General features: G+C 61.5%; 41 protein-coding genes and 4 tRNA genes (1 of these 45 running past the window's edge). 13 read left to right on the forward strand and 32 right to left on the reverse strand.

Annotated features, from left to right (window positions below; genetic code table 11):
• Window positions 1-363 precede the first annotated feature (363 nt).
• From ACQRCJ_RS02230 to ACQRCJ_RS02245, 4 genes are all read right to left on the reverse strand, one after another.
• Window positions 364-1,218, reverse strand: a complete 855-nt coding sequence (locus tag ACQRCJ_RS02230; RefSeq protein WP_168935948.1) for an EamA family transporter — start codon at window positions 1,216-1,218, stop codon at window positions 364-366.
• A 113-nt stretch (window positions 1,219-1,331) separates the two neighbouring features.
• Window positions 1,332-1,571, reverse strand: a complete 240-nt coding sequence (locus ACQRCJ_RS02235) for a hypothetical protein (protein ID WP_006005256.1) — start codon at window positions 1,569-1,571, stop codon at window positions 1,332-1,334.
• Window positions 1,572-1,653: 82 nt separating this feature from the next.
• Window positions 1,654-1,818: a hypothetical protein gene (locus ACQRCJ_RS02240; RefSeq protein ID WP_006005257.1), complete on the reverse strand. Its 165-nt coding sequence runs from the start codon at window positions 1,816-1,818 to the stop codon at window positions 1,654-1,656.
• A 14-nt stretch (window positions 1,819-1,832) separates the two neighbouring features.
• On the reverse strand, window positions 1,833-3,272 hold the full coding sequence (locus tag ACQRCJ_RS02245; protein WP_168935947.1) for a putative sulfate exporter family transporter: 1,440 nt from the start codon (window positions 3,270-3,272) through the stop codon (window positions 1,833-1,835).
• Between the two features lie 446 nt (window positions 3,273-3,718).
• On the opposite strand from ACQRCJ_RS02245, the gene ACQRCJ_RS02250 reads away from it, so the two are divergent.
• The 3 genes from ACQRCJ_RS02250 (at window position 3,719) to ACQRCJ_RS02260 (ending at window position 5,265) form a co-directional block, all read left to right on the forward strand.
• Window positions 3,719-3,795: transfer RNA gene (locus ACQRCJ_RS02250), tRNA-Pro, on the forward strand.
• A gap of 466 nt (window positions 3,796-4,261) precedes the next feature.
• A tRNA-Pro gene (locus ACQRCJ_RS02255) sits at window positions 4,262-4,338 on the forward strand.
• A gap of 192 nt (window positions 4,339-4,530) precedes the next feature.
• Complete coding sequence (locus ACQRCJ_RS02260; protein ID WP_168935946.1) at window positions 4,531-5,265, forward strand: DUF4851 domain-containing protein; 735 nt, start codon at window positions 4,531-4,533, stop codon at window positions 5,263-5,265.
• Between the two features lie 333 nt (window positions 5,266-5,598).
• On the opposite strand, the gene ACQRCJ_RS02265 is transcribed toward ACQRCJ_RS02260, so the two are convergent.
• From ACQRCJ_RS02265 to ACQRCJ_RS02320, 12 genes are all read right to left on the reverse strand, one after another.
• Window positions 5,599-5,675 (reverse strand) — tRNA-Pro (locus ACQRCJ_RS02265).
• Between the two features lie 229 nt (window positions 5,676-5,904).
• Complete coding sequence (locus tag ACQRCJ_RS02270; RefSeq protein WP_168935945.1) at window positions 5,905-6,807, reverse strand: NAD(P)-dependent oxidoreductase; 903 nt, start codon at window positions 6,805-6,807, stop codon at window positions 5,905-5,907.
• Between the two features lie 65 nt (window positions 6,808-6,872).
• Window positions 6,873-8,543, reverse strand: coding sequence for a formylglycine-generating enzyme family protein (locus ACQRCJ_RS02275; protein WP_427799284.1), 1,671 nt, complete (start codon window positions 8,541-8,543; stop codon window positions 6,873-6,875).
• On the reverse strand, window positions 8,533-9,810 hold the full coding sequence (locus ACQRCJ_RS02280; protein WP_303956159.1) for an ABC transporter permease: 1,278 nt from the start codon (window positions 9,808-9,810) through the stop codon (window positions 8,533-8,535). Before ACQRCJ_RS02280 ends, ACQRCJ_RS02275 begins: the two co-directional genes overlap by 11 nt.
• Window positions 9,811-9,814: 4 nt before the next feature.
• Window positions 9,815-10,552: an ABC transporter ATP-binding protein gene (locus ACQRCJ_RS02285; RefSeq protein WP_168935942.1), complete on the reverse strand. Its 738-nt coding sequence runs from the start codon at window positions 10,550-10,552 to the stop codon at window positions 9,815-9,817.
• A gap of 12 nt (window positions 10,553-10,564) precedes the next feature.
• A complete protein-coding gene (locus ACQRCJ_RS02290; RefSeq protein WP_303956161.1) occupies window positions 10,565-12,496 on the reverse strand; it encodes a vWA domain-containing protein in 1,932 nt (643 codons plus the stop codon).
• Window positions 12,497-12,506: 10 nt separating this feature from the next.
• Complete coding sequence (locus tag ACQRCJ_RS02295; protein ID WP_427799285.1) at window positions 12,507-13,610, reverse strand: sel1 repeat family protein; 1,104 nt, start codon at window positions 13,608-13,610, stop codon at window positions 12,507-12,509.
• A gap of 2 nt (window positions 13,611-13,612) precedes the next feature.
• A complete protein-coding gene (locus tag ACQRCJ_RS02300) occupies window positions 13,613-16,246 on the reverse strand; it encodes a virulence factor SrfC family protein (RefSeq protein ID WP_427799286.1) in 2,634 nt (877 codons plus the stop codon).
• 24 nt (window positions 16,247-16,270) lie between these two features.
• On the reverse strand, window positions 16,271-19,393 hold the full coding sequence (locus tag ACQRCJ_RS02305) for a virulence factor SrfB (protein WP_427799287.1): 3,123 nt from the start codon (window positions 19,391-19,393) through the stop codon (window positions 16,271-16,273).
• 2 nt (window positions 19,394-19,395) lie between these two features.
• Window positions 19,396-20,712, reverse strand: a complete 1,317-nt coding sequence (locus ACQRCJ_RS02310; RefSeq protein WP_427799288.1) for an SrfA family protein — start codon at window positions 20,710-20,712, stop codon at window positions 19,396-19,398.
• Window positions 20,709-21,896: a S1 family peptidase gene (locus tag ACQRCJ_RS02315; RefSeq protein WP_168935936.1), complete on the reverse strand. Its 1,188-nt coding sequence runs from the start codon at window positions 21,894-21,896 to the stop codon at window positions 20,709-20,711. The genes ACQRCJ_RS02310 and ACQRCJ_RS02315 overlap by 4 nt, the downstream gene beginning before the upstream one ends.
• A 57-nt stretch (window positions 21,897-21,953) precedes the next feature.
• Window positions 21,954-22,733, reverse strand: a complete 780-nt coding sequence (locus ACQRCJ_RS02320) for a glycine zipper domain-containing protein (protein ID WP_204674882.1) — start codon at window positions 22,731-22,733, stop codon at window positions 21,954-21,956.
• 180 nt (window positions 22,734-22,913) lie between these two features.
• On the opposite strand from ACQRCJ_RS02320, the gene ACQRCJ_RS02325 reads away from it, so the two are divergent.
• From ACQRCJ_RS02325 to ACQRCJ_RS02350, 6 genes are all read left to right on the forward strand, one after another.
• A complete protein-coding gene (locus ACQRCJ_RS02325) occupies window positions 22,914-23,867 on the forward strand; it encodes a TAXI family TRAP transporter solute-binding subunit (RefSeq protein WP_168935934.1) in 954 nt (317 codons plus the stop codon).
• Window positions 23,868-23,908: 41 nt separating this feature from the next.
• Entirely contained in the window at window positions 23,909-24,421 is a 513-nt protein-coding gene (locus tag ACQRCJ_RS02330; RefSeq protein WP_427799289.1) for a DUF1850 domain-containing protein, read from the forward strand.
• Between the two features lie 88 nt (window positions 24,422-24,509).
• The gene (locus tag ACQRCJ_RS02335; protein WP_427799290.1) at window positions 24,510-26,576 is read left to right on the forward strand and encodes a TRAP transporter permease; all 2,067 of its coding nucleotides are present in this window, start codon (window positions 24,510-24,512) and stop codon (window positions 26,574-26,576) included.
• A 630-nt stretch (window positions 26,577-27,206) separates the two neighbouring features.
• The gene (gene hslU, locus ACQRCJ_RS02340; RefSeq protein ID WP_168935931.1) at window positions 27,207-28,517 is read left to right on the forward strand and encodes an ATP-dependent protease ATPase subunit HslU; all 1,311 of its coding nucleotides are present in this window, start codon (window positions 27,207-27,209) and stop codon (window positions 28,515-28,517) included.
• A 225-nt stretch (window positions 28,518-28,742) separates the two neighbouring features.
• Complete coding sequence (locus tag ACQRCJ_RS02345) at window positions 28,743-29,543, forward strand: endonuclease (RefSeq protein ID WP_427799291.1); 801 nt, start codon at window positions 28,743-28,745, stop codon at window positions 29,541-29,543.
• Window positions 29,544-29,635: 92 nt separating this feature from the next.
• A tRNA-Leu gene (locus ACQRCJ_RS02350) sits at window positions 29,636-29,722 on the forward strand.
• Between the two features lie 215 nt (window positions 29,723-29,937).
• On the opposite strand, the gene ACQRCJ_RS02355 is transcribed toward ACQRCJ_RS02350, so the two are convergent.
• A complete protein-coding gene (locus ACQRCJ_RS02355; protein ID WP_427799292.1) occupies window positions 29,938-41,991 on the reverse strand; it encodes a PLxRFG domain-containing protein in 12,054 nt (4,017 codons plus the stop codon).
• 94 nt (window positions 41,992-42,085) lie between these two features.
• Between ACQRCJ_RS02355 and ACQRCJ_RS02360 the strand changes: the two genes are divergently transcribed.
• From ACQRCJ_RS02360 to ACQRCJ_RS02375, 4 genes are all read left to right on the forward strand, one after another.
• Window positions 42,086-42,340 carry a type II toxin-antitoxin system Phd/YefM family antitoxin gene (locus tag ACQRCJ_RS02360; RefSeq protein ID WP_072333374.1) on the forward strand — a complete coding sequence of 85 codons (255 nt, stop codon included), beginning with the start codon at window positions 42,086-42,088 and terminating at the stop codon, window positions 42,338-42,340.
• Between the two features lie 2 nt (window positions 42,341-42,342).
• Window positions 42,343-42,603, forward strand: a complete 261-nt coding sequence (locus ACQRCJ_RS02365) for a Txe/YoeB family addiction module toxin (protein ID WP_072333371.1) — start codon at window positions 42,343-42,345, stop codon at window positions 42,601-42,603.
• A 150-nt stretch (window positions 42,604-42,753) separates the two neighbouring features.
• Window positions 42,754-43,521 (forward strand): endonuclease, encoded by a 768-nt coding sequence (locus ACQRCJ_RS02370; RefSeq protein ID WP_427799293.1) that lies wholly within the window; start codon window positions 42,754-42,756, stop codon window positions 43,519-43,521.
• A gap of 313 nt (window positions 43,522-43,834) precedes the next feature.
• Complete coding sequence (locus ACQRCJ_RS02375) at window positions 43,835-44,833, forward strand: Rha family transcriptional regulator (RefSeq protein WP_427799294.1); 999 nt, start codon at window positions 43,835-43,837, stop codon at window positions 44,831-44,833.
• An 84-nt stretch (window positions 44,834-44,917) separates the two neighbouring features.
• Here the strand turns inward: ACQRCJ_RS02375 and ACQRCJ_RS02380 are convergent, their stop codons facing one another.
• The 15 genes from ACQRCJ_RS02380 to ACQRCJ_RS02450 all read right to left on the reverse strand — a co-directional run.
• Window positions 44,918-46,477 (reverse strand): hypothetical protein, encoded by a 1,560-nt coding sequence (locus tag ACQRCJ_RS02380; RefSeq protein ID WP_427799295.1) that lies wholly within the window; start codon window positions 46,475-46,477, stop codon window positions 44,918-44,920.
• A gap of 9 nt (window positions 46,478-46,486) precedes the next feature.
• Window positions 46,487-47,314: a hypothetical protein gene (locus ACQRCJ_RS02385; RefSeq protein ID WP_427799296.1), complete on the reverse strand. Its 828-nt coding sequence runs from the start codon at window positions 47,312-47,314 to the stop codon at window positions 46,487-46,489.
• A 12-nt stretch (window positions 47,315-47,326) separates the two neighbouring features.
• Window positions 47,327-47,953 carry a hypothetical protein gene (locus ACQRCJ_RS02390; RefSeq protein ID WP_427799297.1) on the reverse strand — a complete coding sequence of 209 codons (627 nt, stop codon included), beginning with the start codon at window positions 47,951-47,953 and terminating at the stop codon, window positions 47,327-47,329.
• A gap of 35 nt (window positions 47,954-47,988) precedes the next feature.
• Entirely contained in the window at window positions 47,989-48,528 is a 540-nt protein-coding gene (locus ACQRCJ_RS02395; protein WP_427799298.1) for an N-acetyltransferase family protein, read from the reverse strand.
• The gene (locus ACQRCJ_RS02400; RefSeq protein WP_427799299.1) at window positions 48,518-49,264 is read right to left on the reverse strand and encodes a hypothetical protein; all 747 of its coding nucleotides are present in this window, start codon (window positions 49,262-49,264) and stop codon (window positions 48,518-48,520) included. The genes ACQRCJ_RS02395 and ACQRCJ_RS02400 overlap by 11 nt, the downstream gene beginning before the upstream one ends.
• Window positions 49,254-51,104, reverse strand: coding sequence for a hypothetical protein (locus ACQRCJ_RS02405; RefSeq protein ID WP_427799300.1), 1,851 nt, complete (start codon window positions 51,102-51,104; stop codon window positions 49,254-49,256). Before ACQRCJ_RS02405 ends, ACQRCJ_RS02400 begins: the two co-directional genes overlap by 11 nt.
• A 2-nt stretch (window positions 51,105-51,106) precedes the next feature.
• Window positions 51,107-51,517, reverse strand: coding sequence for a hypothetical protein (locus tag ACQRCJ_RS02410; RefSeq protein ID WP_427799301.1), 411 nt, complete (start codon window positions 51,515-51,517; stop codon window positions 51,107-51,109).
• Between the two features lie 11 nt (window positions 51,518-51,528).
• On the reverse strand, window positions 51,529-51,768 hold the full coding sequence (locus ACQRCJ_RS02415) for a pseudouridine synthase (RefSeq protein WP_427799302.1): 240 nt from the start codon (window positions 51,766-51,768) through the stop codon (window positions 51,529-51,531).
• Window positions 51,768-52,208, reverse strand: a complete 441-nt coding sequence (locus ACQRCJ_RS02420; protein WP_427799303.1) for a hypothetical protein — start codon at window positions 52,206-52,208, stop codon at window positions 51,768-51,770. The genes ACQRCJ_RS02415 and ACQRCJ_RS02420 overlap by 1 nt, the downstream gene beginning before the upstream one ends.
• Window positions 52,209-52,449: 241 nt before the next feature.
• On the reverse strand, window positions 52,450-53,577 hold the full coding sequence (locus ACQRCJ_RS02425) for an SBBP repeat-containing protein (protein ID WP_427799304.1): 1,128 nt from the start codon (window positions 53,575-53,577) through the stop codon (window positions 52,450-52,452).
• Window positions 53,578-53,591: 14 nt separating this feature from the next.
• Window positions 53,592-54,575, reverse strand: a complete 984-nt coding sequence (locus ACQRCJ_RS02430; RefSeq protein ID WP_427799305.1) for a hypothetical protein — start codon at window positions 54,573-54,575, stop codon at window positions 53,592-53,594.
• 2 nt (window positions 54,576-54,577) lie between these two features.
• A complete protein-coding gene (locus ACQRCJ_RS02435; RefSeq protein ID WP_427799306.1) occupies window positions 54,578-54,889 on the reverse strand; it encodes a hypothetical protein in 312 nt (103 codons plus the stop codon).
• Window positions 54,890-54,964: 75 nt separating this feature from the next.
• Entirely contained in the window at window positions 54,965-55,609 is a 645-nt protein-coding gene (locus ACQRCJ_RS02440; protein WP_427799307.1) for a hypothetical protein, read from the reverse strand.
• Window positions 55,610-55,659: 50 nt separating this feature from the next.
• The gene (locus ACQRCJ_RS02445; RefSeq protein WP_427799308.1) at window positions 55,660-57,474 is read right to left on the reverse strand and encodes a hypothetical protein; all 1,815 of its coding nucleotides are present in this window, start codon (window positions 57,472-57,474) and stop codon (window positions 55,660-55,662) included.
• 9 nt (window positions 57,475-57,483) lie between these two features.
• Window positions 57,484-57,671, reverse strand: partial view of a hypothetical protein gene (locus tag ACQRCJ_RS02450; RefSeq protein WP_427799309.1) — the 3' end only. The gene runs 340 nt beyond the window's last position; only the last 188 of its 528 coding nucleotides appear in the window; its start codon lies off the right edge, out of view; its stop codon occupies window positions 57,484-57,486.

Genomic DNA, 57,671 nt, shown 5'->3' on the forward strand with positions numbered 1-57,671 from the left:
CCCCTTTAAGGGGTAGCCAAGGCGGCAAGGGCACTGGGCTTGAACAGAGTGAAAGCCAGCGTCTTTAGGCGCAGCCGGTAACAGGCCCTTACAGGGCCAGAGCAAACCACCCGCTTTGCGGGTGGTTCTGATGGGCGTTAGCCTGCTGGTACGCAGATGTTCCCCCCGTTATGCCGGGGCCTGATCGGAGAGTCGGTAGAGGAAGAAGGCAGTGCCCTCTGGCAAAGGACGCCCGTAGAGAGGCACGTCCGGGAAAAGACGAGGCCTTATGAGCCATCAGGTGAGGAAGGGATGCCGGTGGGGGAAGTACGCCGTTCCTGTCGATGGCCGAAAAGGATGCTTCCCCGTATGGGCGGCGTTGCGTTATTGCTTTTTGATGGTCAGTGTGGAGCCGATGGACGCACTGATGATGGCCGAGAGGGCTGCCCACTGGGCAAGGCTCAGCTGTTCGCCCAGAAAGAGGAATCCGGAAAGGGCTGCAAGCGCAGGCTCCAGGCTCATGAGGATGCTGAACGTGCGCGAAGGCAGGTTTTTCAGTGCGATGATCTCGACACCGTAGGGCAGGGCAGAGGAAAAAATACCCAGGATCAGGGCCAGGGGCAGGATCTCGGGCCTGAACAGATCCATGCCGGAGGAGGCCAGGCCTACAGGGAAAATGGCGCAGCTGCCCACGAGCATTGCCAGGGCCACGCAGGACTTGTCCAGACTGCTGCCTGCCTTTTTGCCGAAGATGATGTAGAGCGCCCAGCAGACGCCGGAACAGAGGGCAAGCACCGCACCCAGCGGATCGATGTTGTCCGCGCTCTGGCGCAGGGGCAGCAGGATGGCGAGACCGGCTGCGGCCAGGATGACCCAGATGAAGTCCACCAGGCGGCGGGAAGAGAGCATGGCTACCGTCAGGGGGCCGGTGAATTCCAGACCGACGGCGACCCCCAGCGGGATACGGCTCAGGGCTTCGTAAAAGCAGAGGTTCATGCTTGCCGTGGCCAGTCCGAAAACGGCGATGACCTTCCAGGCACTGCGGGGGATGGCTTTTTTCCAGGGGCGCATCACCACAAGCAGGATGGCGGAGGCCACCAGCAGGCGCAAGGCTGTGGTGCCGGCCGGGCCCACCAGGGGAAAGATGGTTTTGGCAAGCGAGGCGCTGGCCTGGATGGAAGACATGGAGACCAGCAGGAGCAGGACAGAAACGAGAGGTGACGTGGCTGAGATGTTCATGAAAGCTGTCCGGCCGCCCTGTGGCAGGTGAGGGGAAAGGGATGAGGAGCGCATCCCACCGCAAGGGGAGTCTCTGTCAGTCCTCCCCTTGCAGGCGTCAGCTCCGTGCGGTGCTAGCTTTGCTGTCCCTTGTCAGCATCGGGAAGCAGGGCAGCTTCCCACATTTCCTGATAATACATGCAGGTACCGGGATTCCAGGCCGTAGCCGTGGCATGGTCGTAGCTTTCCGTAATGGGCCAGTCGGTATGGGGACGCAGGGCTTCCTCAAAGGAAGAGGCTTCCACGATGCCGTCATACTCCAGGTTCAGGGTATAGTTGGGGCCCTTAAGGTAACGCAGATGATAACGCGGCATGATATTTGTCCTTTGTACGCAAGAGCCGGGAAGGGCGCAGGCCCTTCCCGGCATCCTTATTACGTGTTTAGCAGCCCGAGGTCTAGTGGGTGGTCATCACGAACTTGCTGATGAGGAACAGCACCACCAGCAGACCCACGCCCAGGCCCCAGCTCCAGTGGATGAGCTTCATTTCAGTCTCATCCAGGGGCTCGTATTCCATCTTCTGGACTTCTTCGTGGAATTTGACTTCTTTGTCTTCCATCATTGTTCTCCTTTAAACTAGGCGCCAACCACCGGCGGGGTCATGCCATGGAAGAAGGCGTAGGAAATGAACAGACCGACCCAGATGATGAAGCCGAACAGGCAGACGATGTACACGATGGCCAGGCGGCCGATGCCTTCTTCCATCAGCTTGCGGAAGTTGGAAACCATACCGATGCTGAAGAAGGTCATCAGGAAGAAGATGACGCGGAAGCCGTTCATGGCGCCGGACATGGCCTTGCCGACCTTGTGCAGTTCAGGCGTGCTCAGGCAGACGATGAGCAGGACCAGGAAGGTACCCAGGTAACCCAGCACGAAGCGGGGGAAGCGGTCCATGACGTCGCCCCAGGTCATGGTGCGGTCGCCACGGGTCTTGTCGAACTTGGCCGTCCAGATGTAGGCCAAGACCAGAGCCCAGATACCGATGAACATGTCGATGAAGATCTTGACGGTGGTGGTCACCATCACGATCCAGCCGGGTTCCCATTCAGTGCCCAGACCGGCCATCTTGGCCAGGATCAGGGATTCGGTGATGGCACCGGAAGCGATAGCACCACCGTCGGACTTCACGGCCAGGCCCATCCAGCCGCCGGCCACCATGGGCTCGGTGTACAGGAAGGTCTGAGCGATGAAGGGCAGGATCAGCATTTCAATGCAGGTGAACACAACGACCAGGGAAGAAACCATGATCGGGACCACCGGCCGGGCGCGGATGGCGCCACCAGTGGCGATAGCGGCGGACACACCGCAGATGGAGATACCGGAAGCCAGAGGAGCGGCCCATTCCTTGTTGAACTTGAAGTACTTACGGGCAACGTAGTAAACCACGGCCCAGTACAGCAGGTAAGCTTCAACAATGGCGCACAGGCCTCGGAAGATGATGTGGCCAGCAAAACCGGCGGCATCAGCGGCCTTCACGCCCAGTTCGGCACCCAGAACCACGATGGCGATCTTAACGAACAGCTCGGGGCGGCAGGCATCGCGCAGAGAGTCAGCAACGCTGGGGGCAAAGTTACTGATCAGGATGCCCATGACCAGAGCGGCGATCAGGCCGGCTTCGGTGCTCAGGCCCAGAGCCCACGGAATACCCTGCTTAGCCAGCTGAGTGGGGTTAGCAGCGATGTAGGCGTTGGCGCCGGCGGTGTAGCAGGCGATGGCGATGAAGAAGATCACGGTGAAGGATCCCACGAAGCGGCCCACGTTGCCCTTCATCAGTTTGACGCCGATAGCCAGCAGACCGGTCACAAACACATAGGTAGCCAGCAGGGACTGCCAGCCGGCCATCATGCCCTTGGTAGCGGGCTTCCAGGCATCGACGGGGCTATCGACCCACATGCCGATTTTTACCACCCAGCCAAGGAGATCCAGTCCAGCGAACTTGCCAAGGCCCAAGATGAAGATAATGCAGCCAAGCAGCAGGGCTACTTTGTCTTCATTAAAGGCTGATTTGGTTGTCATATCCAACCTCCTGATTACAGGTTTCTCAACCTGGTGAAAAAATCCCTTCCGTGTGACATACTATGAAATAATATGTGACACAAGTAGGGGGAACCGGAAAATCCAGCCGGCACCCTGACCCCCCAGGCTGCGCGGCCATCTGTCTTCTACACAGGAAATTTTTTTTGTCAATGCAGGTGAATGCTTGGTTTTTATGAAAAATATTCTGGCAAAAGAAGAAAAAAACAAGCTCCGTGGAGTTCCATCAGGCAAAAATACATTTGAAAGTTAATGGAAATCAATAAGTTGGCAATGTGTCCGGATGTTCGTAAGGGCTGAGAAATGCTTCACAATGTAACGAAAACGGCAGAAATTGCCCTAAAATTTCACAAAAGCAAAAAATTTTTTTCTCAAAAGAATTTTATGTTGACAAAGAGGCTGGTCGAGCGTACTTCTTTTTCTCGCGTCGGGATGTAGCGCAGTCTGGGAGCGCACTTGAATGGGGTTCAAGGGGTCGAAGGTTCAAATCCTTTCATCCCGACCAGAAAGCAGAAACCCCAAGGGATCTACGGAAACGTAGGTCCCTTTTCTGTTTTTGGGCGCCTGAGGATTCGGCCCTGTTTTCGCCCTGAGGGCAGGCAGGTGGGAAAAGCCTGTCCTGGAGGATACGGCAGGGCATATGAGCTTCGCCTTGCACTCCGGGCCATCTCTTCCGGAAGTGGCGTGCGGCGGTGCCTTTCTTTATCGCTTGTGCGACATGAGGGATGCGGACAGCAGGCTGCCGCAGGGAGATGCGGCAGGCTGCATGCGGACCTCTATCATATGAAGAGGCGCGATCAGCTCCTGCCGGCATGGTCAGCACGGGGCGTGCCCCTGCAGGGTGGAGGAATGGAGACCTCCGGTCGACAGCCTTGCCATTTTTTGCACAGAAGGGCGGAGATAGCTATTTTGAAAAAATGTGATGTTTTTATTGACAAGCCTGCTGTCTTCGTCTATCTACATCTTCGCGTCGGGATGTAGCGCAGTCTGGGAGCGCACTTGAATGGGGTTCAAGGGGTCGAAGGTTCAAATCCTTTCATCCCGACCAGAAAGCAGAAACCCCAAGGGATCTACGGAAACGTAGATCCCTTTTCTGTTTTTAGGGGGTAAGATTTGCTGTTGCAGGCTCTCTGCCCGGATCCGAACCTCTGCGCGACAGGGCTTTTGCTCCGTCGTGGATGCGGTTAACATGCTTGCGGCGGACGTATGGCTCCGGTCTGCCAAGCGCTCTGGAGGAACCATGAAAATCCTGCTGATAGTTGTTGCCATCATTGCTGTGGCTGTTTTTGTTTTCTTTATGAGGGGACAACCTCCTTTGCGGGGAGCGGGCCAGCTGGCCCCGTCAGACCAGACGGTCATCGTTTCCCGTGCCCGTCCTGCCTTCACCTTTGTTCCGGCTGCGGACATGCGGCTGCAAGGCCTGGGGAACCGGACTCTGCGTCCCAAAACGCGGCATTCGGTGGATGGGGATGCCCGTATCTGGTTCGCTGTCTACGGTAACGGTACCGGCACTCTGGTGACGGCCGTGGCGGACACGGAAGGTACCTGGGAGTGGGAGGCCGCGCATCATCCGGCGTTCCCGGCCATCCGGGCGCAGCAGTATGCCTATAAGGGAGAGACCCTTTACGAAAGCCTTATGCAGCTGGACGGCGACAGCGATCCGTTTTGTACGGATCATGCCGCCTGTCTTGCGTACAGGGCAAAGCTGCTGCTGAACTTCCGCAAGACCCAGGTCATCATGGAATATCATGAACCTGTCCCGGAAGCCCAGGTAAGGGACATCGCCTTTGACGGTGCCGCCCTCAATGCCTTTCAGCAGCGGGCCCGCAAGGCCTGCGAGATCCTGATGACGGACAAGGCCTGGCTGGAGGCCAACATCAAGGGATTCAAAAAGCTGGATGGAGCCGAAGACCGCTATTCCCGCACGCGCCTTTCCCGCTGGGTAGGCGAAGTGGAACGCGAGGGCCGTCCCTAGAAGTTTTTGTTCCTGCAGACAGAGGGACAGCGGAGTTGCCGAAAGCATGGCGGCTGTTTGCCGATCCCGGATGTTTTGCACATACGAAAAACGCCACGGAGGATACCTTCGTGGCGTTTTTGTTTGTGGACAATGGATTTGTCTGCTGTCTGCCAGGTCGGCCAGGGCCGATACCATCCCCATGATTCGGGGAACGGCGGGGAAAGTTTGTCCCGTGTGGTCCGGCTTGGCGAAATGACCGGCAAGCCGGAACACCGGAAAGAGGGAAAGGGCAGATCCCAAAAACAGAAAAGGGATCCACGTTTCCGTAGATCCCTTGGGGTTTCTGCTTTCTGGTCGGGATGAAAGGATTTGAACCTTCGACCCCTTGAACCCCATTCAAGTGCGCTCCCAGACTGCGCTACATCCCGACACAAGAAAAGTCTTCTACGCGCCTTCCCTGATGATGTCAACAAAAAACATCAGCTGCCCCCCAAAAATATGCCGGAGCTCCCGAATCCACTTTGCCAGCAGCAGGGCGATCAGGTCGGGCTCGTTCCTCTTTCCTAAAACTGGGCATGTCCGCTGTTTCAGGGAAGTCATAGGGAAAAGCGGAAACAGGGGAAGGCAGGCCTTCCCCCGCGTATCCTCTGTAACCGTCTAGGCGTGGGGCCGCCACTGTTTGCCGGAGAGCTCGGCAAGCACCTGCAGCAGGACCTGCGTCCCGTCCTTGCCGTGGCCCTTGGCCTGGGCCATGCGGTAGATCTGTTCGGACAGCGCAAGGCCGGGCAGTACCAGGCCCATGCGCTTGCATTCTTCCAGGCAGAGACCCAGGTCCTTGACGAAATGGTCCACGAAGAAACCGGGGGCGTAGTCACATCCCAGCAGGCGGCGGCCCAGGGTCCCCATGGCCACACTGCCCGCACCGCCGGGAACCACCAGCTCCAGCCACTGCTTCACGTCCAGACCAGCTTCCTGCGCAAAGAGCATGGATTCGCAAACACTGAACATGACCCCGGCGATGGCTACCTGATTGGCCAGCTTGGCCTTTTGGCCGCTGCCGGAATCACCGCAGTGCAGGATGGTCTTGCCCATGACTTCGAAGCAGGGACGCACACGCTCGAAGGCTTCCTTGTCGCCGCCCACAAAGATGGACAGGCGTGCTTCACGCGCACCGATGTCACCGCCCGTGACAGGCGCATCCAGACTGATGCAGCCCTTGGCGGCAGCGGCTTCGGCGATGCGCCGGGCCAGTTCGGGGCTGGAGGTGGTCATATCGCAGAGGATGCCGCCCTCGGCCAGGCCGGACAGCGCGCCCTGTTCGCCCAGCATCACTTCTTCCACGTCACGCGGATAGCCCACGATGGAGAAGACGACATCGGAATTCCGGGCCACTTCCTGAGGCGTGTCGGCCCAGCGGGCACCGCAGGCCAGCAGCCCTTCAGCGCGGGCTTTGGTGCGGTTGTAAACAGTCAGCGGATAGCCGGAAGCCAGCAGATGCCCGGCCATGGCGTGACCCATGACACCGGTGCCGATCCAGCCGAGGCGCAATTTGTCGTTCATTGGCTCATCTCCTCTGTTGCTTGCCGCGATGGCGGCGTGAATGTGACCAGGCACAGTGCCTGGGCTTATTTGCCGGTGCGTGCCTGCAGGATCTCCTGCAGCATGGCTTTGTCTGCGGGGAGCCTGCCTGCCCGTGCACTCTGGACATGACGGCGCAGCAGCTCCGCATTGCGGCGCATGTTCTCGTTGAACAGGTCTTCCCCCGCGTAATCCTTGAGCAGGCTGGCAAGCGCCCGCTCGAAATCGTTCTTGTCCAAGCGGGCGGCCTCTTCCACACGGGTCCGGTAGAAGGACAGGGAGCGGTCGATGCCTGTCTGGAACTGCTCCAGCCCCTGTTCGGCCGTTTTCATGATCCGGCGCAGGGCGGCAAGTGTCTCGCCCTTGGCGGTCCGGCTGTCCCGCTTCATGCTGTCGTACTGGCTTTGCAGGGAATTGCGGCGGCTGGCGTAGTTGCGGATGGTCTCCAGCATGTAGACGGCCGTGCGCAGGGTGGACTGCATCTCCAGCTGTTGCTGCTGTTCCTGCAGGATGTTGTTTTCCTTGATGGCCTCGCGCAGGGTCAGCAGGTTTTTGCGGCTGTTGTCGTCAGGTGCGGCGGCAAGGAGCCTGTCCAGTTCTTCCAGGGGATTGCGGCTGGCATCACGGGCCAGGGGATTGCTCTGGCCCGCGGCGTTCCAGGACTGTTGCAGGGCCGAAGGCCGGTCGCCGCCCGGGGTGTTGATGCCGGAAATGACCGGGCGGAAGCCCAGGTCACGGGCGTGTGCGGGGCCATCCGCCAGGAAGAAGGCGCTTTCCTCACGACGGCCGGGCATGATCTCCGCCTCGCCGGAAAGGAAGGAGCCGCCCTTGCGGACAAAACCGCCGGCGGAGCCGTGCAGGCGGCCGCCCACGGAGAAGCGGAACATGTCCAGCGCCATCTCGGCCGCATTGCCCGCCGTATCATACAGGCCCAGCGGGTTGGCTTTGCGCGAGCCGATACGGGCGCAATCTTCGGCGATACGGGCCGCGCCTTCGGGACGGTAGACCGCATAATCGGCCAGAGGAGCGCCCGCAGGCAGGGCAAAGAAATCCTTTTCCATCAGCTGTTCGGGCCCGGCCGTCTGACCGCCGCGGGCCGCGTACTCCCATTCGGTTTCCGTGGGCAGGCGCACAAAGCCCACATTACGGCTGTCCCCGGCGTAATGGGGCAGGGCATCGGCGGCATTCTGCAGCAGCCACTCCGTGTAGCGGCGGGTGAACTCCACGGCCTCATACCAGCTGATGTCTGTCACAGGCCGGGCCGCATCCGCCACAGGCTCTCCCGTACCGTTGCCCATGATGCTCTGCCATTGCAGGCGGCTCACTTCATATTTGGCCATCAGATAGAAAAAGTAGTCGCCTGCCGGGGCCTGGGCACGCCACTGGGCGGGCAGGTCGGCCCGGGAGAAGGGCGCGGAGAGGAAGGCCTGGTAGCGGCGGTCGTAAAAGGCACGGTCGCTGTTGGCGGCATCATCGCGGCCGGGCCGGGCGGACATGTCCCAGAGCAGGCCTTTGCTGGGAACGGCCACCAGGCGGAAGGCCACGCTCAGCCCGCCGGGCATGGGCAGGACGATATCGTCCTTGTCCGGGTGCGGGTTGCAGGCATCGGCCGTGGAGACCTCACCGCCCCGTTTGGCCAGGGCGGCGTCGGCGGGCGCTGCCGGCAGGGCCGCCAGCAGCAGGAGGAAGAGGAGCGAAGAGAACAGCCTAGATCTCACGGATGACCTCCGAAGGTTCGGTACGCGCCCCGCGCAGGGACGGCAGCAGGGCTGCCAGCAGGGAGAGCAGGCAGACCAGTACCAGGGTCACGACGGCATGTTCCGGCAACAGGCGGCAGACATGCTCCATATCGTCGAGACCGGCGGCAAAGATGCGGTTGACCACGCCCTGGGCAGCCGCGTAGAGCCCCAGCGCCAGTCCCGTGCCCAGCACGGCCGTGAGCAGGGCCTGCAACAGGGGGAACAGCAAAAGCTCCAGCGTGGAAAAACCTCCCAGACGGAGCAGGCCGAGGAGCCGCTGCTTGCGCCGGACGGCGGCCAGGGTGCTGCTGGTCGTGGAGGCCGTGAAGCCCGCGGCAGCGGCGCCGCCGATGAGCAGGAAAATGATGTCCAGGGACGTGGAAAGGCGCCTGACCTGATCGATGGCCTCGGCCTCGGTATGGACGGTGATGCCCTGCTGCTGGAAAAAGTCCCGCAGGGGCGCCACGTCATCCAGACTGCGGGCGTACAGGCGGAAGCCCGCATACAGGCGTTCGGCAGGCGGCTGGTCGCCGTCCGCGGCATGTTCCGGGCCAAACAGGGGCACGGCGCGCCCGTCGCGGTAATCTTCCGCCGCTTCCAGGAAGGGCAGGGGAACATAGGCCACATTTTTTTGCTGGGCGGCCAGGGGCAGTACGCCAATGACCTTGAGCGGCAGGCGCACGGCCTGCACCTTGCCGTTGCGGGTGCGTTCGAGCCTGCCCGTCAACTGGTCGCCCGCCCGCAGGCCCAGTCGTTCGGCCACGGGCGCGGAAAGCACGACACCGCTGGCAGCGGCCCGGGTACGCAGGCGGCCCGGGTGGTCGGGATCGTCCTCGCTGTCCAGCAGCAGGGCCGGTACCGGCAGGGTATGGCGGGCCAGCAGGGGATCTTCATGGCCGGTGGGCTCCATGGAGACGTGCAGGGGCGTGCCCCGCTCCGGCAACAGCTCCACCGTGGCGGCCAGGGTGCGGGTTCGGGGCATGACGAAGGCCACCCGGCCATCGTCGCGCCACCGGTCCATATCGGCGGCGGAAAAGTGTCCGCTGCCCACGGGGGAGATCTCCAGCGTGGCGGGGTCGCTGCGCAGGCGTTCGGTCAGGGTCTCCACCACGCCGAATTTGACGCCGAAAAGGATCAGCAGCGGCGCCAGGACGGCCGCCAGCCCCAGGACGGCACAGGCGGAGAGCAGACGCTCGTGCAGGTAATCCCGCAGGGAAAGGTGGCAGATCTGTACAAGGGTATGCATGGCGTTACCGTTGGGGATGGTCGATGACGGAAAGGGGGCCCTCCTCCGTAGTGGAGCAGGCCAGGGGCACCAGCGTGAACCCGGCCTCCCGGGCCATCTGCGGATCGTGGGAGACCATGATCACCGTGGTCCCCTGCTGTCGGGCCAGATCGGCAAAGATGCCCAGGACCTTGCGGGACTGGTCCGGATCCAGCGCGGCCGTAGGTTCGTCCGCCAGCACGATGGCGGGCCCGTGGGCCAGGGCGCGGGCGATGGCAACACGCTGGCGTTCGCCCACGGAAAGGCTGGCGGGCATCTGCAGCAGCAGTCGGTCTATGCCCAGGGCCGTGGCCATGTTCCAGACCGCCTCCAGACGGCATCCCATGCTCCCCAGACAGCGGCAGGGGAGCAGGATGTTGTCGCGGGCCGAAAGGAAGGGCAGCAGGCCGCCTGTCTGGAGCACATAGCCCAGATGTTTGCCGCGCAGACGGGCCAGGGCATCGAGACGGCCCACCCGCCACAGGGCCAGCATGTCCGTCTCGCCATCGGCGGTGCGCAGCAGGAAGCGGGAGCCGTCGCCGCTGTCGGGCCGCAGGATGCCGGCCAGCACGTCCAGGGCCGTACTTTTGCCGCAGCCGCTGGGGCCCGTCAGGGCCAGCAGCTGCCCCTGACGCACGTCCAGGCTGCGGACATGCAGGCGGAACGCGCCCGCGCCCGGGCGGACGACATGCAGATCGCGCAGGGAGAAGACCGTATTTTCCATGCTTCCCCCGGCTTACGGCAACATGGACAGCGGCACGCGGTAGACCCAGTCCCCGGCGTTGCTCTGTCCGAAACTTTCCCAGTTTTCCCTGTCGCGATCGTATTCTTCGTAGCGGGCCAGCCGGGACTTGAGGCGGTTGATGAAGGCCGTCTGCTCGCCGATGCTCATGCGGTACCAGTCTTCCTCACGCAGCAGCATGATGTCGCTCTTGTAGGGCAGGCCGTCCAGGAATTCGGCCAGCACGCCCAGCTCGGCAAGGCTCTTGCCCTGAGTGGGCATGTTGGGATCGCGGGCCATGCGGGCCGAGGCGGACAGGATGCCCTGGAAGAAGTCGCGCGAATCGGTCTTCTTGGTCCGTTCGGCGTTGTCGATGATGTTCTTCAGCTGGGTGCTGAGGTCGCTGAGCTGGTTCTTGGTCAGCAGCACGGCCACTTCCACGCTGGGTACCTGACGGCCCTGGGCCAGACGCTTGAGGTCCATGTCCGCGATCCAGGAATCCACTACGGACGGGGCACGGTTCTCGTTCTTGCGGCCCAGATAGTCCAGCTGCATGGCGTAGCCCAGCCGTTCCGCCAGCTGGCGGGCTTGGGCTTCCTCGGTGGCGGGCACGGCCTCGTCCTTGGGGCGGGTCATGATCTTGCCGCTGGCCGTGTTCTTGACCATGTCCACCATGGAGGTGGTCAGGATCTTCGTCACGATGCCGAACTGGCGGGCGGCCTCCTTGTGGCTGGAGGCGTTGACGGCCTGATAGTTGGCCTGATCGCCGGAAAGGCGGCTCAGGGCCCGGTAGGCCTGCTCGGCATAGGTGTGGTTCTTGCTGCCGCCGGGCGTCTTGACGTGCATGGTGGTGATCCAGATGCCTTTCTGACGGGCAAGGTCGTTCATCTCCGCAGCGCCGAGACGCTGCGAGGCGTACGGGTCATCGCCGCGCAGGGGTCCGGCATCCGTGACCAGCAGGATCAGGCGGGTGGAATAGGGGCCCCAGTTGAGGGAGTCGATGGCCGTATAGATCCCGGCCAGCGAGTCCTCGTTGAAGTCATGGCTGGAGACGGTCGCCTGTTCCACTTTGGCCAGGCGGCTTTCCAGAGCCTTGCGGTCCTTGGCCGTGGCAAAATCGCTGATGACCTGCGAGGTGTAGCCCAGCTTGGGGGTCTTTTCCGTACTGCTGCGGAAGGCCACCACGGCAAAGCCCACATTGTCGGTCATCTTGTCCTTTTCCAGGCGGTCATAGAGCTGGCGGATGATGTCGCGGCTCTGGTCGATATAGGGCTTCATGGAGATGGACGTGTCCATGACCAGGGCGATGCCGGTCTTGGGCGGCCCGGCCACTGCGCCGGACTGGCTGCTGCCGGGATCGATGGAGGCCACCTGCAGCAGGTTCACGCCTTCAAAGGCCCGGTTCATACCAAGAATGGGCATGAGGTAGAAGCGCTTCTGGGCCACGGCCCCTTTCTGCTCCGCCGGTTCCGAAGCCAGGATGGGCAGGCCGGCCGTATCCTTGCCGCCGGCTGCGGCCGCCACAAGGCTGTCCAGCTGCTTTTCCATGTCGGCAGCTTCGCACAGGCCTTTCAGATCTTTTTCCGTCTTGAAGAAGAGTACGGGATCACGGCCGGTACGCGGGGTGAACAGCAGGGTCAGGGACTGGTTCCAGTCCGTGGCCTGATCCTTTTTCAGCCAGCCCAGCGGCGCGCGGGTATCAAGGCCCACCTGCAGCCAGTCGCCCTGACGGGCGTAGACATAGAGCACGGTAAAGGGCACCAGGGCCTCACGCGCGGCCGGAGCGCCGTCGCGGGCTTCTTTCAGGGGCATGGCGCCGGGGTGGGAGACCACGCGCTGGTACAGGGTCTTCTTGCCTTCCTGCAACAAGGGGGCCGCCTGCAGGGCAGGCACGGCCACCAGCAGGAGCAGCAGAATCGCAAAAAAGCGGATGCAGGTTCTGGGCATGGTCTTCTCCTTATTTCCACTCGCGCAGCAGGAGCGAGGCCTCAGCGTTGCCCTTGGCGGCCTCGCCTTCCACATGACGGCGCAGGGCCGCCAGCGCCTTGTCCGCTTCCGCATAGCCCTTGCTCCTGGCATTGTCATACCAGTGTTTCGCCTGGCTCATGTCCGCGGGGATGCTGCCGCGCGGCAGCTTCGACTGCGGATCATAGAACTGGCCCACCAAAAACATGGCTTCGGCATTGCCTTTCTGGGCAGCGTCTTCCAGCAGCAGGAAGGCCGCGTCGCTCTCATCGTTGCCGGCCTGGGGCATACGCAGGGGGCGGGCCAGCTCCAGGCTGGTGGCGGGATCAGCCGTGCCGCGCAGATGCTCGCGGGCCTGTTGCAACGGCGCCACCGCGGCAGGAGCCGCCGGAGCTTTCTCCGTCCCGGCCGGTGCCGTCTGCTGGGGCGCTGCCGCCTCCTGCCGGGTCGCCGGAGTTTGTGGCGCCATGGGCGGAGGCGGCGGGGGCGTGGCCCGCAGGAAGAACCACCAGACCGCGGCAGCGGCCAGGGCCAGCAGGACGAGACTCAGGATGATCCAGAGCAGGCTGCCGGAGGATTTTTTTTCTTTCGCCGTCTCCGCGGCGGGCTGATCCATCTCCAGCGGCGCTCCGGCCAGCAGCGGCGAAGGCTCCGCTTCCGGTTCGGGATCGGGGGCCGGTGCTGGCATGGGGGCCGGTTCCGGCTCTGGATCGGGGAGCAGCATGGGCTGCGGCGCGGGCGCGGCTGCAGGGGAAGCCGCATGTCCCATGCCGTCCCCGCCCTGCATGCGGGAATAGACGAGATCCTGGATCTGGAGGACGCACTTCTGGTCACCGGCCATGAACAGATAGCGTTCCAGCTTGTCCAGATTGTCCACCACGGCGGCACCTACCTGCAGGCGGAGGCAGCCGCTGTCATCATCATGGGCGTCCACGGGCAGGGAGACGCGGCTTTCCTGCCAGCCGGAAGCGGACAGGTATTTGCCGTCGCCCGAATAGATGGCCACATCGGTCGGGCCCGCACCGGGGGCATCGTACACGCAGATGACGGCCACGCCGGGCGTGCGCGCGGCATCAGGGGCAATGATGGCTTTCATCGTTATCCTTTGAATGCCTGCAGGATGTCATACAGGCGTTTGTTCTGTTGGGGGTTGCGGATCTGCTGGCCGTCGAAGTCCACGTTGGCGGTGATGCCGTGCATCAGGGCGCGCAGCCAGTCGGTATACCACTGCCGGTCGTAGGGCGCTTCCACTTCACCGATGAGCGGTTCGCCCACGGGATCGCTGACGGCCGGGAAAAGGACCACGGGCTTGTCCCGGAAGATGATGGTGCGTTCCTGCTCGCTGTGATGGCGCGGGTCGAAGCCCAGCCAGTCCACGAAGGCGTTGATGGCGTCGGCGGCCAGACTGGCCTGTTTCCAGAGCAGGCGCTCCCGTTCGAGGTTGCTGTAGGCGGAGCAGGCACGCAGATCTTCTTCCATCTGCTGGCGCACCCGGCAGCGCTGGGCCGAAAGCAGCAGCTCGTGGCAGAACTGGTCCAACTCGCGCGCGGGCATGGCAAAGAATGTGCGCGTCTCCGCGTCGGCCGCGAACTGGCGGACCTGCTCCACCCAGGCATCGAACACGGCTTCGGCCAGTTCGGCCGCGCTGTCCTTGCCTGTGACGGGTGCTGTGCCGGGCATCTCGGTGGCCACAGGGGCTTCATCACCGAAAAGGTCGTCCAAAATGTCCTGTTGCGAGACGCGCACACCGATGGAGGCAGGAGCGGCCCCGCCGTTTTCCGCTTCAGGCATGGCGGAGGTGACCTGCGCACACAGGGCGTACAGATCGTGATCGCTGACCTGCAGGCGGTGGAGCATCTCGCCAAAAGTCTGGCTTTGGGCCACGCGGGCCAGCAAAACGGCCAGATTGCGGGCCAGGGTCTCTTTCTGGCGGCGCAGCTCCTCGCGGTCGTCGCTCTGGTAGTAGACGCCCAGCGCCGTCAGGACGCGTTCGGCCTGTTCGTCCAGCCCCACACCGATCTGATGCCGCTTGAGCTCGGGATTGCAGAGGGGGCGCAGACGCTGGCGCAGCAGGCTGATGCCGCCGTCATTGAGCGCCATGGCCGCTTGCCAGACGGCTTCGGGGTCGTCCACATGGCGACGCACCAGCGGCGAATCCACAAAAGCCCGGTGCACTTCTTCCACATAGGCAATCTGGTCGGGACGGACACCGCTCTCGTTGCCCTGGGCATCGAAGGTGAAGATGGCCTCGCAACGGAAATTGGGGTTGCGCAGCAGGAAGATGTTGCGGAAGGGATGCGCGCCGTCCCAGTTGGTGGGCCAGTCATGCTGCTTGCCGAAAAAGTCCAGCAGGGAGGACTGCAGGCGCGTGTTCCAGCGCTGTTCCACGGAAGGCGAGCCGGCTTTTTTCTCGAACTCCATGTCCATTTTGGTGAGCACGAAGAACAGGGAGGGCGCCTTGCCGGCACGGTGGGCCGGGTTCTCGCCGTGGGTGGAGCAGATCCAGTCGTACACGGCGCGGGGCAGATCCTGCACCTCCTGGTTGCCGGGGCCGATGCAGAGCAGCATGCTGGTCAGTTCGTGCTCTTCGCAATAGCGCTCGAAAAGATAGGCCACCTTGCCGCGCAGGAAAAGGTTCTGCAGCGCGCCTTCGCGTTCCAGCTCCTTGTCCAGGTCCAGGATCTTGAGGCGGGAGCGATAGCCCGGAAAGTCCAGCAGGTCCGTGTAGGAGAAGAAGTCGTCCGGCTGTTCCCGCATGAAGATGGTGATCTCCGCCGTCAGGGCCGTGACCACGGCACGGGGCAGGGCGGCCTTGCGTCCGTCCTTGCCCAGCAGGGTCAGGCGGTCTTCCGCACTGTTGGTCCCCAGCCCGGTCAGCAGGGCCACGTCGATGATGCTGGTCTGCCGCGGCAGCAGGGCCTCCAGCGGGCAGTCGGCCTCGGCCGGGTTGCCCAGGGCCTCCAGAGCCTGGCAAAGTTCGAGGAAAAGCTGCTGGAATTTTGGCTGGTTGTTCCAGATGATGCCGAAAAGTTCCGCCCGATAGCTCAGGGGCAGCAGGGGGGCCAGGCTGACGGCCTGCGCCCAGTAACCCTGTTGCAGCATCTGGACGCGCGGCTTGGAGAGAAAGTTGCGGTTGAGGTATTCGCGCAGGTCTTCCACGTCATCGGCAGTGACACTGCTGGCGCCGGGCGAAGACTGGCGGGCCGTCTGGGTCAGTCGCTCGAGGGCGGAGCGCATGGCGTCGGCATCGGGCATCTGCTTGTGTTCGCAGTCGGCATAATAGGTATTGGCCAGCACGCGGACCACGTCCATCTCGGAGAGCAGGCGCAGCCGGATAGGGAGGTCCGGCGTCAGCCCCTGGGGCGGCGTGGTGGTGAAGCGGGTCACCAGCCCGGTGGATTCCTTGCCGCCTTCGGGATTGATCTCGGTGATGAAATCCGACGTCCGGCCGCAGAAGTCCGCCAGCAGATCGCCGCGGCTGTCGCGGGCCAGAGCCGAGATGAGGTAGGATTTGCCGGACTGGCTGGGGCCGAAGACGCCCACACACATCTTGCGGCGGGCGGCCTGTTCGCACTTGCCGAAAAAGCGGGCGGCCCGGCGCATCTCTTTTTGCAGCGTGGTGCATTCGCTGCCCACGGTCTCGCGATTGTCGGCCAGCCAGGTGGCGGCATGGCGCGACTGTTCCGCCAGACGGGCACAGCGCGCTGCCAGCTGAATGTCTTGTTCCTGCATGATGATGCTCCTGTCTGTCCGTCGCTAGTTGGCGGCGTTCACGACGCCGGTATCCAGCCAGTAGCCTTCGTCCGTGGGCAGGGTCTGCAGACGGATCTCCAGATCCCGGGGCGAGACGAAGTTGCCGGCATTGTCCGTGATGGCGGTGATGCTGAATTCCCCTTCGCTGCGTTCTTCCCGCTCGCCGTTGCTGACGGGCATGTCCTCATCGTCCAGCATCTCGGCCACGTTGAGGGTGACGTCCACCTTGTAGGGCAGACGGCCCGAGGCGCGGGCGCGGGCGTCTTCACTGGCGAAGGTCAGTAGGTGATAGCGGGTGGCGGGCCAGCGTTCGGCCCCCAGCTGGCGGTAGCCGATGCCGAGCTGGCCGTTGAAGGCCACGGTGCGGTTCAGCTCCACACCGCTTTTGGCGTCCACATCCACCTTGAACCAGACCTTGGGGGCGCGCAACTGGGTATTGATGTCCAGCTCGCCGATATAGCGGGCGGTGGAGGTCAGACGCAGCGCGTTGGAATCGAAGGAGAAGCCTTCGATATGCCCTTCGGCCAGGGCGCAGAGGATGGCGCCCACGACCACGGTGGTCTTGGGGTCCTGGATGCGGCCCAGCGTATCGGGGAAAGGATACCAGCTGCCCACATGATAGCGGCGCATGGGGATGATGCGGTCCGGCGGCACGGGCAGCTTGGCCATGACCGTGGAGGCGACCACCTTCCAGGCGCTGGGGCGGCCCGTCAGCAGCAGCATGTCGGTATCGTACAGGTGCACCAGCTCGCAAAGGGCCGAGAGCGTGGGGGCCAGGGTCCGCTGGATGGTGGCCTGGAGTTTTTGCGGGCTGACCGTGATGGGCACATCCATGATGGAAAAGTCATCCAGACCGGGCACCGTGTCGCGCACCAGGGCCGTCACGGCATCCAGGGTGGACTGCTGCGGGCGCAGGGCCAGGATGGCGGGGCGGAACGTGCCGCTCTCCGCCGGGGCCTCTTCTTCCCCGATCCGGCCGTTTGCCGGGGCGTCGCCCACGGCAGGCTCGAAAAAGTCCCCCAGGGTGCAGGTCTGGTCCAGATGGACGTCGCTGTCCTGCTCGCACACGCGCAGCAAACCCAGGGCCACAGGCAGGGCCACCTGCCGTACCAGGCGGATGCGGGTGTTGCGCTGCTCCTGCGACATGCCGATGGTATCGCGGCCGAAAAGCTGGGCCAGCAGCAGGCGCGGCTCCTGGACGCCCCGGGCCTGCAGGGCATCGGAAACGGCCGGGATGACGTGCTGGAGCACCACTTCGCGGGCCACTTCGTCACCGGCGATGTTGAAGCCGTCGCGGAACTCGGTATGCGGCACGATGCGGGCCGTGTCGCCCTCGCCGCTGGCCAGTTCGTAGGTGGTGATGGACAGGTCCGTGGTGCCGCCGCCGATGTCGATGGACGCGATGCGCACGCAGGGATGATCGTTGTAGCGGGCGCGCTTTTTGCCCATCAGGCGGAACAGGTGGTGGGCGTCCCCGTGCTGTTTGACGGTAAGCTCGTTGTAGAGCAGCACCAGCTGGGAGCAGCTGGCCTCGTCCCAGTCACAGCGCACCAGCGGGCTGGTGCGGTAATCCCCGGACCGGATCCTGTTCTGCTGCTGCGGCGGCACATACCACTCCGACCAGCCGAGGCCTTCCCAGATGACCTTGACGGCCCAGAGCACCCAGCGCCGGAAGATGCGTTTTTCCGCCACGGGCATGGCCGTGGGCACGGTGAAGATGAGGCGGCGCAGACGCCGGGGCAGGTTGGGCAGCCGTCCCCGGGCACGGGTGGCGGGCGAATTGATGGTGATGAGCGTCTGGGTGAGGATCTCGCCCAGCATGAACATCATCAGCGAAGAGCGCGTGAACAGGGACTCGAACACCGGTTCGGGCTGCTGCTTCTTCAGGGAAGGGCTGCGGCGGAACAGGGGATCGTCAAAGCAGGAGAGCGGCGTGCCCTGCGGATTGAGCTGGCGGGCGAACAAGCCGCGGTTGACCATGGGCTCGGTGTTGCCGCTGGTGTTGTAGCGCCAGGTCTGCTGCCACGGACGCTCGTCCCACAGGTAGCGCTTGGGGCTGGACATGCCGGTGGTGCCTTCCGCGCAGACGGCCTGCGTGGCCAGACGTGCCGCCTCGGGACCGATGCGTACGGCCGAGGGCCAGGCAAAGGCCGGGATCTGGCGGCCGGAGCGGCGGCTCAGGGTATCGTTGCCGAAGGTGGCGTCCACGAATTCCACCCGGGTCTCGAACGGATCGGCGTATTCCAGATCGGGCTGGCTCAAATCGCGCAGGCGCAGCACATAGCTCTGGTTAAGGTCGGTGCTGCACTGGGGCGGCGTCTCCACCAGGATGCCCGTGGTGCGGGAATTGCCGATGTCCAGGATCAGGTCCACGTCCACCGGCGTGTCCCGGGCAGGATTGATGACCTGCACGGCCACGTCCTTGACGGCCAGACGCACGATGTCCAGCCAGGTGAGATAGCTGGCCAGATGCTTGAGCACATAGGGATCTTCCTCGCCCCAGGCCGCGCCGCGGCGCTTGCCCTGGTTGCGTGCCGTGTACAGTTCCAGCAGCCACTGGTCCACCCAGGCCTCGTTGAGGAACCAGGAATTGTCCCGCACATGGTGGGCCAGCATGAAGTGCCCGTGGGCGCTGACATCCTGGGGAGACAGGGCGTGATAGCGGTCTTCGCCGGCGGGGCGCTCTTCCACGGTGGTGTCGAAGATGATGACCACGCGCAGCATGTTCGGGTCCTTGCTGGAAGGCATGACCCGGGCCCGGGCCCAGTTGGAGGGACCGCATTCGAAGCATTTGCCGCCGTCGGGCCAGCACTGTTCCAGCGTGCGCAGGAAGGGCACGGGCAGCCACTGGCCGTCCCATGTCTTGAGCTCTTTGGCGGCCTGCATGGAATAGGTGTCGCCCGTGTATTCCTTGCCGGTCAGCTGGTCGGTGAAGACGTTGTCGCGGTTCTCCAGACAGTGGAGGAAATGCGTATAGCGGCCGCCGCTGCCTTCTCCCTTGAGCTCTTCATAGAAATAGCGGACGTGCTTGCCCAGGGCTTCCAGCGGCAGGGCAAAGTCCAGGAACTGGGGACATCCGCCGGGGATGATGCTCACGGGCGAAAGGTAGTGGGGAATGGCATCCATGCTTATTTCCTCTTGAAGTCAGCTTTCCAGCGCAGGTTGCGCTTGCTCTGTTCCACGCCCTGGCAGCGGGTGCTCTTGTCGTTGCCGGTGCACTGTACCTGCTGGGGCACATACTGGTTGCCCTTGGGGCAGGGGGCCGACCCGGCCCGCCAGACAAGACGGTTGCCCTCGAACTTGGCCGTGGCCGGACCGCTGCAGACCTGGCCGTTCTCTTCGCGCACGAAGCGCCGTCCCTGGCCCTTCTTGTCGAAGCAGTACTCGGCGATGATGGGCGTATTGGACGGATGCGAGAACAGGCCCGTATCGCTCTGCCAGCAGCCTTCCAGGAAGCTCAGGTCGTTCTTTTTGGCCGCATCGGCGGGGATGTTCAGATCCTCGTTTTTGCGGGGCTTGGGCTTCGGTTCCGGCTTCGGTTCCGGTTTGGGCTCAGGCTTGGGCTTCGGTTCCGGCTTGGGCTCGGGCGCAGGCTCGATGGGTTTGTCAGGCACTAGCTGGGGCGTGACCACTTCAGGATCGGGCTTTGGCGGCTCCGGCTTCGGTTCCGGCTTGGGCTGCGGCGGTTTGCAGAGCAGGGCTTTTTCCCGCAGCTGGCGCAGCAGCTCTTCCAGCTCGTTACGCTGCTTTTCCGCTGCCTGGGTGGCCTGATCGAGACGGGGATCGGCCGCCGGTTTGAGGCAGGATGCGGGCAGGGGAGAGGGCAGGATGCCCAGGGCCGCCAGCAGCAGCCAGAGCAGGAGCAGGGCCAGCAGGAGCGGCAGCAGCCAGCCAAGGCAGCCGCTGCCGGCAGCGGCCACAGGCACGGCAGCCGCAGCCACGGGGGCCGCCGCGGCTGCCACGGGGATGGCGCCGCCCATACGGCTGAGATCCTGTGGCATGGCGCCGACGGCTCCCGGAGCAAAGCCCCAGTTCACCAGGACGGGCTGGCCGTCCACGGACCAGAGATCGTCGTCATGGGGGTGTTGCAGGACCAGGGCGAGCATCTGGCCGGCAAGGGCCTCGCGGCTTTGGGCGTCTTTTCCCCATTGTTCCGACAGGTGCAGGATGTCCCGGGCCAGTTCACCGGCGCGGGCCCGCAGGCGCTCCGCCTCTTCGGCAGGGAGCGCGCTCACCGGGGTGGCGGTCCCGTTCACGCCGGCGTACCAGTCGATGCGCTGTTGGCCGGGATCGTGCTGGGGCTCGGCGATGAGGGCCGCATGGGCCGGGCTCAGGTGCTGGGCGATGATGCTGCAGACCTGGGCGTGGCAGTCTGTGGCGAAGATGCCCTGGCTGGCCAGGGCGCGCATGGCGTTGCGCTGGCTGGTAAGCAGGAAAACGCTCATGGTCTCACCCCTTTCTGGCCATCGGCCTTTTCGTCTTGTGCCTGAGCGGCGGCAGGCGTTGCCGCGGCCTGGGAGAATCCGATGCCGATCTCCCGCAAATAGGCGGTAATGCTGCTGCCCACGATGGCGATGCTGGACTGGCGGTAGGAGGCATCATCGAGTTTGATGAAGGTATTGATGCCCACCACCTGGCCCTGTTCATTGACCAGAGGGCCGCCGCTGTTGCCTTGCGAGACCGTGGCCGTATGCACGACCAGCGGCGGTGTGCGTTCCAGGATGACGCTGACCACGCCTTCCGTATACACCACCTCGGGCACGGCGGAATCGTTGCCCTGCAGCAGGGCCATGAATTTGGGATCGTCGTTGGTCACGGCGCCGGGGAAGCCCCAGGCGCTGACACGCTGGGTACGTTCCACACCGGGGGCGAATTCCAGCGGCGTGATGGCCGCATCGGCAGGCAGCTCCAGCAGGGCGAAGTCCCGGCCGCCATCCGCGCTGCGATGGCGCACGGTGGCCTGCAGGACACCGCCCGTGGCCTTGTTGATGAGGAAGGCCTGGCCGGCATTGCCCACCACATGGGCATTGCTCAGCACATGGCGGCGGGAGATGAAGAAGCCGGATCCCATGGACAGACCCTGCGGCTGCCGGGCCAGCACGAGGACAGTGCCCTGTTCCAGCAGCTGGGCCATGCTGCCGGGACGGGCAGGGGCCTTTTGTGGCGTGACCGGCGTGCTTTGGGGCGTCACATCGGACGGGATCTGCAGGGGCTCGCCGGAGCGGCCGCCGGGCACAACTCCGGGGACGGCGTCAGGAGGGGGCGGCAGCTGCGCCAGTTTTTCTTTGATGACGCAGGGCTCTTCCTTGAGCAGGGCCCGCAGCTGGGCCAGATAGGCGTCCATCTCGGCATTTTTGGCCAGCTGGGCGTTCAGGGCGGCTTCCTGGGCCTGTTTTTCCGCTTCGGCGGCCTGCCATTGCTTCCAGAACAGCCAGCCGAGCAGGGCCAGGACCAGCAGGAACAGCACGATGCCCCAGAACAGGGGACGGCGGTACCAGGGAACAGGGACCGGGGCGCCCCGGGGGGCGTCCGGATTGCCGGAGGGATCTCCACCGCCGGCGGTGTGTGCGGTGTCGGCGGTATCGGGACGGGGGACATCAGCGGTGTTTTTGCCGGGATCGTCAGCCATGGGGGTATGCTCCGAAAAAAGGGCGCACTTCTCGTGGGAAAGAAGCGCGCCCTGCTGTTACAGCATCAGATTGTTGACGGTCTGCTCGTACGTGGCCAGACGCATGTCCACGTCCTGGCGGGTACTTTCCAGCTCGCGGCGGGAATTGTTCCAGGCCTTCTTTTCCTTGCGGGGGGCCTGCTGGCGTTGGGAGACCTGCCCCTTGGCCTGAGCCTGGGCCAGGGTCTTCTGGTATTCGGCATCACGCTCGATGACATGGTCGGAGGTGAGCTTCAGGATGCGGGACGTTTCTTCGAGACCGCTGCGGATCTCCATGTAGCGGTCCTGGAAATCCTGCCGGGTGATGGCCCCGGCCTTGTACTGGGCCGCGGCCTTCTTGAACTGTTCGTCATAGCAGCGGGCCGAAAGACGGGCGGCGGCAGTGGCGCGATCCATGCCTGCGCTGTCCTCGCCCAGTTGGGCGGCATAGCTGGCCAGCAGCCTGCGGTCGTTCTCCCGCTGCTGGGACTTGCCGTAGATGTTCCCGCCCACGGCGCCCGCCGCACCACCGGCCACGGCACCGGCCAGGGCGCCTTCCACCTTGCCGGTGGCCAGGCCGCCGATGAGGGCACCCAGCAGGGCGCCGCCCGCGGCGCCTCCCGCCGTACTGTTGGTGACCCTGTCTTCATCGGCCCGCAGCTGGGCCACAGGGGAGTAGCACTGGGGATAATAGTTGACCTGTGTCGTCTGCGCGCCGTATTTGCTGGCGCAGCCGCCGAGCAGGGCGATGCACGCCACTGTTACGACCAGAAGTCTGAGATGACGCTTGACCATGTGGATCTCCTTGGCTGGATGCATGGTGTCTCGCTCTTTCCATAATATGCCTTTGCCGGGGAGCAAGTCAAATAGCGAGCCCTGACGGAAGGTACGGGGCACGGCTGATTTGCCCTTTTTGCATATTTGGTGTATACTCAATGATGGTAGTGAGAATGCCATTTTAGTGGATGCGTTCTGTAACCTCTTTTCGGGAGAAGCCTTATGAAAAAAGTTCTCAGTCTTGTCCTGGCCGCTGGTCTGCTGCTGGCCGCCTCGCTGGCCAATGCCGACACCAAACGCCTGACCTTGGCCACCGGCGGGACCTCCGGGGTGTACTTCCCCCTGGGCGGTGCCATTGCCCAGGTGATCACCAACAAGAGCGGCGGCGCCATCTCCGTGACGGCCCAGGCTACCGGTGCTTCCGGTGAGAACATGCGTCTGGTCCAGGCTGGTGACGTGGACTTCGCCATGGTGCAGAACGACGTCGCCGACTCCGCCTTCAACGGCCTGGCTCCCTTCCGCAGCAAGCTGGACAACGTGCGCGTCATCGGCCGCCTGTATCCTGAATACCTGCATGTGGTGGCCAGCAAGGACAGCGGCGTGAAGGCTCTCGAAGATTTCAAGGGCAAGAAGGTCTCCGTGGGTGCCCGCGGCAGCGGCAACGAAGTGAACTGCCGCCAGATCTTCGGCTTCTACGGCCTGGATTACAAGAACATCGAGCCCATCTTCCTGCCCTACGGTGAAACTGCCGACCAGTTCAAGGACCGTCAGGTGGACGGCTTCGTGTTCACCATCGGTACGCCCAACCCCGCCATCCAGGACATCACCACCGCTCAGGAAGTGGTCTTCGTGCCCCTGGCCGGCCAGAAGGTCGAGGAGATCGTCAAGAAGTTCCCCTACCTGGTGAAGGACTCCATCCCGGCCGGTACCTACCTGGGCCAGAAGGACGCCGTGCCCACCCTGTCCGTGCAGTGCATCCTGGTGGCCAACAAGAACATGCCTGACGACGTGGCCTACACCCTGACCAAGACCCTGTATGACAACCTGCCCGACGTGGCCAAGGCTCATAACAAGGGTGCCGAGATCTCTCTGGAACACGCCGCTGACGGTGTGACCATCCCCTTCCATCCTGGTGCTATCAAGTACTTCAAGGAAAAGGGCCTGGACATCAAGTAGGCTGAGTTCTCAGGCAACAATCAGTTGATTCGGGACTTATGATGATGCGGCGCAATACCATTGCTTTTTTGCTGGTCATGCTGGTCTGTATGACAGGCGTACTGTGGGTTGCGCCGCATCTTTTTTTCAGTGTGCAGGCGCAGGACGTGCAACGCCTGGTGCTGCGCGACAGCAGCGGCAGGGAACTTTTCAGCCGGCCCGCACCGGACGGCAGCGAGTTTGCCATTCGTTACAGGCATTCCGTCGCTCTGAGTCCGGTGGAGGACTGGTTCAGTGTCAGCGGGGGCTGCATTTATCTGGAAAAAACGGTTTATCAGGATTTCGGGGCCGGACTGCCGCATCAGCCGGGCCCGGGACAGCGGATGTATACGGAAAACGGAAAAGTTGTCATCAGCGGCTATCATATGGCCCTGCCTTCCTTTGATGTGCGCGTGGGACGTGTGGCGAACCACACCCTGCTGCTGCCTGAAGAGGGCGGGGAACAAAAGGAGATCCCGCTGAATTCCCTGCTGGAACCGGGACAAGCCATTACCCTTACAGTCGTTTTACCCTGATAATTTTTGGACATTGACTTGGCGTGAAAGGACACGCCCGCATACTTACACAGGACATGAGAGGATGAGCCACGAAAAAAGAATGCATATGATCGATGAACAAGGGGCAGGGGGATTTGCCCTGGAAGAAGGCCACAAACTGGATTCCAGTGCTGTGGAGAAGATCCAGGAGACCGTGGACGTCTCCGAGATCGTTGCCAAGTACGACAAGGAATCCGTTTACCGCTCCTTCAAGGGGTGGCTCGATATTTTTATCAAGATCCTTTGTATCGCCTTTTCCGCTTTTCATCTGTACACGGCCGCCACGACGCCCTTTGCGCCCCAGATCCAGCGCGCGGTGCATCTGGGCTTTGTGCTGACCCTGATCTATCTGCTGTATCCTGCCCGCGCCACGGGCAACATGAACAAGCTGGCCTGGTATGACGCCATCCTGGCCATCGCCGGGGCCGTGGTCTGCGGCTACATCGTCTGGCAGTATGACATCATTGTGCTGGATGCCGGTCCGGCCACCGAGCTGGACTTCATCATGGGCTGTGCGTCCATCCTGCTGGTGCTGGAGGCGACCCGCCGTATCGTGGGCATCCCCATCACCCTGGTGGCCGTGGTCTTCCTGCTGTACGCCAAGTTCGGCAACCTGATCCCCGGCATGCTGGGGCACCCCGGTTTCTCCGTGCAGCGTATCGTCTCGCACATGTATCTGACCACGGAAGGCCTGTTCGGCATGCCTCTGGGCGTGTCGGCCTCCTTCGTCTTCCTGTTCATCCTGTTCGGTGCCTTCCTGCACAGCACCGGTCTGGGCAAGTTCTTCATCGACCTGGCCCTGGCCGCTGCCGGCCGCTACGTGGGCGGCCCCGCCAAGGTGGCCGTGCTGGCCAGTGGTTTCTTCGGTACCATTTCCGGTTCTTCCGTGGCCAATACGGTGTCCACGGGTACCTTCACCATCCCGCTCATGAAGAGCGTGGGCTATCGCGGTGCCTTTGCCGGCGCCGTGGAAGCCGCCTCGTCCACCGGTGGCCAGATCATGCCGCCCATCATGGGGGCTGCGGCCTTCATCATGGCCCAGTTCCTGGGCGTCGGTTACGTGGAGATCGCCAAGGCGGCCCTGGTGCCCGCCCTGCTGTATTACCTGGCCGTGGGCTTCATGGTGCATATGGAAGCCAAGCGCCTGGGCCTCAAGGGCATCCCCAAGGAACGCCTGCCCCGCACCTGGGTGGTGCTGCGTCAGGGCGGTTACCTGCTGATCCCCATCATCGTGCTGATCTACATGCTGATGCAGGGCTACACGCCGCTCAAGGCCGCCTACTACTGCATCGTGACCACCGTGGTCATCTCCCTGGTGGCGGAAAACTGGAAGACTTGGCATGGTGCCCGTTACAGCAATGAAAATGTGATGAGCGCTCTGGCCCAGACCAACTTCCTGTCCCTCAAGGGCGTCCTGCAGGCCATGGAAAACGGTGGTCGTCTGGCCCTGGGTGTGGCTGCCGCCTGCGCCTGCACCGGCTTCGTCATCGGCGTGGTGACCCTGACCGGTCTTGGCCTGAAGCTGGCCAACGCCATCCTGACCATCTCGGCCGACAGCTTTGCCCTGACCCTGCTGCTGACCATGCTGGCCTCCATCGTTCTGGGCATGGGCCTGCCCACCACGGCCAAGTACATCGTGCTGGCCACCATCGCGGCCCCGGCCATCATGCACTTTGGCGTGCCTGCCATGGCGGCGCACCTCTTCATCCTGTACTTCGGCATCCTGGCCGACCTGACGCCCCCTGTGGCACTGGCCGCCTACGCCGCGGCAGGGATCGCGCGATCAGAGCCGAACGCCACAGGCTTCATGGCGGTCAAGCTGGCTTTGGCCGGCTTCCTGATCCCCTACATCTTCTGTTACAACCCCGGCCTGCTGATGATCGGTGCCTCCGGTTGGGAAGTGCTTTTCTACGCTTCCACCGCGGCGCTGGGCATCGCCAGCCTGTCCTTTGCCAGCGTGGGTTACTGGCTGCGTAACCTCTACTGGTGGGAGCGCCTGATCCTGCTGGCGGGCGCCATCACCCTGATCACTCCTGGCGCCATTACCGACGCCATCGGTTGCGGCCTGCTGGTCATGATCTACATCAGCCAGAAGATGCTGACCTCGGGCCCTGTGAGCAAGACTGCTGGATAAGGGCTGCGATAAAGCAGACAACAAAAAAGGCCGGTTCATCCGGCCTTTTTTGTTGTTGTCGTCTGCCGATATCGTGTTGAGGTAAGGAAAGGACAGCTACGGCTGCCATGCGCTATGCTCAAACAGCCAGCTTGAAGGAAGCACAAGGCCGGTACGGTGCGTCTGGAATGCCGGAGCGACCGAGAGGGAGCTCCTTTTCAATGTCTGTCGTCTTGTCTTTTTTCTTTTGGATCCCGCCCCGGCATCAGGCACCAGACGGCAAGGCCCCCCAGGGCGAACAAGGTCAGGTCCCGGTGAGGGAAGGCTGCCAGCGCCAGAAGTATCAGGATGACCAGCAGGCATAACCGGCAGGCGCCGCGCACCGCCATGCGCAGGAGCAGGAGGAGGGCGGCTATGCCCAGCAGGGGCGGCAGCCAGTCCAGCTCCGGAGGTAAGGGAGGAAGATGGAAGATATGGGGAAGGTGCATGGGCCACGATAGGAAAAAAGCAGGTTCTCGACAATGGGGCCATTGTCAGAGGAAAAATCATGCTCATATATAAGGAGGCATGACTGCCGGAAAAAATCGTCGGACCGCCTGCACTGGCTGGCCGGCTGGAAAATAGAGCGTCGAAGGACGCGCAGGAGATGCAATGAGCACACTCACCCCGCGTGAAATCGTGGCAGAACTGGATAAATTTGTGGTGGGACAGGAACAGGCCAAGCGCATGGTCGCTGTTGCTGTCCGTAACCGCTGGCGTCGTCAGCATCTTCCTGAGGAGCTGCGTGATGAGGTCGCTCCCAAGAACATCATCATGATGGGCCCCACCGGTGTGGGCAAAACCGAGATAGCCCGCCGTCTGGCAAAGCTGAGCGGAGCTCCCTTCATCAAGGTCGAGGCCACTAAGTTCACGGAAGTGGGCTATGTGGGCCGCGATGTGGAATCCATGGTGCGCGATCTTATGGAGATCGGCATCAACCTTGTGCGGGAAGAGGAAAATGCCCGGGTCCGGGCCGCTGCCGAAGCTGCCGCCGAGTCCCGTCTGCTGGATCTGCTGCTGCCCAATTCCTTTGGCGGGGACCGCAACGATACCCGCGAAAAACTGCGCCAGCAGTTCCGCCTTGGCTTCATGGATGACCGCGAAGTGGAAGTCGAAGTGACCGAGCAGCCTGCCCAGGGCATGGACATGTTCGCCATCCCCGGCATGGAACAGATGGGTAACCAGGTGCGGGACATGTTCAGCAAGGCCTTCCCGCCGCGCCGCAACCGTCGCAAGATGAAGGTCCGCGAGGCCTATAACGTGCTGATCCAGGAAGAATCCGGCAAACTGGTGGATCAGGAAGCTCTGGTGGACAAGGCTCGCGAGCGCGTGGAGCAGATGGGCATCATCTTCATCGACGAGATCGACAAGATCGCCAGCTCTTCCCAGAATCGCACGTCCGACATCTCGCGCGAAGGCGTGCAGCGTGACCTGCTGCCCATCGTGGAAGGTTCGGCGGTCAACACCAAGTACGGCATGGTGCGCACGGACCATATCCTGTTCATCGCGGCCGGGGCTTTCCATTTCAGCAAGCCTTCCGACATGATCCCCGAACTGCAGGGACGTTTCCCCCTGCGAGTGGAACTCAATGCCTTGGGCAAGGATGAATTCCTGCGCATCCTGACGGAACCCCATAATGCCCTGACGCGGCAGTATGCGGCCCTGCTGGGGACAGAGCAGATCCGCCTGCAGTTCTCGGAAGACGGCATCGAAGAGATCGCCGCTTTTGCGGAAGAGATCAATGCCACCAGCGAGAACATCGGTGCCCGCCGCCTGTACACCATCATGGAAAAAATCCTGGCGGACATCTCTTTTGACGCGCCGGACATGCCCGGTGCGCAGATCGTGGTCAACCGGGCCTATGTGCAGGAACACCTGCGCGATGTCCGGGAAGATCAGGATCTGAGCCAGTATATCTTGTAACTTGATCCCGTTGCCCCGCAGGGGCAGGACAGGGAAGGGCCCGTCGCTCGCGATGGGCCCTTTTTTATTGATATTTTGCCGGGGTCTTTTTTTACGAGGAGGGTGTCTTGAAAAATAGATATAGATAATCTTATATAGCCTCAAAAAACTGTCTGCAGATTTCACCTTCTGGAAGGGACGTGCCCCATAGGCAGGCCATATGCGGACATTTTGCGAGGTATCGCCATGAAGAGGATCGTGTGGTTGCTGTGGGCATTGCTGCTGGTACTGCCTGCTCAGGGCTGGGCAGCGGGCAATATGCAAAACGAGAGTTTTGCCAAAGCCAAACGGCTGCTGGAGCAGAAAGTTTACTATGATCACCGTCAGACGCTCTATTGCGGGGCTGCTTTCGATGAGCACAAGCAGATCCGGCTGCCGCGGGGATTCACGGCAGACAAGCACCGGAAGCGCTCCTCACGGGTAGAGTGGGAGTACGTTGTCCCCGCCGAAAATTTCGGCAGGGCATTCCCGGAGTGGCGGGAAGGTCATGCCCTTTGCGTGGATCGTAAGGGCAAAGCCTTCAAGGGACGTGCGTGCGCGGAAAAGGTCAATGCTGATTACCGTCGCATGCAGGCCGACATGTATAACCTGTACCCTGCCATAGGTTCGGTCAATGCGGTACGCTCCAACAAAAATTTCCAGATGCTGGGGCCTGATGTCCCTTCGGCCTTTGGTTCCTGCCCCATGAAGATCAGCGGCAACAAGGTGGAGCCGCCGGAGCGGGCACGCGGACAGATCGTACGCTCCAGCCTGTATATGGCTGCCAGTTATGGCGAGCATTATCGTCTGAGCCGTCAGCAACAGCAGCTCATGCAGGCCTGGGCGCGACAATATCCCGTGGATGCCTGGGAGTGCCGTCGGGCAAGCCGTATCGAGCGCTTGCAGGGCAATGAGAACAGGTTCGTCAAGGAGTCCTGCTTGTCTGCGGGCCTTTGGCCGGAGCAGGAGACAGCGTTTTTTCTGGAAGACGCTGAAGGCATTTTTTGAAGAAATGCAGGCAACAGAACGCAAAAAACTTGACGAAGGCACCTATCGCCTGTAATCTCTAAAAGCTTTGTGGGCTTCTGGCCTGCGGCTATGCCGGGATGGTGGAATTGGTAAACGCAACGGACTCAAAATCCGTCGGTGGCAACACCTTGCGAGTTCGAGTCTCGCTCCCGGTACCATAAAAATCAAGGGTTTACGGAAACGTAAACCCTTTTTTCGTGCCAAAATCCCGCACCAAATCCGCACCAAAAACGGTCTTTGCACCACGTTTGCACCAAATCTGCACCAAGAGGATTTGTAGCTGTTTCGAGTGTTATCCCTCTGATGCGTTCACGGCCGTCAATGAACTTATTAGAACGGCCCCGCCTCCTCTCGGAAGCGGGGCTTTCCCTTACTACACTCCCCACGTCGCCATCTGGGCGGCGCCTTTTTCTCTCTGGTCCCTGGTGGGCCTGTTCTCCCGCCTGCGTGCGGCCACACGCCGCAGCACGTCCTTGGGCATGATCTTCATGGCCGGCTTTCCTTCCGCTTCCATCTCCTTGTTCCACGCCTGCAATTTTTTCCGCAGCTCGCGCATCATGTACGGGCGTCCCTTGCTTTCAAGGTCATCCAGGGCCTGGTTGGTGAAGTCGTCCATCCTGTCGCTACGCATCGACGTACGCCTTTTCTCAGCCGCGTAGGCTTCATAACTCTTGGCACTGCTGGTGGGCTGAAAGCCCAGCGCCTTGCCAAAAGCCTCTCCGGTGGAGAGCTTCCGGGCGCCGGGCTGGCCCGGGCTGTTGATGGGCCGTCCGCGCAGGGTGGTCTGGCCTTCCGTGGAAAGGCGCCAGGCCTGCATCGCGTTGGCCACGAAGGTCGGCACAAGCGCTTCCACCGCCCTGTAGTCAGCGCCGAAGCGCCTGGCTTCCAGGAATTTGGACGGCTTGTTCACGGCCAGATCATACGGGATGCCCAGCAGATCGCCCAGGCTTTCCGTCATGGCCTCCTTGAACGTCTCGCCACGCTTCATGCCCTCCGTGAAGGGCGTCTCCATGCGCAGGGAGCCGCCAATATTCACCCCCAGCAAGGATGGCAGTCCATAACAGACCACATCCCGCAGCAGGTTGTTTGCCGGCAGGGCGTTCCTGATCTTTGCGGTCCAGTCCTCGTCATCCCCGGAAGCCGCGGCGCACAACGCCGCCAGCGTCGCATAGAAGGGGAAGGCCGTCAGCCCGCCAAGGGCCACGGTCGCCCCCAGGCTCTTGGCCACGAAGGTGCGCCCCTCCTTGCCCTCATAGAGCAGGGCCCGCCACCACAGGTTCAGGATGTTGGCTCCGAAGCTGCGGAACGTGAACACGGGGGAGAGCATGCGTCCGGCCACATTGCTGCGCAGGAATTCCGGCTGGTTGCCGCGCCCGTATTCAAAGTGTGTATCGCGCACCAGCATGGCCGCAAAGTCCCGTGCCTGCTCGTGGGTCATCTTCTGGCCCGGCTCAAGCCCATATTCTTTTAAGGCCTTGGTCTTGAAGGCCCCGACACGGGCCGCCCGGTAGGCTGCCAGAGCAAGGGAGGCCCGGTTGAAGATCTCCACCTTGCTCATGGGCCAGCCCAGCAGTCGCGTGAAGCGTTCCCACATCCGCAGGGACGGCGAAGCAGAGATCTGCCCGCGGATTTCTTCCATGTAGGCATCCGTGATGACACTGTTGCCGTACAGTTCTTGCAGCATGGCCGCTTCTTCGGCAGTCAGCTTCTTGGCACCGTGCAGTCCCTTGCCAGAGTAGGTCAGGCCGATGGTATCCATGGCGCTTTTCAGCCAGTGGCCCCCGCCGCCGGTGACATACTGCTGCAAGCGGGGCACGCCCACCACGGCATTCTGGGTCAGGTTGACCACGGCGGTCTTGATATTCCCGCCCAGATACCAGGCAAAGGCCACGGACTTGATATTGCCGGTGATCCTGTCGATCTGGTCACTGTTGCGCAGCATGTCCTTGGTGTACTGCGCAGCATATTCCCACAGTCGGGGAGAGGCGCTGGCATCAATCTTGCCCAGGGCCCGGGCAAAGTCCGCAGCGGCTTCCATCTTGGTCAGCCAGCCGTTGAGACCGGCCATGTAGCTGTAAAGGACGCCCTTCACGTCCTGGGTCTCGAAGCCGGGGATATTCTGCCGGTGGATGCCATGGGCCCCGAAACCGCGGGCTTTCAGGACGTCGGCCACGCCAGAGAGCAGGGTGGAGCGCACGCGCTCGGCCTGTTCGCTGTCGCCCAGCCGGGACGCCGCGGCGGAGATGATCTGTTCCATGGCTTCCGGATCAATGGGAGCCCCCAGGATGTCATCCGGCAGCTTTTGGGCTTCGCGCGGATCCTCCCATGTGGCGTCGGGAAAGTCCTTCCTGTGCTCGGCAACGATCTTGGCCCATTCCTCGCGCACCGATGAGCCAAAAGGTACGTCAAAATGCTTGCGGAAGACCGTTTCCTTGCCCACCTTTGCCACTACGAAATATTTCCCTGTACGCTGATGCGGGAAGTAGTTGTGGATGTTCCCGAACTCCGTCCGGTATATTTCCAGGTCGGTATCGGCAAGGTCTGACATGGCGGCCATTTTGTTGTAGGCACGCAGGAAGGCGGCATCCAGAGCTTCGCGCACCTGCCCAAAGGCCTGCTTCACGCGCTCCGGCTCCGGCTGTTCCTTCAGCCATGCCCTGAACTTTTTCTGGTAGTCCGGGTTCAGCTCCAGGACGTCGCGTCCGTTCACAGTCTGGTCAACGACGTTGAATTTCTCGATGGCGTTCAAGGGCCCGATCTGCTTCCCGTCCCACTTCCAGATCATGGCAGCCAGCTGTTCCTGCTCCTTCTGGCCCAGACGCTTGCTGGCATCACCATCAAAGAGCAGAGGCACCTGCTCCAGCGTGGCCTTGAGAGCGGCGGAGCGCTCTTCCACACGCCGCAGCTGTCTGTCATAGACCTTGGCGAATCCGGCATGGTCCTTGGCCACCCAGTGCGGCAGCTTGAACAGGCGTTCGGCCAGGCTCAGGTCATGGCGCGGGATCAGCTTGCCCATTTCTTCATTGGACAGGATGTCTTCCACGTCAGCGCTCACACCACGGCCCATGACCTTTCGCAGTGCCCGGATGCCGGAAGCAACGCTCTCGGTAAGACCGGACGGGCGAGAGGCGAGGGAGGCCAGGGGAGTATTTTCCCCGCCCCTTCCGTGATCCGCCGGCTTGACCACGTCCTTTTCCGTGAGTATTTTAATCCCACGATAGCTCTCGCGGTTCACCACACTGGACAATTGCAGTCCAGCTCGTTCTCTGAACCAGCGGGAGCTACGTGTTTTGTCATAGTAGCGCAGGTTTCCTGCTGCGATCTGGTTCTTGGCCCACACCCAGCCCGGAACAGTTTTCCCCGTGTCGCGCCTCGTGCTGCGGTCGTGAATACTGGCAATATCGTTAACGCGAGTACGCCCTCTGTCCACGTCAAAATGAATGGCTGCGACAAGGTTTTCCCCATTCCGCTCCATTTCCGTCAACATGACATACGCGTTGGACATGGTGGCCGACTTGAATACCATGATTGGATTCGCCAGATGTTTCGGCAGGTCTCGAAGCGTATCAAGTGGGATATCGTGCTTCGTCAACACCTTTGTCAGATTGTGCCTCGTTATTTCCATCGGCAGAGGTTTGGCCCCCAGACGCTGTAATACATCTGGTGTGGCTCCAATCGTGAGCCCGCTGATTTTGTTTCCGCGTCCATCAGCAATGTCATCAAGCTGCCTTCCCCAGGCTTCCATATCCTTCTGTAGCTGCACCCAGGCAGCACGGGCGGCTTCCTGCTGGTCAGCGCTCAGGGAAGCGAAGGCACCGGCACTGTCCGTCCCTTCCTCCAAGGCCGCGTCAGGCATGGCAACAGGCCTTCCCTCCATCACATGCCCCTGCAGGGCGTCCAGCAGCCGCTCCATCTGGCTACGGCCCATGCGTCCCCTGCGACCGGTCAGCGTGTAGACCATGCCGTTCCAGGCACGCACAATGGCATCGACGACCCGGCGCCACAGGCTTTGTTCCTGCGTGCTGCGCAGCATCCCCCGGGCACGGCGTTCCGCCAGATTGGCCAAGGCTTCTTCCATGATGAGCAGCCTGGCAGCTTCGTTGCTGCGCGGGTCTCGTCCATACCGGCTGGCGATGTCGCGGATGCTGCTGTTCCCCATCCCGCCCATGATCTGCCAGAGCTGGTTGAGCAAAAGTCTGCGCTGCGCAGGTGCCAGTGCGGAGCGAAGACCGTGATGCACGATGTTTTCATGCAGCCAGACCTCTGCGGCCCGCTCAAGGCTTTCCAGATTCTCGACAACCAGCCAGACGGTGTCTGTTGTCGGATCGTACAGGCCTTCAACGCTGTCCGCCTGCGAAGCATAGGCATCGCGCAGGTTCTGCGGCAGGGCCCCGGCATTTTCCACGATCTCCACGCGGGCGGCATTGGCGGCCATACTGTTCATTTTGTCAGCCAGACGGCGCACAGCCTCCGTGCTCGGGGCGCGTCTCCCCTTGAATTTGGGCGGCAGGAACTGGCCGGCGACCCGGAACAATACCTGCCCCGTCCCGTCATTGACGCCCAGACGTTCCCGGAGTATGTTCATCACATCACCCCGATTGGTCCGGTGTCCCAAGGCTTCTTCGGAAGTGTCTCGGCCCGGCTTTAGCCAGTCGGGGGAAATGCCCCGATTGGTCCGGTGTCCAGACGACCCTTCACTCGAAGGACCTTCATTTGAAGGATGGCCCGGCTTTAGCCAGTCGGGGCTTATTATTTTTGTCAGCTCGTGATCGTAAAAACGGTTGCCGTTGACATCTTCACGCAGCACGAAGCCCACCACATAATCCTGTTCGTCCAGCCTGATCTTGCCGGCAAAAATATGGGACAGAAGTTGAGGCGTCTTCCTGATGCTGTCGACATGGATACCGCCCTCAATGATCTGCGGGATGAAGGGCACGGATCGTGCCAGCAGCTCATCATATCCGTGGTGAAGACTGGCCTTGATACCAGATGGTGTCACCTGCACCCTCCATCCGGTATCCGCATTGGCGACCGTCGTCCCTTGGGGAAAGGCGGTACGCGCCCAGTCGTGTACGGCCTTGCGCATATTCCGGCTGTCCGCATCAATAGCCTTTCCCGGCCCGAACCACTGCGTGCTGTCGGCCTCGATCGTGGGCATGTCGGCAAAGCGTGAAGGCAGACTGTCCGGCCTGCGCGCAGGGCGTGAGGCCAGTGACGCCAGGGCCTGACTGTCCGTATCAGCCATGATTTTGCGGGCTTCATCCCGGTTGTTGTCGGCTACGAATCCGTAGCCCTGGCCTGACAGCGCCTGCAGGATGCCGGCGGCCTGACCTTCGGAAAGATGCCGCAGCACCATGCTCTGCCCGGAGCGGATGAAGTCTTGCCCCGCAGCCTCAAGCACGTCCCTGTTCAGGAAATACTGCGCCCCCTTGGCCTTGGACGAAGGGACGGAAACAGTGAAATCACTCCCGTCATGGGACAGCACAAGGAGCTTGTCCGCCGTTTTGACAGCAGCCTTGCCGGGCAGACCCCGCAAAAAGCGTATGGCCGCATCGGGCGACAGGGAAACATCCATCCCGTCAAGAAGTTTCTGGGGATCGGTGTCCTTGGGCAGCATGATGCCCGGGATCGTATTCCCCTCATGATCCTGAAAGGTGATGACATTGCCCTTTCCATTGACTTTCTGGAAGGCGGCCAGGATGTTGCCGGTGATGATATGGGCCTTTTCCCTGCTTTCTCTCTGGGCAGAATCGAACATCCCGTACAGCACGTCAGGATCGCGATGCGATGGAGTGACCGTAAGGGCATCTTCCTTCCGCACGGTCTGTGACAGCGGGATGGTGATCTTTCGGGAGGCATCCGGCAGGGCAATGTCCATCTTCCAGGTGCTGAGCGCCAGGGGATTCTCCGCGCTGCCCTTGTGGTACAGCCTGAGCATGACCCCTTCCATCAGCAGGTTTTCCCCAGAGATCAGCACCGGTGTCCCTGGGCGCATCCTGGCCGCATCAGCAATGACATCCCGGGCAAGGTTCAGCCGGTTCTGCTGGTTTGCTGCGGCCTCGTCGCTCATGTCCCTGATCTTGACGTTATGCCAGACCTGAGCCTCCTGAAACAGCTTTTCCGTATCTGGAACATCCGCAGCCTGCACCATCTCCTTCACCTTCGCGGACGGCCAGGGCTTGCCCAGTTTCTTCACGTCATACGTCCCGATTCTGGCCGCCCCGGCAAAGGGGGTATCCTTGCCCACATCCTTGGCCGGCACTATCTCCACCTCATCCAACAGGCGGGCATCCAGCGGCAGGCTCTTGGCCTCAAGGCCAGTGCCGCCCATGGCTTCAAGCTGGGCAATGAGGTCGTTGTACTCGGATTCCAGCAGAGCATAGAGTTGTTCTTGCTCCTTGACCGGCAGCAACGGGATGCGTCCCGTCACTTTGCGCATGGCGTCCTCGCCGTCTTCCTTGACCGGAGACCCAAGTTTTTTGGAAAGCTCGGGATTCTCGTCCATGACTTGCTTGGCGACACGATCCCCGTACTTGTTGAGGAAGTCAGGGATATTTTTGAATGACGTGTCGGATTCCTTGGATGCCGTTGTGTTGGCATTCAGGCTGTTCATTTTCTTCGCCAGGACAGCGGCAGGACGTTTTTCCGCTGGCAAATCGGACATGATGAGCTGATAGGTTGGCGGCACGACCTGACCGGTGCGGAAAACTCGGCCCAGCGTCTGCATGAACACGTCTATGTTGGATTCCGCCTGCGCGATGATCATGTTGCGCCGACGCTGATCCTTGAACCGCTCTGATGAATGCAGGCTGATGCCCGTGCTGCCCGCCTGGTTGAGGATGACCACATCCAGTTTGCCGGAATTGAATTCGTCCACGACACGGATGCGGTCAGAAGGGCCAGTGGCACGCTTGGCGTAGGTCGGGACGTCTGTGGTGTAGTCGATACGCTCGGTACGCCCGGTGATCTCGTCCGCCTTGATACCTCTGGCTTCAAATTCGGCCAGCATCCTGTCGATGACCGAGACCTGAAGACCGCCAAAATCGGAGTTGCGAATAACGGCCAGGGCATTGTTGTAGGCCTGCACGCCGTCGGGCCCCAGCTCTTCGTCCGTAAGGCGGCGCTTCGTATCGGCTTTTTTCTGTCCGGCTTTTTTGATCGCGATCATCCGCGACTTTTCTAGGTAGCGGACAAACATGTCATTGAAGGTGAAGTTGATGGGGGAACCGACGGCAATGCCGTTCTGTTCCGCAAACTCCTTGATCATGCTGCCCATGGTATTGGACAGGGCGATGACGACTTTCTCCCCTCTGGCCACGTCATTTGCCGCGGCTTCGACCACAGCATCCACTTTCTGGGCCAGCAGGCTCTGGGCAATGACGTTGTGCATGACAGCCGTGAAATTGGTGCTGGAAGCACCTCCCTTGCCGGTGCTTTTGTTGTCACCAACAGAACCGCCCGTCTTTGCCGCCGCCTTGTCAGCCGCTTCCACAGCCGCTTCTTTGGCATCGTCAAAGGCCATGATGGCCCGCATGATGTCGGCGGTCTTTTCAGCACGGTCTTTGTTGATGGAAACCGTGGAGGTCTGCACCTCCGCCCCTTCAAAGGAGCGCTCCCGGCGCAGATACTGTCCTGTCTCGGTCAGCTCTGCGGCCACTGCCTGCTGCATGGGGATGCCGCCACGTTCGATGGCCTCGGCCAGCTTGCCCATATCATCGGCGGCGTACTGCATGTCCGTCTTGAAATACAGGGACATGACGTCAGGGCGCTTGGCATAGGTGGCGCTGGAATAGAATGTTCCCTGCCGCGAGGATTGCAGCATTTTGCGCACGAACTGCGCACGGTCGTCTGCGGCATTGGCTTTTTTGCGGGTGGAGGCCTGTCCGCCGGCATTGTGGGATTCATCCAGGATGAAGACGGCATTGGGCGCGATGTCCATCATGAACTGACGCCGGAAGGTATCCTGCCCCTTGACGGGGTTGAGCTGGTCGTACGTGGTGAAAACGGCATCATACGCTCCCATGCCGTTTTGCATCACGTCGCGCAGGAGCTTTTCATGCGCTTGCGCAGACTTTGTTTTCAGCTCCCGTCCGTCAGGGAGAAGGATGGCATCGCTACCAGAAAGGCCCGCGTTTGTGGGCAAGGGGTTGAATCCCTCCATGCCGATATCCGCCAGGTCGCGGACCATATCGGCATAAAGGTCAGGCTTCATGGTCACAAAGACCGGGATGTAGCCCTGACGCTTTGCCCAGCGGATGATGCCGGCATTGACTCGGCCCTTTCCGATGCCGGTCTGGTCGCCAATAATGAAGCCGGAACCATCGGCAATATTGCTGATGGCCATGCCCAGGGCGTCCACCTGCTCGGCGGCAAAATAGTTGCCGAGCTCTGCGGCAGGATAGCCGAGCTGATCCGCCACATACTGGTCAATGCCGCCGTGACGTTTTTCAAGGTCTGCCAGGGCTTGTCTGGCAGCGGTAGCCATGTTTTTGGGCACGAGCGTCCCCATGCTCTGCATGGAGCTGGCCGGTTCATAGGCTGCCTGAAATTCTGTGGCTTTTGGCTTCTGGGCAGCCGCTGGCTTGTGACCGGTCTTTTGCTGCCGGGCAGGGGAGCTTACTCCCAGCTCGGGACGTACATCCCCGCTGTCACCGAGTTCGCCCACTCTTCCAGCGTCATCTCGTCCGCGCCGTTCTCCGGTGTCTCTTCGGTGGCCGTCTGCGGCCAGGTCAGACTGTCCTGTCCCTCCGGCACGCCCGCCTTCTGTATCAGCAGATACGTCATTTCCGGATTCGCCAGCAGGCCGTTCACTTCCCAGTATTCGCCCTCCGCCAGTTTCCGCAGATCGGTCATTCCGTACCCGAGGATCGAGGCGTTTTCCAGATCGCGCACCATCTGTCCCAGCGTCTCTTCCGGATCGTACGCGTCCTCTATCAGCGTCTGCAATTTCAGCGTCAGCAGCTCGATCAATTCGTCCTGACTGGCTATCTGGTCCGTCTCCCACTCGTCCGGTATCTGGACCGTCAGCGCCGGGCGTTCGCTCGGCGGCGTCCACCACTTGCCCATGCAGTACCTCCTCAAGGTCACCAAAAGACGTGTAATGACGCGGCAGGGCGGCGCCCGGGAACACGCGGCCACGAGAGGGACCGCTGTTCTCAAGAACAACGATGTCTATGGGGTATCCTGCCCCCTGACGCTCATACAGTTTACCATCGACGCTGAAATGATCCAACACCCGGTAATGCTCGAACAGCCAACCCCAAAAGTGTACCTGATCGGCGGCACGGTACTTTTTGCTCCGGCTGTCGTCGTCACCTTTCTTCCCGCCGATGATCAGTACGGCACGGCCATCTTGTTTCAGCGAGCTCAGAGCACGAGCGACGATGGCATGATCAAGTTCTTTCGTCGTGAGACCGTTGGCGGAAAATTCTTTGGTCTGCCTGCCTGCATCCTTCACGCGACCAAAAGGAGGGTTGGCGATAACCACGTCCATGCCTGAAGGCGCGTAGTCCACAGCATCCCGTTCGGAGACGGTGAAGCCCTGGGAGCGCAGGCGCTCTGCCCGGTCAGCGTTCAATTCGTTGGCCGTGGTATTCTTGGGGGCTGCCTCCATCAGCAGCATACCGTTACCGGCTGTGGGCTCGAATACCTTGGTGCCCGTATCGATACCCGCCAGACGCGAAGCCAGGAAGGCGATGGGGGCCGGTGTGCTGTAGGCTTGCTGGGCCACACTGGTGCTGGTGCGCACGCTCAATCGGGGCTGACGCTGGTACAGGTCCACCAGTGCCCGATAAATGGCCGTATCGTTCTCCCGCCGTTCCCGCATTTCCGCCACAGTTTTGCGTGCGGCAAGTGTCACTCCCAGCTCGATGGCTTCATCCACGGCCTTGGCCGTTTCCGTGGCCGGGCGTACGGCGCCGCCCAGCAGTGAAGCTGCCTCCCTGCGGGCTTCGACGATGGTGCCGAATTTCCTGCCTGTCAGGAAAGCCGCAGAAAAATGATGGGCAAGAGCGATGGTATCAGGCTTGTCCACCGTGCCGTATGATGTGCCGTTTGCCGCAAGCTGATCTTCTGGGGAAGATTCCTCGTTACGTCCATGCTGCGCCGCCAGTTCTTTCAGCTTGCTGAGCGGAGCCCCTTTGTGAGCCTTGCGGAGGTCTTCCGGCAGGCTTTGCAGAATGGCTTTCCGCTGCTCGGCTACTGATGATGTACCGGATTTCTGCCTTTTCGCCGGTGTCCCTTCGGATTGTGGCGGCGTCGGTGAGCCTGCGGGGCCGGTAATGGTCGCCACTACGAGATGGTCCCGCAGGAAATCATCCTGTGGAGACGGCTGCTGCGTCGCGTCGTGGGCATCTTCCGCGGCATAGGGGAGAATATCGCTATTGATGCGCTCCCAGAGCGCGTCATGCGTCACGCCAACATACTTTCGCTCCTGCTGGATCTCTGCCACGGCAGCCTGCATCCGCGCGTCGCCGGTAGCCTTTGCCTTCTGTTCGGCAGCCTGAAGGATGCTGTCAGCCTGGTTCTCCCGCCTGTCGTCCCCGATGGGCATACGCGAGATAGGAGCCCCCCCGTACATGAGAGGAGCCGTCACTTCGGGAGCCGCCTGTACGGAAGCGGGCTTCTCCTCTCTGCGTGGAGAGGCGTCAGGGGCTTCCTGACGTGGCGCATCCATCGGCGTCATTTCAGGCGTGGGGACGACAGGGCGTGCTACAGGCTGCTGTGCCGGCATGGCCGAAGGCGCCGCCATATCGCCGGCTTGCGGCGCAGGCTGCGCTTCCCGCGGGATGGCATCGGGCGCAGGCATGCCCAGCGCCTCGGCAGGGGCCGTGATATCGGCCCGCGGCGTGGCCTGGATATTCAGCACTTGGGCTTGTGTAGGCACAGCCGTGACAGGAGGCTGCCGTTGAGGTCCTGCCTGTCCCATTTGGGAGAGCACGCCACCAGCGGGCAGGGGAGAAGGTTCCACTGGGAATACCGGTGCGGCCATGACCTGCTGGCCCGGCTGGGCAGGGATGCCGTCATTGCCCCGGGGGGACAAAAGCGGTGAGGTTTGGCGCGGGATATCAGGCCCGGGAGCGGGAGCATGCACGGCCGGAGCGGATTTTACAGGGGCGCTCGGCAGCCCGGGTGCCGGACTATCTTCCTGCTGCGGGGGCGGAGCGAGCAGGTCAACGGTTTTTCCCTGGTCAAGGGATCGTGCCAGACCGGCCGTATCTTCACCTGCCGCCTGCTCCGCCTCCTCAAAACGCCGCACAAAGTCTTCGGTATCTTGGGCCGCAGCAGGATCCGTGAACGGATCGCCGGGGATGAAGGCAGGATCTGGCTTGGGGGCATCAGTGCGCAGGTGGTTCCAGCCCCTGGCGGATGCCTCCCGGTTCCACATGGCTTCGTCGATGCGAGCTTCCGGGGCGTTCCATTCCGGTCCGCTGAGGGAGTCAAAGTCAGCCGGTGCCTCTTGGTCAGGAGCCGGAGCCTCTTCGACCTGTTGGCCACGGCCATAACGGCGGGAGAGCAGGTCCAGCCCCTTCTTGCCGCCGGCCATGAGCGTCGTCTGCCAGAACGTGGCCGGCGCCACTTCTCCAAGCGCCTGCAAAACGCCGGGGGCCTCGTCACGCAACCCCAGATCGGCCTCGATGGATCCTTGTCCCATCTGGGTGATGGTTTCGGTCGCCATTTCCTCGCCATACAGGCCGGCCACACGTTTTGCGGCGTTACCTATGCCACCCGAGAAAACCCGTTTCCCAAGAGGGCCCAGCAGCTTGGCCATAAAAAGATTGCTCAGGGCTTCCGGCCCGGCTTCCCACAGACCGTACTGCGTCGCCTCGCTGTCAAACTCCTGGGCTATCCTGTCCCATTCGCCCTGGGTCGGCGTGCGTCCCAACACCTTGGTGGTCTCGGCCAGCATGTTTTCCATGAAGTTCTGCTTGCTGGCCCGGTAGGCGACAGCCCCGGACGCTGCCATGCCTGTAGCACCGCCCACCACCGGTCCCGCAGCCATCGTCGCGGGGATGCCGGCACCCAGGCTGGCTCCCATGGTTGCCAGGCTGTAGGGCATGGAGATCATGGCATCAGCCACACCATCAAAGGCTTTCCCCTGATATTTCTGCACATAGGCAGCCTGCTGGCGGGCGCGCTCCTCACGGTCCCGCATGGCCTCGGTGTCCGTCACATCGATGTCACCGCCGTGCCAGGTATCGCGCACCGTGCCCACGATACCGCCGGGCAGCATGGTCAGCCCCTCGCCGATAGCAAGGGCCGTGTTTCCCAGACGTGACAGAAAGCCGGGCTCGTCAGTCTGCTGTGCCGCAACATCGGCGCCACGGGCACTGTCCTGTCCCGCATACTGAGAAAAATCGACGTTGGAAAAGTTGAACAGGTAGTCCTGATAATTGGTCTTGGTCGGGCGATGAGATTCTCTGGCCATCTATGTTCTCCATGGGTATGGACAACGGCCGGAGGAGAGGAGTTGACAAAATAAACAAAATATGTACTCGTTTCTGTACAAAAAGGAGACGCATATGTCGCAGGCCATCACCTACACCGAGGCACGGCAGAACCTTGCGGAAACCATGAACCGGGTTTGTGACCACCACGAACCCGTCATCATCACGCGCCAGAAGTCCCCCTCCGTCGTCATGATGTCCCTGGAGGACTACAACGCCATCATGGAGACAGCCTATCTACTGCGTTCCCCGGCCAATGCCGCCCGGTTACGGGAAGCATTGCACGCCGCTGACGCGGGAAAGACGGTACAGCATGACCTTGAGGATTAGCCATGCTGCTGACCTGGACGTCCCAAGCGTGGGAAGATTATCTGTACTGGCAGGCGACCGACAAACGGACGGTGAAGCGCATCAATGAGTTGCTGCGTGATGCGCTCCGCAATCCGTTTGAAGGCCTTGGCAAGCCGGAGCCGCTCCGCTTTGACCTTGCGGGATGCTGGTCCCGCCGCATCAATCAGGAAGACCGCCTTGTGTATCGCCTCGATGCGCAGGGGATGGCCCTGATCGTCCTCCAGTGTCGCTACCACTACTGAGTTTCACCTTCGCTGCCTACCTGTGCTGGCAGCTCTTTGGCCGACAAGGGGCGGCTCTTCGGGGCCGCCTTCTTTTTACCTCTTCTTTCACCGTCCCTGTTGCCCCGCCTCTTGCCGCGTGGTAGCCTCTCCAAAAGTTCAGGAGGCACCATGTACCGACACTTCCGCAAACTCACCACTGCTCTTTTGGCTGCTGCCCTACTCCTTACCCCCCTGGGCATGGGGAGTGCCTTTGCTGCCGGCAACGAAATAAACGACAGCTTCTCCAGGGCAAAGAAGATGCTTGAGCGTCAGGTTTATTTTGATCACCGTGTGACGCTCTACTGCGGGGCCTCGTTCGATGAGAAGAAAAACATCGATCTGCCTGAGGGCTTCTTCACTGAGAAGCACCAGAAACGTGCGAACAAAGTCGAGTGGGAACATGCCGTACCGGCTGAAAACTTTGGGCGAGCCTTCGAAGAATGGCGTGAAGGCCATCCCCAGTGCGTAAGCAAGGGCAAACCATTCAAGGGGCGGGCGTGCGCGGAAAAGGTCAATGCCGACTACCGCCACATGCAGGCAGATATGTACAACCTGTTCCCCGCCATCGGCGCCGTGAATGCTGTCCGCAGCAACAAGCAGTATTCAGAACTGCCTTCGGCCAAGGCGGCCTTTGGCACCTGTGAAGCCAAGGTGGACGGGGGCCGTTTTGAACCTCCGGCACGATCCAAAGGCCAAGTCGCCCGGGCTGCGCTTTATATGGCGGACAGCTATGACAAGTACCGCCTCAGCCGCCAGCAAAAGCAGCTCTTCAACGCATGGAACAAGATGTACCCCGTGGATCAGTGGGAATGTACCCGCGCCAAGCGCATCGAAAAACTCCAGGGCAACGAAAACCGATTCGTCAAGGAACCTTGCCAGCAAGCGGGGTTATGGTAAAATCGCAGTAGGGGCGGCCTCCTGGCCGCCCTTCCCCTTGACATCCCCAGCGTTTTATGGCGTCCTCTCTTTGCGGAGCCTCAGAAACTCCTACACGACGGACGCCAACCCGTGAGATTTGGCTATTTTTGTGCCCTGTCAAGGCTGTCTGACACCTTGGGAGTGGTGTATACTATGACCATCATGGGTCGGGAGTAGGCTAATACAATACCTTGCCGTAAGGTGGGGGAATAGGCCTGGCTGTTCGTGTACAGTTCTGAGCTCCCGGCCCTTTGCTTTTGCAGGGGCCAATCAGAAACTACACGAGGTTACTATGTCACAGGCCCAGCTCATTCCCGAAGTATTCTCTCCCTCAGTATCTCTCCACGCTGGCCGTCCGGCCACCACATCTCTTGAGGTTGCCAATTTCTTCGGCAAGCGTCACGACAATATCTGTCGAGACATCAGGGGGTTAATTGAAAGCACCCCTGAAAATTTTCGTGCCCTCAATTTTGAGGAGACGTTCCGCACTATCCCCGGCCCCAACAATTCCGAACGACAAGAGACTTACTTCATCCTCTACCGCGACGGCTTCATGCTGCTGGTCATGGGCTACACCGGCAAGAAGGCCCTAGCCATGAAGCTGGCCTACATCGAAGCCTTCAACCGCATGGAAGAGGAGCTGGCCCGACAGAAGGAAGCCGCCCGCAACATCACCCAGGACATCGTGGATTTTCCTGGCTCCCTCTCCATCACGCCGTCCAGCGTGGCCGACCGCAAGCCTCTGCGAGCGCTGGTGGGCTCGTGGGCCAAGCTGTCCAACGTGCCCTTTGATGCCTGCTGGAACCAGCTCAAGGCCGCCTTCAACCTCACCAACATCAAAGAACTGCCGCAGGAGTGGATACCGGACGCTCTGGCGTGGGTGCAGGCCAAGATCGACGCGCTACCCAAGGCCCTGCCGCCGCAACCGGAGCGCCTGCCCCTGTACCGCAACGGCTGCTTCTATCCGCCGCACCGCGACCGGAGACACGTCCCCGGCCCGCAGGAGGCCGCGCTGCTGGAGCTGTGGCAGGACTGGACCCGACGCGAAGCCGGCCTCCGGCAAGAGTTCATGGCCATGCTGCGGGAACTGGACGCCCGCCGCGGCGACCTGTTCAGCTACGCCGTGTCCGACCTGGGCCGCAATGCTGATACCATGTTCAGCCCGCAGTGCCTGCTGGATAGCCTGTTCCAGAGCCGTACGGAAGCCGAGCAAGGATTCCGCCAGGCGCTGGATGATGCCAGCCTGCACTTGCGCCTGAGCCTCAACGTGGCCGTGGCGCTGGGCCGTTAAAAAATAGGGGCCGGGAACCGGATGATTCCCGGCCCTTTCCTCTCCTCTCTATGCCGTTGTTAAAGAGCTTAAAGTCCTGGCTGGTTAGTAGTAGCCTGGGATGGATACAGGGGCCTTGGGATCATTCAGGTCATCAAGGGCCCCTTTCCCCATGCCGCCCAGCAGCTGGGGCAGATAACCTGGCTCGTTCCAGAATCTCTCCGCAGCAGAGGGAGCGGTCTTGTCTGATGTCGGCGCGCTGACACTGGCGGAGCCGGATTTGCCGTCAGCAGCTTTTCTGATCCTTTCCCCAAGACCATGAAGCACACCTTGCTGGCCTCCGGCATGGGCACTGCCACCGGCCTGATTGCCGTTTGTGCGCTGGGGCAGTGGTTTCCCCATCATTTTAGCCAGTACCGCCCATTCCGCAGCCTGCAGGTTGGCTGCACCCTGTTGCATGGCTATGGCCACGTTTTCGTCAAAAGCGGCCAGGGCAGCGTCGGCAGAAAGCCCATTGCGCTGCATGAAGTTTTCAAGAGCGGCGACCTTGCCGTGGTCCACTCGTTCCTCTCCGCTGTTCGGATCCATGACGGTACAGGCCCGGCGCAGGGCAGAGCGGTCGCCGTCGGTCAGTTTGAAAGTGTCTGCGGTCTGGCCCGTACCGCCATTGCCGCTGCCTTTCTGCTTCGCCGGCCTGTAGGGGCTCATACCGGCTTGCAGGACGCCTTCCATGCCATCATACACACCGACTTGTCTGCCGCGGCGGTCAAAAACCAGCAGCTTGGGCTGGGCGCCGTAGTCATCCACAGGATTCTGGATCACGCCCAGGCCGACGACATTCCCGCCGGAATCGTAGAGGGGGATCTGTTTCTTCGGGTCGAGCCTGTTCTCGGCATTCCCCATGACGGTACCCCAATAGTAGCGGGCAGCCGCAGCATTGAATCCCGGGTTAACGGGATGCAGTTTCCCGTCAAGACCGCGCAAGACGGACTGTTCGCCCTGCAAAACCTTGTTTACTTCGGCCATGGCTTCCTGCGGAGTGATCAGTTGACCTGTGGCCGTCCATCCTTGGTGCTGGTCAGAACGGAACAACACCCTGAACTTTCCGTCTTGGGTTCCTTCAAGCCGGTAGGGCAGAGGGGATGTTGCAGCCAGCTGCTCCATAAGGGGCATGAACTGCTGCATATCTCCTGACTGGAAGGCTTTGTTGACCGTCATGGCCTGCACCCGCCAGTCCTGGTATTGCTTGTCGGCAGCGGCATCCATGCTCTTCAGCATCTCCAGGCGGCCCTTTTCCGTGCCGGCCCTGTCCTTGACGAATTGCCCCACAGCCTGGGCGTGCCAGTAGTCCTGCATGTCCGGGTTGTTCTGGATGCTTTCAAAGCCACCTTGTCCAAAGGTCTTGCTCACGTCGTCATAGGCGCTGCGCAGCTTGTACTGGTCGTACATGTCCCACGCGCTGCCCGCCGCATCCACCAGGGAATTGACGCCTCTGCCCACAGCGGCGACCGCTGCGGCCCCCTTGTAGATGTCATCCCAGACGTTGCCTTCTTTCTTGACCTTGGTGGTGGTCTGCTTGGTCTGTGAGGCCGCAGCCTGTGTGGCGGCATTCATGGCGGATTGCGCCATCTGGGAAGGATTGATGCCCGTCTTGTAAAGAGCCATGACGCCCCCCTAGAAAAAGAAAGAGGTCAGAGCGCCGATACCGGCGCCGATGAGCGTCCCCACACCAGGGGCCACGGACCCGGCCGCGGCTCCGCCGGCGGCCCCGGCTGCCGCACCGGCCGCACTGCCGGCAGCTCCGCCTGCTAGGCTGGAAGCAAGGGACGTTGCCGCCATGCTGCCGAGCACACCGCCAGCTGCACCCCCCACGACTTTGCCCACCTGGCCGCCCGTATTCCCACCAATGGCTTGCCCCAGGGCCTGGCCGCCCAGCGAGCCAAGCGCGCCGCCCGCGGCTGATCCCAGCATCGGACCAAGGGAAAATCCTGATCCCGCGCCAGCCGCGGCGCCTTCCGCAGTCCCTGAAGCCCCGCCGGACATCCCTTCGCCGATGGGCTTGGTCAAATCACCGGACATCGGGCCAAGGCTTTGGGCGGCCTCCTGGGGCGCCATGTGCAGCCCGGATGTCGCCACGTCACTGGCAGCGGCCTGCGCCCCTGTCTGGGCCTGCACGGCAGGCAGGGCAAGGTCGGCTGCCTGTGCCGCTTGGACACCGCCTGTGGCAGGTGCGGCTCCGGCTCCTGCGCTGGCTGCTTCCGCAGCGGCATCCGGGGCCCCAAGTCCTGCCAGAAAACCATAGGCGTCCTGCCCCATGCCATAGAGCTGCTTGCCCGTGCCCACCACACCAAGGCCTTGCGTGATGACTTGCCCGGGAGTGGGCGGCGCCGATTCGTACTCCGTCCTGGGGCCTTCCTTGGTTCTGCTGCCCATGGTCTGAGTGGCCTGCTGAAAGGTATCGCTTGCCCGGTTGAAAGGATTTTTGGAGGTGTACAGTGCCATGATGATTCCTCCTTAACTGGACAGAGCGCCAAGCCCGCTCAGGATCCCGCCCGTGGCATTGAAGCTGGCGGCATTTTTCAGACGTTCGTAGTTTTCCTGTTCCGCACCCACACGGGCCTGCGTTCTGGCGCCTGCAAGCTGCGCGGCCTTCTGGGTATCCAGCGCGGCGTTGACGCCTTGAAAGCGTCCGCTGTTCGGGTTGACGCCCATCCGGGCATTGGCCCGCAGCGTCTGCCCCTGCACGTCCTTCCAGGCGCTGGAGGCATCAGCGGTAGCCAGGGCCATGCGTTCATTGATGTCAACGCCGGAGGTGGACGCTTCCAGGAACTTCTGGGCGGCTTCCGTCTGCTGGGGCAGCAGCTGCGTGGCTGCCTGTAACTGGTTCTTGTACAGGTTCGTTTCCAGCGGCAGCATTTCCATGTTGGCCTGGGCCTGGGCGATCTCATAAGGCTTGAAATGCGTCTGCCACATTTCAAAGTATTCCCGTGCCCAGGCCTGCTGCTCTTCGGAAAGTGCCGCCATGCGGGCGTTGTACCCATAGTCCACGGTATTGGTCGTGCTGCTGCCGCCCCCGCTACCGCCGCCGCACAGGGCTACGGGCCCGTCGTAATCGTAGGCATCCGCTTCGATCACGGACATATCGTCCATTTTGAAAACGATTCTGGTGTAGATCCTCATTTCTCTATCCCCAGGCTGTCACGGGTCACGGCCACGAGCATGGCATCAGCACTTTTGCCGTTTGCAGCATCAAAAACTCCATGGGGGATGACGCCGATCCGGCGCGCACCGCATAGGAGCGCCAGGCGCCACGCCAAAGCATTTTTCCTTGGCGTCAGGCCCAGCAGTACGTCGAACAGGTAGCCCTGCTGATCCTTGAAGGTCAGCACGCGGGAGAATATGGCCCGCCCCATCTGGCAGGTGGTCTGGTGGCCCCAGAAGTCGCGGAAGAACACAAAATGCCCGTAGGCGCTCTTCCCCCGGACGGTATTGAACCAGCAGAAACCGGCCTGACGTCCTTCCCAGAAGATCAGGAAGGGCAGGCTTCCGGGGTGCAGGATGTCCGCCAGGAATTCTTCCTCGCTGCGGATCGTGCCGTCATAGTAGGTACAGGAGAGCGTCTTTTCGCTTTTCAGACGTCCGTAGATGGCACGCAAAAGATTGCGCTCGGCGTTGGTGTCCCCCAAATAGTGCATGTGCAAACGGCTATCCTGCATCGTCTGCCTCCTCTCCTGCCGCGCTCCAGGCAAGCGTCCCGCTGCTGATGGTCTCGACTGTGCCGTCTTCCAGGGGTTTTTCCAGACAGCAGCGGGCGGTGAAGGTCCAGCGTCCTGTGGCAGTATCCTTGTGGAGATTTTCAAGTGATACTTTAAGGTTTCCTTCTGCCGGTCTGGACGCATCATCCGGGAAGGGTATCTTGAACCCGGCAATGGCAAGAAGCGGCATCATGGCAAAGTTGCCCAGCAGCGTTACCTGCTCACCATCCGCCGCTGTGCCGGATTCCTGGGCCATGTCGAAAAGTGTCCCGGGCGCCATCTTCTCCGGCGTCACAGCTCCGTCCGCCAGCTTTTCCGTGGTGATGGCGGCATCGGCAACCCGCGATGTGGTGACAGCCCCAGGCTGCAATTCTTCTTCACCAACGGATTTGACTCCTAGCTCACGGCTGCCGATGCTGCCCATCTCGATCTTGGCCCCGGTGATGGCGTTGTCAGCGATCTTGGCAGAAGTCACAGCTCCATCAGCCAGCTTCGTTGTCGTTATCGTCGTCTGGGCATTCCCTCCCAGCGTGATGCCTGAATCTCCACGCCGCACGGCCTGCGCTTTTTCAGAGCCACGAGACAGGCCGGCCAAGCGCCGGACGACAGCGTCGAGGCTTTGCAGGTAGATGGTCAGGCCGGAAGGCAGTCCGCGTGGGACGCTTTGCAGCCCACGGTCGAGGCTTTCAGATGCCATTTTCTATCCCCTCGATACTGCCGCCCAGGCGCGCCTCGTAAACGTCGGCCGTCCCGGACAAGCGGAAGCTCCATACCCGTTCAGATCGTGTCGGCCGTATGCGTACGGCCTTGTCCCCGGTCAAAAACAGGGTTTCCCTTTGCCGTACGCTGTCCGGGCCAAAAATGTCCATCTTGACAGGATTTCCGGGGGACATCTCTCCCTGCACACGGGCGGCGGTCATGGCACACAGGGCCGAGGAAAAGAAGGTCTTGCTGTGCCAGCAATAGGGCAGGGGGGCGGCATCGTCGGCTTCAAACTTCCAGATGCCAGGGCCATCCGGCGTTTCCACGCTCAGATACAGGGCATCATCCTCGCTGTGGTGGTACAGGCAGCGCACCTTCCATTCTTCCGGCAATTCCAGGCGGGTGACGTCCGCACGCCCGATGTGGAACAGGATGCCGGTGCTGGTTCCCTCAAAAAAACCGATATAGCGGTTCTCATGCACGGCTCCCATAAGCCGTTCCGGCCCCAGCGCCTGCCACTGTTCCCTGCTGTATGTTTGATCTGTGGCCAACGTCTGCTGGTTGCTGGAAAACAGCATCAGCCCGTCCGGGCTGGCATACAGCACACCTCCGGGCAGCGTGGCCACGCTGCGGGCGGAGACGCAGGCCTGCTCGATGGGCAGATGGGTCAGGGCCAGGCTTTCCGGCACCGAGCCTTGCGCCAGATACGGGCGGCCTGTGGTCAGCACGACGATGGTATTGTCCACATGGGCCAGGGCCACGATGCTGTCCTCGACAGTCAGGCGGTAGGATGCGGGGAAGGCATAAGGGATAAATGGTTCAGAGATCAGCAGTTCATTGCCTCGAAAGGCGGCATAGATGCCGTTGTCCGTCTTGATGAGACCGCGGGCATTGTCCGGGATGGGGTCCCAGGTGCTCGTCTGGAGGACTTCGGTGGAGACGTCCTTGTCATGCAGCACGTCTGTGTATTGCCAGTCGGCCGCCTCCAGCTCTTCCACAGGTATTTCGACCACCAGATGGAACTCGGACGATTCCAGCCCGGAAACCGTACGGTACAGACGGATGTGCGTCACGGTCAGCCCCTCCAGATCCGGCAGAGTAAACCCCGTCAGTGTCACGCCGTCGCCGTCCAGCACGTCGATGACCTCAGAAGCGGGAGAGGGCGCGCTTTCATACTGGATGACCCCACCAGCCAGCATCTGGACGTAGGTGTACACATAGGCTGTACTGCGCTGGATGCCGCTGTCCGTTATGGGGGCATCGTTTTCATCCGAGGCGTCTCCTTCTGTGTCTTCCTCCAGGGCCAGCCGTGAAAACGCCTCGACTGTCGCCGTGTCACTGTCCTGGATGATGCCGCATAGCTCCTCACCTTCACTGCCATAGCGCGCCGGGGCGGCAGCGATATGGTCCGCAGACCAGGCGCGCCCTTCCGTCTCCTGTAGTTGGGCGCCTGCTGCGGCAGCCAGCGTCAGGGCTGCCGCAGGACGGGGAATACCAAGACGATACACGTCCCCCCCTGCCAGATACATGGTCGGGTATGCCCGGTCTCCGGTCACCAGCAGCTGTCCCAGGGGCTTTTCCCCATCGGCGTCCAGTACCGCGCTTTTGACTACGCTGACCTCGCCGGGCCAGTGCAACCAGCCGTCTGTGTCATGCTTGAATATGGTTCCCGCCGGATCGGGCAGGGCAAGTACCTTTTCCGGCCCGTGCAGCGCGCGCAGAGCGCCGCTGTCCAGATCACAGTTCACGCAGTCACGGGCATTCTGGCTTTCCAGCAGCCGAGAAGAAATACGAGGTATGGCACCTGCAAAAGCCGCAACGGTAATGGTGGGCATGGTCAGTACTCATCTCCCGGACTGTAGCTGTGGTACTTCTTCACATGATCGGCAATGGCCGTATTGATGGCGCTCTGCACACCGCTGATCTTGCATTGCACGGAAGGATCAAGGCCATCGAAGGAGAACGATCCAGATATGTCGCCGGTAAATGTTATGGTCACCGGTGATGCCAGGCTTTGGGCCGCCTGGGCCGTTTTGGCCGTCTTGGCCACGCTGGCCTCGTACACTACAGCATCCAGTTCCCCATGATCGTCATTGCCCTTGCGGTGGACGTCGATACGCATCCAGGGGGACCATGCCCCCTGGTGCGTCGTGCGTACCTTGATGATGTTCTGGTCGCTGCCCGGTTTGTTGCAGACAGCGATCTCCATCTTTTCCGTGGCATTGGAGACGACGAATCCAAGCTGCATGGAGTTCTCCGTCAGCGCAGTTCAGGCGGCAACTGTCTGCCAGAACGCTCGCTTTCATAGGACTGGCGGCAGTGTTCCCTGTCGCCAAACAGGGCGGCCAGCCTGTCCAGGCAGCGGCATGGCCAGCTACGAACCCCAGCCACATGCCAGCGCCAGAAACGAGACGATAAGGTCTCATCCGGCCAGCCGCCCAGAAGGGTGTTCATGAGTTGATCACAGGCCACAAGCAGATTGTGCAGATAGGCGGGCATCAGATGGCCCCCACGTCTTCTACGGTCTGCGCGGCGGCCACGGCGGCCTTGCGCTGCCCGCCGATGGCCATTTGGGTGGCCTTGTGGTTCAGGGCGGCGGCGTAGATGGGCAGGAAGGTTTCCGCCGTCAGGTTCAGGATGACCAGCTCTCCCTTGCTGTCCGCCGTGTGGCCACGGTAGGCGTTCCAGGGCGTGGTAGTGGGGATACCGCCATCGCTGGCCGTCGCGAGCTGCATGGACACAGCCGCGTCGGCGAAGTTCTGCTGGTCGAACTCGTCGTACGAGAAGTGCAGCAGCTCCGGTGTGCCGGTATCCGGCGGGGTAGCTTCACAAGTGAAGCCGGCCATGATGGCGGAAGAGGTCTGGGCGTCGATTTGGGCGACCTTTTGTTCCTTCCGCTGGAGAAGTCTTTCTGCGTTTTCTTCAGGCGTGTGTGTCACTGGGGTAAGTACCCACGTCTGATACCATTTCCCGTCCCGATATTCCGGCTTGCCATCGGAGAGTTCATGCGTCCAATCATTGAACTCCGGTTGGGGAGTGAGGGTGAGGACAGCGTGGTCGAAGGGGGCAAGAACTTCGTCCGTTAGCGTTGTTGGAAAAGAGACGTTGGGATGGGATTTGAAAAAGTTATGTTCAGAAAGAACATTGAGTGTTTTTATATTTACAAGCATAGGTTACTCCTTATAAAGTATAAAGATTTGTAGTGAGTGAAGGGGTTACCACTGTTAGTGAAGGGGTTGTCACCGTTAAACCGGCGTTAGAAACTGACAAACTACTAGATTTACTCGTCAATGATACATTTTTCGACGTTAAGGATGCGTCTTGAAAATTAAGATTACCGAAAGTAACTATATCTTTTTCAATGAGAGAATCAGTTATTTTTGCAAGAAGCAAATCCCAACTTCCAGCACCAGCCGAACCGGTATATCCACAAACATAAACGGAACCATCCGGTGCAACAGCTACGGAGTGTCCTTCGTCATCGTCGCTGCCACCAAGTGTCCTCTGCCATTGCACGGTGCCTGAGCTGCTGAATTTTGCAAGAAGAAAATAACTATAACTATCGATATATCCACAAACATAAACGGAACCATCCGGTGCAACAGCTACGGAGTAACCACTGTCAGGGTTGCTGCCACCAAGTGTCTTCTGCCATTGCACGGCGCCTGAGCTGCTGAATTTTGCAAGAAGAAAATTATAGCGATTTTCTCCACAAACATAAACGGAACCATCCGGTGCAACAGCTACGGAGCGACCATCGTCATAATCGCTGCCACCAAGTGTCTTCTGCCATTGCACGGCGCCTGAGCTGCTGAATTTTGCAAGAAGCAAATCCTGATTTCCAGCACCAGCCGACTCGGTATATCCACAAACATAAACGGAACCATCCGATGCAACAGCTACGGAGTGTCCTTCGTCATCGTTGCTGCCACCAAGTGTCCTCTGCCATTGCACGGTGCCTGAGCTGCTAAATTTTGCAAGAAGCAAATCATAACCTCCAGCACCAGCCGACTCGGTATATCCACAAACATAAACGGAACCATCCGGTGCAACAGCTACGGAGCGACCACGGTCATTGTCGCTGCCACCAAGTATCCTCTGCCATTGCACGGTGCCTGAGCTGCTAAATTTTGCAAGAAGCAAATCACTATATCCAGCACCAGCCGACCAGGTTTCTCCACAAACATAAACGGAACCATCCGGTGCAACAGCTACGGAGTAACCAGGGTCAGGGCTGCTGCCACCGAGAGTAGCTACCCACGGTTTTGCTGTTTCCACAACACCGCCAAACAACATAGATTTCAACATATAGTTACTACTTCTTACACATACTTGAGATTGACGATACCGTACCACGTACTACCAGCGTCATGGGTCGTCAGGACAACAATGTCGATACCAGAAGCTGTTAGTTTAGGTGCAGTTCCACCAGACCACTTGATACTGGAGGGCCAGGTAATCGTGTATGCACCACCATTGGTGAGCTGCATCACGACAACGGTAGCGCCTGTTTGAGGGACATCTGTGAAAGAGAACGTCGTTGCACCAGTGATGGTCGCGGAAACAGCCAGGCCAGCGGTAAGGTCGATAGCTTTTGTCCCGGAGACATTCCCCAGCGCCTGAAACTTTTCAGCGAGAGGGGCAAGCGCCGTCCCAGAAAAGACTTTCATGGCAGCCTGTGCGGAACTCTTGGCAGCATCAGCAGTGGTTTGAGCATTCTGTGCGGAACTATTGGCGGCATCGGCCAGCTTTTTGAGGTCGTTGCCGGCCTTGGCGCTCAGGGCCACGTCCGTGGCGGTAGAGGTGAGGGAAGAAGTCAGGGGAGGGGTATCTCCCTTGGGGCCTTGCGGACCGGCGGGGCCTTGAGGGCCCTGGATGCCTTGGATGCCCTGTTCGCCCTTGGGACCCTGGGGGCCGGTGTCGCCGGTATCGCCCTTGGGGCCTTGGGGGCCTTCCGGTCCCTGTGGCCCTTCGGGACCTTGCGGACCGGTGTCGCCGGTATTCCCCTTGGGACCGGTTTCCCCTTGTTCTCCCTTCAGGTCCACGGGTCCGGCGACGATCGTCCCGTCCTTTTTCTCCCATTTCAGGCTGGTCCCTTCCATGATTGGGGTAGGCAACTGCTGTTCCACAACTTCCGGGATGGCCGCACCATGGGCGGTGGGGTCGTTCACATGCGCGGCCAGCAGCTGCGCCCCTTCCACAACGGTCTTCTGCGCCTCCTGCAAGGCGGCGATGCTTTCATTGACCTTGCCGATGACTTCTTCCGAGGTGGGCTGCGTGGTCTGTGCTTCGGTGGTTTGGCTCATGTTTACTCCTGCGCGGTACCGGCCGCGTCGTAGCCGTGTTCAGTCGCCCACAGTTCCAGCTGGGTCAGCCTGTCCGATGTGCGTATCTGCTCCGTCTGAAGGCTACTCAGCAAAGCCTGCAGCTCTGTATGCGTGTGCCCTTCCTTGCTCAGGCTGGGCCACGCTTCCAGCAGGCTCTGCCCGCCCGGCACGCGCACGCTGTGGGCCGTGGTTTGTGGCGCCAGCATGACAGTTGTCCCCGCCGGAATGGTCACTCCCCCGACAACAAGGGGATTCTCCAGGGTGACGAACATGTACTGTGCCAAAATTTTCATGCTTTCCGGCATGATGCCTCCATAACAGGGCAGGGGAGCTCCCGCTCCTCCTGCCCCTTGCTACGTGCGTCAGGCCTACACGCCGGGCACGGTATAGTCTTCCACCACTACACGCAGCTTGCCGGTGTAGGCGGTGGCGTTTTCGATGCTGTTCCCGAAGGCGATGCCGGTCTCACCGGTCAGCTCCTTGCCGTTGAAGACCAGGTTGCCGCTGCCGGCCTTGCTGATGGCATCCAGCACGTCCTTGTTGGCATGGCTGTGTTTGACCGCATCCAGGGCGTCGATCAGGGCCTTGAGGGCCTTGCCCTGCTCGGCGGAAAGCACCTTGTCCGCGCCGCCCGTGGTCAGGTCATTGACGATCTCGCTCTTCTTCACATGATCGGCCACCAGGGCGTCGATGCTGTCCTTGTTCTCGTTGATGGCATTGACCAGTTCGGACAGGCGGTCGATGGTGCCGTCGTCGGGCTCGCCGGTCAGGAAGTTGTTGACCGTGGTGGAAAGGCTGGACAGGCTGCTCTGCAGGGTAGCGATGTCGCCGGTTTTCACCGCTTCGATGGCCGTATCGATCTGGCCCTGGATGCTTTCCGTGCTGGGCGCAGCGGCCAGGTACTCGGCAAGGGTCTTGCCGGAGGTCTTGTCGAACACGTCCTCGCTCTTGATGCTCGCAGCGTTGCCTTCGGCGTCGAAGAAGCGGAACAGTTTCTTGGTGGTTTCAGCCATGGGTAGTCTCCTGTGTTGGGTTAGGGGTGGACAGGGAAGGGATACAGCCGCTACGGCGTGTATTCTTCAAATTTGGCGACCAGGGCCGCATTAGAGGGGGGCGTTGCGCCGGGTTCGACCAGGGTCACAGGGGCCACGGTCACACCGGGCGCGATCTCCACGCCTTCCGGCGGGAGTTGCGGTTCGGGCTCTATCCAGTCGGGGTCTTCCGTCACATGGTGCAGCTCCAGCTTGGTCACACGGTCGCTGAGCGTGTAAAACTGCTCGGCGAGCCCGGCCACGGCCATCTGGACGGTGTAGGAATCCTCCAGTTTTCCGGCAAAGCCTTCCGCCCTGGCTGCGGCATCCTCTGCGCTGTCGCGGGCTTTTTCCGCCCTGTCGGCGCGGACGTTGGCATAGTTGGCCTGCCGTGCGGATTCCGTGGCGCTGTCCTTCGCCTGCGCGGTGCTTTGCGCTGCGGCTGTGGCGTGTCCTTCCGCCTCGGCGGTGGCACGCTCCACGGCTTCTGTCACCACCTGCGGCGTGAGCAGATCCACGGCGGCATCCAGAATGGACTGGTTCACATCGGCGGCGATCTTTTCAACGTCTGCCCGCTCTGCCTTCACAGCCTGCAAATCACTGGCGGCCGCCTGCTGTGCGGCAATGGCGTGTTCCGCTGCCAGATTGGCGTCGTCGGCACTGGCATCAGCGGCCTGGGCAGCCTTCTGGGCAGCCAGGGCGGACCCTGCGGCCTGGTCGGCGCTCTTTTGTGCGGAATCCGCGGCAGCTTCTGCCCGCTGGGCGTCGGCATTGGCACAGGCAGCAGATGTTTCTGCCTTCTGCGCGGCATCCAGGGCATCGTCGCGGTAGCGTTCGAGGCCCTGGGCGGCATTTTCGGCCCGTTCGGCGCACTGGCAGGCCTTGGTAGCCGAATTCGCCGCAGCAGCCGCAGAACAGGAAGATTTCTTGGCTGCGCTCTCCGCCCGCTCCACGAGGTTGAGGACATCCTCCTCGTATTCGGCAGCGATCTCGCGCAGTTCTTCCAGGGCGTTGTCCCTGGCATCCGTGATGTCGTGGACAGCGTTCTGGCCGGCATTGGTGATGCTGGCGATGGCTGTCCCCTGGGCATCACTGACGGCCCGGCTCATATCATCCAGGACTTCGCTGCTGCGTCGTTCGATGGCCTCAAGGGCAACAGCTTCTTGTCCCCGGATGCAGCGCGTGGCATCGGCCACTAGGCGGCCGGCGGTCTCTTCCACCCGCTGCGTCACAGAGGTCTCGAAGTCGCTGATGCTGTCTTCCACGCTGTCCACGAGCCTCTGTGCCCTGTCCGCCTGTGCGTTGGCGTTGCCTTCCGCAGCCTGTGCGGCCGTCTTGGCGGCCTCGGCCTGCTGCACGCTGGCCGTTACCTGTGCCAGGGTCGATGCCGCGGCCTCGGCCTGATCCCGCGCCGCCTCAGCGCTGCCGGCCGCTTGCGCGGCATAACCGGCCACTTCCTCCGGCAGCAGGGATCCCGCCGGCAGCGGCTCGCGCGGGGCCAGGTCCATGATGTCCATGAGGTTGCAGTCCGCATTGGGCACAAAGACCTTGGCGCGGATGGTCCGCATGGGAGCTGTGGCGGGGACGCTGCCGCACACACCGGCCCCGGATGCCGGAAAGCTGATATGCACGTCATAGACGCTGCCTTCGTAGCCAAGGGCATTGGGAAAAACGCGCAGCACACAGCGTCCGGTCTTGTCCGTCGTTCCCGTGACTTCACGGGGGACCACAAGGCCCTGGTACTTGTCAGGGCTGCACAGCCGCATCCTGACCACGGCGCCGGCACAGGCATGCCCCTGCTGGTCGTTGATCTGTGCTGTGACGTTGACGAGAGGCAGGTTGCTCATGACGATCTCCTACCGGGACATGGCCCGGATACGCGCCCGCGCCACACCTTCGTTGTATTGTTCCAGTGCCACCTGAGCTCCGGCAGCATCCGTCCAGGTGACATTCTGGCCGGACATGGCCTTGAGGCGTGCCAGCGCACCATAGGCAAGTACGTCGCCCCAGGCTTCGATGAGCTGTTCGGGCAACCGTTCTGACA

This window comes from Desulfovibrio sp. SGI.102 (genome assembly GCF_050314315.1).
Classification (GTDB): Bacteria; Desulfobacterota; Desulfovibrionia; order Desulfovibrionales; family Desulfovibrionaceae; genus Desulfovibrio.

Coding starts and splice junctions, on each gene's coding strand:
- ACQRCJ_RS02315 (WP_168935936.1), bottom strand. CDS start 21,896: ATGGCTGACGATCCCGGCAAAAACACCGCTGATGTCCCCCGTCCCGAT.
- ACQRCJ_RS02235 (WP_006005256.1), bottom strand. CDS start 1,571: ATGCCGCGTTATCATCTGCGTTACCTTAAGGGCCCCAACTATACCCTG.
- ACQRCJ_RS02430 (WP_427799305.1), bottom strand. CDS start 54,575: ATGAGCCAAACCACCGAAGCACAGACCACGCAGCCCACCTCGGAAGAA.
- ACQRCJ_RS02395 (WP_427799298.1), bottom strand. CDS start 48,528: ATGCAGGATAGCCGTTTGCACATGCACTATTTGGGGGACACCAACGCC.
- ACQRCJ_RS02435 (WP_427799306.1), bottom strand. CDS start 54,889: ATGAAAATTTTGGCACAGTACATGTTCGTCACCCTGGAGAATCCCCTT.
- ACQRCJ_RS02370 (WP_427799293.1), top strand. CDS start 42,754: ATGTACCGACACTTCCGCAAACTCACCACTGCTCTTTTGGCTGCTGCC.
- ACQRCJ_RS02305 (WP_427799287.1), bottom strand. CDS start 19,393: ATGGATGCCATTCCCCACTACCTTTCGCCCGTGAGCATCATCCCCGGC.
- ACQRCJ_RS02290 (WP_303956161.1), bottom strand. CDS start 12,496: ATGCCCAGAACCTGCATCCGCTTTTTTGCGATTCTGCTGCTCCTGCTG.
- ACQRCJ_RS02355 (WP_427799292.1), bottom strand. CDS start 41,991: ATGGCCAGAGAATCTCATCGCCCGACCAAGACCAATTATCAGGACTAC.
- ACQRCJ_RS02375 (WP_427799294.1), top strand. CDS start 43,835: ATGTCACAGGCCCAGCTCATTCCCGAAGTATTCTCTCCCTCAGTATCT.
- ACQRCJ_RS02310 (WP_427799288.1), bottom strand. CDS start 20,712: ATGAGCGTTTTCCTGCTTACCAGCCAGCGCAACGCCATGCGCGCCCTG.
- ACQRCJ_RS02385 (WP_427799296.1), bottom strand. CDS start 47,314: ATGGCACTGTACACCTCCAAAAATCCTTTCAACCGGGCAAGCGATACC.
- ACQRCJ_RS02260 (WP_168935946.1), top strand. CDS start 4,531: ATGAAAATCCTGCTGATAGTTGTTGCCATCATTGCTGTGGCTGTTTTT.
- ACQRCJ_RS02270 (WP_168935945.1), bottom strand. CDS start 6,807: ATGAACGACAAATTGCGCCTCGGCTGGATCGGCACCGGTGTCATGGGT.
- ACQRCJ_RS02240 (WP_006005257.1), bottom strand. CDS start 1,818: ATGATGGAAGACAAAGAAGTCAAATTCCACGAAGAAGTCCAGAAGATG.
- ACQRCJ_RS02330 (WP_427799289.1), top strand. CDS start 23,909: ATGATGCGGCGCAATACCATTGCTTTTTTGCTGGTCATGCTGGTCTGT.
- ACQRCJ_RS02400 (WP_427799299.1), bottom strand. CDS start 49,264: ATGGCATCTGAAAGCCTCGACCGTGGGCTGCAAAGCGTCCCACGCGGA.
- ACQRCJ_RS02410 (WP_427799301.1), bottom strand. CDS start 51,517: ATGCAGCTTGGATTCGTCGTCTCCAATGCCACGGAAAAGATGGAGATC.
- hslU (WP_168935931.1), top strand. CDS start 27,207: ATGAGCACACTCACCCCGCGTGAAATCGTGGCAGAACTGGATAAATTT.
- ACQRCJ_RS02320 (WP_204674882.1), bottom strand. CDS start 22,733: ATGCATCCAGCCAAGGAGATCCACATGGTCAAGCGTCATCTCAGACTT.
- ACQRCJ_RS02380 (WP_427799295.1), bottom strand. CDS start 46,477: ATGGCTCTTTACAAGACGGGCATCAATCCTTCCCAGATGGCGCAATCC.
- ACQRCJ_RS02345 (WP_427799291.1), top strand. CDS start 28,743: ATGAAGAGGATCGTGTGGTTGCTGTGGGCATTGCTGCTGGTACTGCCT.
- ACQRCJ_RS02300 (WP_427799286.1), bottom strand. CDS start 16,246: ATGCAGGAACAAGACATTCAGCTGGCAGCGCGCTGTGCCCGTCTGGCG.
- ACQRCJ_RS02245 (WP_168935947.1), bottom strand. CDS start 3,272: ATGACAACCAAATCAGCCTTTAATGAAGACAAAGTAGCCCTGCTGCTT.
- ACQRCJ_RS02390 (WP_427799297.1), bottom strand. CDS start 47,953: ATGTCCGTGATCGAAGCGGATGCCTACGATTACGACGGGCCCGTAGCC.
- ACQRCJ_RS02230 (WP_168935948.1), bottom strand. CDS start 1,218: ATGAACATCTCAGCCACGTCACCTCTCGTTTCTGTCCTGCTCCTGCTG.
- ACQRCJ_RS02295 (WP_427799285.1), bottom strand. CDS start 13,610: ATGAAAGCCATCATTGCCCCTGATGCCGCGCGCACGCCCGGCGTGGCC.
- ACQRCJ_RS02280 (WP_303956159.1), bottom strand. CDS start 9,810: ATGCATACCCTTGTACAGATCTGCCACCTTTCCCTGCGGGATTACCTG.
- ACQRCJ_RS02425 (WP_427799304.1), bottom strand. CDS start 53,577: ATGTTGAAATCTATGTTGTTTGGCGGTGTTGTGGAAACAGCAAAACCG.
- ACQRCJ_RS02325 (WP_168935934.1), top strand. CDS start 22,914: ATGAAAAAAGTTCTCAGTCTTGTCCTGGCCGCTGGTCTGCTGCTGGCC.
- ACQRCJ_RS02415 (WP_427799302.1), bottom strand. CDS start 51,768: ATGCCCGCCTATCTGCACAATCTGCTTGTGGCCTGTGATCAACTCATG.
- ACQRCJ_RS02440 (WP_427799307.1), bottom strand. CDS start 55,609: ATGGCTGAAACCACCAAGAAACTGTTCCGCTTCTTCGACGCCGAAGGC.
- ACQRCJ_RS02360 (WP_072333374.1), top strand. CDS start 42,086: ATGTCGCAGGCCATCACCTACACCGAGGCACGGCAGAACCTTGCGGAA.
- ACQRCJ_RS02445 (WP_427799308.1), bottom strand. CDS start 57,474: ATGAGCAACCTGCCTCTCGTCAACGTCACAGCACAGATCAACGACCAG.
- ACQRCJ_RS02285 (WP_168935942.1), bottom strand. CDS start 10,552: ATGGAAAATACGGTCTTCTCCCTGCGCGATCTGCATGTCGTCCGCCCG.
- ACQRCJ_RS02365 (WP_072333371.1), top strand. CDS start 42,343: ATGCTGCTGACCTGGACGTCCCAAGCGTGGGAAGATTATCTGTACTGG.
- ACQRCJ_RS02335 (WP_427799290.1), top strand. CDS start 24,510: ATGATCGATGAACAAGGGGCAGGGGGATTTGCCCTGGAAGAAGGCCAC.
- ACQRCJ_RS02405 (WP_427799300.1), bottom strand. CDS start 51,104: ATGCCCACCATTACCGTTGCGGCTTTTGCAGGTGCCATACCTCGTATT.